General features: G+C 67.8%; 55 protein-coding genes (1 of these 55 running past the window's edge). 29 read left to right on the plus strand and 26 right to left on the minus strand.

Annotation, left to right across the window (positions count from 1 at the left end):
- Positions 1 to 73: 73 nt before the first annotated feature.
- Complete coding sequence (locus tag PSEWESI4_RS09310) at positions 74 to 1,024, plus strand: adenosine deaminase (protein WP_187670924.1); 951 nt, start codon at positions 74 to 76, stop codon at positions 1,022 to 1,024.
- A 22-nt stretch (positions 1,025 to 1,046) separates the two neighbouring features.
- On the plus strand, positions 1,047 to 1,415 hold the full coding sequence (locus tag PSEWESI4_RS09315) for a VOC family protein (protein ID WP_187670925.1): 369 nt from the start codon (positions 1,047 to 1,049) through the stop codon (positions 1,413 to 1,415).
- A gap of 50 nt (positions 1,416 to 1,465) precedes the next feature.
- Here the strand turns inward: PSEWESI4_RS09315 and PSEWESI4_RS09320 are convergent, their stop codons facing one another.
- Entirely contained in the window at positions 1,466 to 2,791 is a 1,326-nt protein-coding gene (locus PSEWESI4_RS09320; protein ID WP_187670926.1) for a DEAD/DEAH box helicase, read from the minus strand.
- Between the two features lie 147 nt (positions 2,792 to 2,938).
- On the minus strand, positions 2,939 to 3,424 hold the full coding sequence (locus PSEWESI4_RS09325) for a LabA-like NYN domain-containing protein (RefSeq protein WP_187670927.1): 486 nt from the start codon (positions 3,422 to 3,424) through the stop codon (positions 2,939 to 2,941).
- 81 nt (positions 3,425 to 3,505) lie between these two features.
- Between PSEWESI4_RS09325 and PSEWESI4_RS09330 the strand changes: the two genes are divergently transcribed.
- From PSEWESI4_RS09330 to PSEWESI4_RS09340, 3 genes are all read left to right on the plus strand, one after another.
- Complete coding sequence (locus PSEWESI4_RS09330; protein ID WP_235978909.1) at positions 3,506 to 3,988, plus strand: YbaK/EbsC family protein; 483 nt, start codon at positions 3,506 to 3,508, stop codon at positions 3,986 to 3,988.
- A gap of 197 nt (positions 3,989 to 4,185) precedes the next feature.
- Positions 4,186 to 4,842, plus strand: coding sequence for a hypothetical protein (locus PSEWESI4_RS09335; protein WP_187670929.1), 657 nt, complete (start codon positions 4,186 to 4,188; stop codon positions 4,840 to 4,842).
- Between the two features lie 44 nt (positions 4,843 to 4,886).
- Positions 4,887 to 5,291, plus strand: coding sequence for a VOC family protein (locus tag PSEWESI4_RS09340; protein ID WP_187670930.1), 405 nt, complete (start codon positions 4,887 to 4,889; stop codon positions 5,289 to 5,291).
- A 1-nt stretch (position 5,292) separates the two neighbouring features.
- Here PSEWESI4_RS09340 and PSEWESI4_RS09345 read toward each other — a convergent pair whose 3' ends face one another.
- Positions 5,293 to 6,120: an SDR family oxidoreductase gene (locus PSEWESI4_RS09345; RefSeq protein WP_187670931.1), complete on the minus strand. Its 828-nt coding sequence runs from the start codon at positions 6,118 to 6,120 to the stop codon at positions 5,293 to 5,295.
- Positions 6,121 to 6,133: 13 nt separating this feature from the next.
- Entirely contained in the window at positions 6,134 to 6,373 is a 240-nt protein-coding gene (locus PSEWESI4_RS09350) for a CDGSH iron-sulfur domain-containing protein (protein WP_187670932.1), read from the minus strand.
- A gap of 76 nt (positions 6,374 to 6,449) precedes the next feature.
- Here PSEWESI4_RS09350 and PSEWESI4_RS09355 point away from each other — a divergent pair, with 76 nt between their 5' ends.
- Positions 6,450 to 7,535: an endonuclease/exonuclease/phosphatase family protein gene (locus tag PSEWESI4_RS09355; protein ID WP_187670933.1), complete on the plus strand. Its 1,086-nt coding sequence runs from the start codon at positions 6,450 to 6,452 to the stop codon at positions 7,533 to 7,535.
- A gap of 98 nt (positions 7,536 to 7,633) precedes the next feature.
- A complete protein-coding gene (locus PSEWESI4_RS09360; protein ID WP_187670934.1) occupies positions 7,634 to 8,371 on the plus strand; it encodes a substrate-binding periplasmic protein in 738 nt (245 codons plus the stop codon).
- A gap of 133 nt (positions 8,372 to 8,504) precedes the next feature.
- On the opposite strand, the gene hrpB is transcribed toward PSEWESI4_RS09360, so the two are convergent.
- Entirely contained in the window at positions 8,505 to 11,006 is a 2,502-nt protein-coding gene (gene hrpB / locus PSEWESI4_RS09365) for an ATP-dependent helicase HrpB (protein ID WP_187670935.1), read from the minus strand.
- 143 nt (positions 11,007 to 11,149) lie between these two features.
- Here hrpB and PSEWESI4_RS09370 point away from each other — a divergent pair, with 143 nt between their 5' ends.
- The 6 genes from PSEWESI4_RS09370 (at position 11,150) to PSEWESI4_RS09395 (ending at position 14,583) form a co-directional block, all read left to right on the plus strand.
- Positions 11,150 to 11,569: a polyribonucleotide nucleotidyltransferase gene (locus tag PSEWESI4_RS09370; RefSeq protein WP_187670936.1), complete on the plus strand. Its 420-nt coding sequence runs from the start codon at positions 11,150 to 11,152 to the stop codon at positions 11,567 to 11,569.
- Positions 11,566 to 12,084: a DinB family protein gene (locus PSEWESI4_RS09375; protein ID WP_187670937.1), complete on the plus strand. Its 519-nt coding sequence runs from the start codon at positions 11,566 to 11,568 to the stop codon at positions 12,082 to 12,084. Before PSEWESI4_RS09370 ends, PSEWESI4_RS09375 begins: the two co-directional genes overlap by 4 nt.
- A complete protein-coding gene (locus PSEWESI4_RS09380) occupies positions 12,075 to 12,977 on the plus strand; it encodes a cation diffusion facilitator family transporter (protein ID WP_187670938.1) in 903 nt (300 codons plus the stop codon). The genes PSEWESI4_RS09375 and PSEWESI4_RS09380 overlap by 10 nt, the downstream gene beginning before the upstream one ends.
- A 68-nt stretch (positions 12,978 to 13,045) precedes the next feature.
- Complete coding sequence (locus PSEWESI4_RS09385) at positions 13,046 to 13,462, plus strand: MAPEG family protein (protein ID WP_187670939.1); 417 nt, start codon at positions 13,046 to 13,048, stop codon at positions 13,460 to 13,462.
- 369 nt (positions 13,463 to 13,831) lie between these two features.
- On the plus strand, positions 13,832 to 14,311 hold the full coding sequence (locus tag PSEWESI4_RS09390; protein ID WP_187670940.1) for an Lrp/AsnC family transcriptional regulator: 480 nt from the start codon (positions 13,832 to 13,834) through the stop codon (positions 14,309 to 14,311).
- Positions 14,312 to 14,364: 53 nt separating this feature from the next.
- Positions 14,365 to 14,583 (plus strand): DUF2788 domain-containing protein, encoded by a 219-nt coding sequence (locus PSEWESI4_RS09395; RefSeq protein ID WP_187670941.1) that lies wholly within the window; start codon positions 14,365 to 14,367, stop codon positions 14,581 to 14,583.
- Between the two features lie 253 nt (positions 14,584 to 14,836).
- Here the strand turns inward: PSEWESI4_RS09395 and PSEWESI4_RS09400 are convergent, their stop codons facing one another.
- Positions 14,837 to 15,460 (minus strand): pseudouridine synthase, encoded by a 624-nt coding sequence (locus tag PSEWESI4_RS09400; RefSeq protein WP_456243210.1) that lies wholly within the window; start codon positions 15,458 to 15,460, stop codon positions 14,837 to 14,839.
- Positions 15,461 to 15,540: 80 nt separating this feature from the next.
- Here PSEWESI4_RS09400 and PSEWESI4_RS09405 point away from each other — a divergent pair, with 80 nt between their 5' ends.
- Positions 15,541 to 16,626: an MBL fold metallo-hydrolase gene (locus tag PSEWESI4_RS09405; protein ID WP_187670943.1), complete on the plus strand. Its 1,086-nt coding sequence runs from the start codon at positions 15,541 to 15,543 to the stop codon at positions 16,624 to 16,626.
- Between the two features lie 54 nt (positions 16,627 to 16,680).
- Here PSEWESI4_RS09405 and PSEWESI4_RS09410 read toward each other — a convergent pair whose 3' ends face one another.
- A complete protein-coding gene (locus tag PSEWESI4_RS09410; protein WP_187670944.1) occupies positions 16,681 to 17,547 on the minus strand; it encodes a sterol desaturase family protein in 867 nt (288 codons plus the stop codon).
- 114 nt (positions 17,548 to 17,661) lie between these two features.
- Here PSEWESI4_RS09410 and PSEWESI4_RS09415 point away from each other — a divergent pair, with 114 nt between their 5' ends.
- Positions 17,662 to 18,633: an AraC family transcriptional regulator gene (locus PSEWESI4_RS09415; protein WP_187670945.1), complete on the plus strand. Its 972-nt coding sequence runs from the start codon at positions 17,662 to 17,664 to the stop codon at positions 18,631 to 18,633.
- Between the two features lie 3 nt (positions 18,634 to 18,636).
- Here the strand turns inward: PSEWESI4_RS09415 and amn are convergent, their stop codons facing one another.
- From amn to PSEWESI4_RS09440, 5 genes are all read right to left on the minus strand, one after another.
- Positions 18,637 to 20,085 carry an AMP nucleosidase gene (gene amn / locus PSEWESI4_RS09420; RefSeq protein ID WP_187671085.1) on the minus strand — a complete coding sequence of 483 codons (1,449 nt, stop codon included), beginning with the start codon at positions 20,083 to 20,085 and terminating at the stop codon, positions 18,637 to 18,639.
- 212 nt (positions 20,086 to 20,297) lie between these two features.
- Positions 20,298 to 21,950 (minus strand): acyl-CoA dehydrogenase family protein, encoded by a 1,653-nt coding sequence (locus PSEWESI4_RS09425; protein WP_187670946.1) that lies wholly within the window; start codon positions 21,948 to 21,950, stop codon positions 20,298 to 20,300.
- Entirely contained in the window at positions 21,947 to 22,600 is a 654-nt protein-coding gene (locus tag PSEWESI4_RS09430) for a TetR/AcrR family transcriptional regulator (RefSeq protein ID WP_187670947.1), read from the minus strand. Before PSEWESI4_RS09430 ends, PSEWESI4_RS09425 begins: the two co-directional genes overlap by 4 nt.
- A 280-nt stretch (positions 22,601 to 22,880) precedes the next feature.
- On the minus strand, positions 22,881 to 23,858 hold the full coding sequence (locus PSEWESI4_RS09435) for a Rho GTPase-activating protein (protein WP_187670948.1): 978 nt from the start codon (positions 23,856 to 23,858) through the stop codon (positions 22,881 to 22,883).
- 398 nt (positions 23,859 to 24,256) lie between these two features.
- Complete coding sequence (locus PSEWESI4_RS09440; RefSeq protein ID WP_187670949.1) at positions 24,257 to 26,647, minus strand: hybrid sensor histidine kinase/response regulator; 2,391 nt, start codon at positions 26,645 to 26,647, stop codon at positions 24,257 to 24,259.
- A 177-nt stretch (positions 26,648 to 26,824) separates the two neighbouring features.
- Here PSEWESI4_RS09440 and PSEWESI4_RS09445 point away from each other — a divergent pair, with 177 nt between their 5' ends.
- From PSEWESI4_RS09445 to PSEWESI4_RS09460, 4 genes are all read left to right on the plus strand, one after another.
- Complete coding sequence (locus PSEWESI4_RS09445) at positions 26,825 to 27,622, plus strand: hydroxymethylpyrimidine/phosphomethylpyrimidine kinase (RefSeq protein ID WP_187670950.1); 798 nt, start codon at positions 26,825 to 26,827, stop codon at positions 27,620 to 27,622.
- Positions 27,622 to 28,248 carry a thiamine phosphate synthase gene (gene thiE, locus PSEWESI4_RS09450; RefSeq protein WP_187670951.1) on the plus strand — a complete coding sequence of 209 codons (627 nt, stop codon included), beginning with the start codon at positions 27,622 to 27,624 and terminating at the stop codon, positions 28,246 to 28,248. The genes PSEWESI4_RS09445 and thiE overlap by 1 nt, the downstream gene beginning before the upstream one ends.
- 49 nt (positions 28,249 to 28,297) lie before the next feature.
- The gene (gene hemL, locus PSEWESI4_RS09455) at positions 28,298 to 29,581 is read left to right on the plus strand and encodes a glutamate-1-semialdehyde 2,1-aminomutase (protein WP_187670952.1); all 1,284 of its coding nucleotides are present in this window, start codon (positions 28,298 to 28,300) and stop codon (positions 29,579 to 29,581) included.
- Positions 29,582 to 29,758: 177 nt separating this feature from the next.
- Positions 29,759 to 30,307, plus strand: a complete 549-nt coding sequence (locus PSEWESI4_RS09460; RefSeq protein WP_187670953.1) for a tetratricopeptide repeat protein — start codon at positions 29,759 to 29,761, stop codon at positions 30,305 to 30,307.
- Positions 30,308 to 30,483: 176 nt separating this feature from the next.
- Here PSEWESI4_RS09460 and PSEWESI4_RS09465 read toward each other — a convergent pair whose 3' ends face one another.
- Positions 30,484 to 30,813 (minus strand): DUF1820 family protein, encoded by a 330-nt coding sequence (locus PSEWESI4_RS09465; protein WP_187670954.1) that lies wholly within the window; start codon positions 30,811 to 30,813, stop codon positions 30,484 to 30,486.
- Positions 30,814 to 30,941: 128 nt separating this feature from the next.
- Here PSEWESI4_RS09465 and miaB point away from each other — a divergent pair, with 128 nt between their 5' ends.
- The 5 genes from miaB to lnt all read left to right on the plus strand — a co-directional run bounded on the left by miaB (position 30,942) and on the right by lnt (position 36,504).
- Positions 30,942 to 32,279, plus strand: a complete 1,338-nt coding sequence (miaB, locus tag PSEWESI4_RS09470) for a tRNA (N6-isopentenyl adenosine(37)-C2)-methylthiotransferase MiaB (protein ID WP_187670955.1) — start codon at positions 30,942 to 30,944, stop codon at positions 32,277 to 32,279.
- A gap of 86 nt (positions 32,280 to 32,365) precedes the next feature.
- Positions 32,366 to 33,370 carry a PhoH family protein gene (locus tag PSEWESI4_RS09475; RefSeq protein ID WP_187670956.1) on the plus strand — a complete coding sequence of 335 codons (1,005 nt, stop codon included), beginning with the start codon at positions 32,366 to 32,368 and terminating at the stop codon, positions 33,368 to 33,370.
- Positions 33,363 to 33,818 carry an rRNA maturation RNase YbeY gene (gene ybeY / locus PSEWESI4_RS09480; protein ID WP_187670957.1) on the plus strand — a complete coding sequence of 152 codons (456 nt, stop codon included), beginning with the start codon at positions 33,363 to 33,365 and terminating at the stop codon, positions 33,816 to 33,818. The genes PSEWESI4_RS09475 and ybeY overlap by 8 nt, the downstream gene beginning before the upstream one ends.
- A gap of 21 nt (positions 33,819 to 33,839) precedes the next feature.
- Positions 33,840 to 34,679, plus strand: coding sequence for an HlyC/CorC family transporter (locus PSEWESI4_RS09485; protein ID WP_187670958.1), 840 nt, complete (start codon positions 33,840 to 33,842; stop codon positions 34,677 to 34,679).
- A gap of 304 nt (positions 34,680 to 34,983) precedes the next feature.
- Positions 34,984 to 36,504 (plus strand): apolipoprotein N-acyltransferase, encoded by a 1,521-nt coding sequence (gene lnt / locus PSEWESI4_RS09490; RefSeq protein WP_187670959.1) that lies wholly within the window; start codon positions 34,984 to 34,986, stop codon positions 36,502 to 36,504.
- 81 nt (positions 36,505 to 36,585) lie between these two features.
- Here lnt and PSEWESI4_RS09495 read toward each other — a convergent pair whose 3' ends face one another.
- The 3 genes from PSEWESI4_RS09495 to PSEWESI4_RS09505 form a co-directional block, all read right to left on the minus strand.
- On the minus strand, positions 36,586 to 37,356 hold the full coding sequence (locus tag PSEWESI4_RS09495) for a YdcF family protein (protein ID WP_187670960.1): 771 nt from the start codon (positions 37,354 to 37,356) through the stop codon (positions 36,586 to 36,588).
- Between the two features lie 48 nt (positions 37,357 to 37,404).
- Complete coding sequence (locus PSEWESI4_RS09500; protein WP_187670961.1) at positions 37,405 to 37,851, minus strand: hypothetical protein; 447 nt, start codon at positions 37,849 to 37,851, stop codon at positions 37,405 to 37,407.
- Positions 37,852 to 37,972: 121 nt separating this feature from the next.
- Positions 37,973 to 38,521: a P-loop NTPase family protein gene (locus tag PSEWESI4_RS09505; RefSeq protein WP_187670962.1), complete on the minus strand. Its 549-nt coding sequence runs from the start codon at positions 38,519 to 38,521 to the stop codon at positions 37,973 to 37,975.
- A 262-nt stretch (positions 38,522 to 38,783) separates the two neighbouring features.
- Here PSEWESI4_RS09505 and leuS point away from each other — a divergent pair, with 262 nt between their 5' ends.
- The 5 genes from leuS to PSEWESI4_RS09530 all read left to right on the plus strand — a co-directional run bounded on the left by leuS (position 38,784) and on the right by PSEWESI4_RS09530 (position 44,810).
- Positions 38,784 to 41,405, plus strand: coding sequence for a leucine--tRNA ligase (gene leuS / locus PSEWESI4_RS09510; RefSeq protein ID WP_187670963.1), 2,622 nt, complete (start codon positions 38,784 to 38,786; stop codon positions 41,403 to 41,405).
- A gap of 58 nt (positions 41,406 to 41,463) precedes the next feature.
- Entirely contained in the window at positions 41,464 to 42,069 is a 606-nt protein-coding gene (locus tag PSEWESI4_RS09515; RefSeq protein WP_187670964.1) for an LPS-assembly lipoprotein LptE, read from the plus strand.
- A gap of 42 nt (positions 42,070 to 42,111) precedes the next feature.
- Positions 42,112 to 43,140: a DNA polymerase III subunit delta gene (holA, locus tag PSEWESI4_RS09520; RefSeq protein WP_187670965.1), complete on the plus strand. Its 1,029-nt coding sequence runs from the start codon at positions 42,112 to 42,114 to the stop codon at positions 43,138 to 43,140.
- A 154-nt stretch (positions 43,141 to 43,294) separates the two neighbouring features.
- Positions 43,295 to 43,450: an alternative ribosome rescue factor ArfA gene (gene arfA, locus PSEWESI4_RS09525; RefSeq protein WP_187670966.1), complete on the plus strand. Its 156-nt coding sequence runs from the start codon at positions 43,295 to 43,297 to the stop codon at positions 43,448 to 43,450.
- Between the two features lie 55 nt (positions 43,451 to 43,505).
- Positions 43,506 to 44,810, plus strand: coding sequence for a lytic murein transglycosylase (locus tag PSEWESI4_RS09530; protein WP_187670967.1), 1,305 nt, complete (start codon positions 43,506 to 43,508; stop codon positions 44,808 to 44,810).
- Positions 44,811 to 45,285: 475 nt separating this feature from the next.
- Here the strand turns inward: PSEWESI4_RS09530 and lipA are convergent, their stop codons facing one another.
- The 10 genes from lipA to rsfS all read right to left on the minus strand — a co-directional run.
- Positions 45,286 to 46,266, minus strand: coding sequence for a lipoyl synthase (gene lipA, locus PSEWESI4_RS09535; protein WP_187670968.1), 981 nt, complete (start codon positions 46,264 to 46,266; stop codon positions 45,286 to 45,288).
- A complete protein-coding gene (lipB, locus tag PSEWESI4_RS09540; RefSeq protein WP_187670969.1) occupies positions 46,263 to 46,922 on the minus strand; it encodes a lipoyl(octanoyl) transferase LipB in 660 nt (219 codons plus the stop codon). Before lipB ends, lipA begins: the two co-directional genes overlap by 4 nt.
- Complete coding sequence (locus PSEWESI4_RS09545; RefSeq protein ID WP_187670970.1) at positions 46,922 to 47,200, minus strand: DUF493 domain-containing protein; 279 nt, start codon at positions 47,198 to 47,200, stop codon at positions 46,922 to 46,924. The genes lipB and PSEWESI4_RS09545 overlap by 1 nt, the downstream gene beginning before the upstream one ends.
- A gap of 112 nt (positions 47,201 to 47,312) precedes the next feature.
- Positions 47,313 to 48,473, minus strand: coding sequence for a D-alanyl-D-alanine carboxypeptidase family protein (locus PSEWESI4_RS09550; protein ID WP_187670971.1), 1,161 nt, complete (start codon positions 48,471 to 48,473; stop codon positions 47,313 to 47,315).
- Positions 48,474 to 48,536: 63 nt separating this feature from the next.
- A complete protein-coding gene (locus PSEWESI4_RS09555; RefSeq protein ID WP_187670972.1) occupies positions 48,537 to 49,535 on the minus strand; it encodes a septal ring lytic transglycosylase RlpA family protein in 999 nt (332 codons plus the stop codon).
- Positions 49,535 to 50,545 carry a lytic murein transglycosylase B gene (mltB, locus tag PSEWESI4_RS09560; protein ID WP_187670973.1) on the minus strand — a complete coding sequence of 337 codons (1,011 nt, stop codon included), beginning with the start codon at positions 50,543 to 50,545 and terminating at the stop codon, positions 49,535 to 49,537. The genes PSEWESI4_RS09555 and mltB overlap by 1 nt, the downstream gene beginning before the upstream one ends.
- Before the next feature lie 11 nt (positions 50,546 to 50,556).
- Entirely contained in the window at positions 50,557 to 51,702 is a 1,146-nt protein-coding gene (gene rodA / locus PSEWESI4_RS09565; RefSeq protein ID WP_456243211.1) for a rod shape-determining protein RodA, read from the minus strand.
- Positions 51,699 to 53,597 carry a penicillin-binding protein 2 gene (gene mrdA, locus PSEWESI4_RS09570; protein WP_187670974.1) on the minus strand — a complete coding sequence of 633 codons (1,899 nt, stop codon included), beginning with the start codon at positions 53,595 to 53,597 and terminating at the stop codon, positions 51,699 to 51,701. Before mrdA ends, rodA begins: the two co-directional genes overlap by 4 nt.
- A gap of 14 nt (positions 53,598 to 53,611) precedes the next feature.
- Positions 53,612 to 54,079, minus strand: a complete 468-nt coding sequence (gene rlmH, locus PSEWESI4_RS09575; RefSeq protein WP_187670975.1) for a 23S rRNA (pseudouridine(1915)-N(3))-methyltransferase RlmH — start codon at positions 54,077 to 54,079, stop codon at positions 53,612 to 53,614.
- Positions 54,080 to 54,082: 3 nt separating this feature from the next.
- Positions 54,083 to 54,134, minus strand: the final stretch of a protein-coding gene (rsfS, locus tag PSEWESI4_RS09580; RefSeq protein ID WP_187670976.1) for a ribosome silencing factor. The gene runs 299 nt beyond the window's last position; 52 of the gene's 351 nt are visible here — the last part of the coding sequence; its start codon lies off the right edge, out of view; its stop codon occupies positions 54,083 to 54,085.

Below are 54,134 nucleotides of genomic sequence, written 5' to 3' on the forward strand. Positions count from 1 at the left end.
CCCCCGAAACGACAACCACCCCAGGCCACCGCTAAACTCCCCCCCGATACAGCCTGACAACGAGAACATCCCCATGTACGACTGGCTCAACGCCCTGCCCAAGGCCGAACTGCACATGCACCTGGAAGGCTCGCTGGAGCCCGAGCTGCTGTTCGCCCTGGCCGAGCGCAACAAGATCGCCCTGCCCTGGGCGGACGTGGAGACCCTGCGCCGCGCCTACGCCTTCAACAACCTCCAGGAATTCCTCGACCTCTACTACCAGGGCGCCGACGTGCTGCGCACCGAGCAGGACTTCTACGACCTGACCTGGGCCTACCTGCAAAAGTGCAAGGAACAGAACGTCGTCCACACCGAACCCTTCTTCGACCCGCAGACCCACACCGACCGGGGCATTCCCTTCGAGGTGGTGCTGAACGGCATCCAGCAGGCGCTCAAGGACGGCCGCGACCGGCTCGGCATCGGCAGCGGCCTGATCCTCAGCTTCCTGCGCCACCTGCCGGAAGAGGCCGCGTTCCAGACCCTGGAACAGGCGCTGCCCTACCGCGACGCCTTCATCGCCGTCGGCCTGGACAGCTCGGAGAAAGGCTTCCCGCCGCGCCTGTTCGAGCGGGTGTTCGCCAAGGCGCGCAGCGAGGGCCTGCCGGCGGTGGCCCACGCCGGCGAGGAAGGCCCGCCCGAGTACATCTGGGAGGCGCTGGACCTGCTCAAGGTCAAGCGCATCGACCACGGCGTGCGCTCCGCCGAGGACCCGAAGCTGATGCAACGGCTGATCGACGAGCAGATCCCGCTGACCGTCTGCCCGCTGTCCAACACCAAGCTTTGCGTGTTCGAGCACATGCGCGAACACAACATCCTCGACATGCTCGAAGCGGGCGTGAAGGTCACGGTGAACTCGGACGACCCGGCCTATTTCGGCGGCTACGTCACCGAGAACTTCGCCGCGCTGCACGAACACCTGGGCATGACCGAAGGCCAGGCCAGACGCCTCGCCCAGAACAGCCTGGACGCCCGCCTGGCGCACTGACACCCATCCCCACGGAACACTCATGGCCAACCTGAACAGCGTCGAACTCAAGACCTTCGTCCCCGCCAGGGACTTCCAGCTCAGCCAGCGCTTCTACCGCGACCTGGGCTTCACCCCCGGCTGGTCCGACGAACAGTTGGCCTACTTCAGCCACGGCGACCACTGCGCCTTCCTGCTGCAAGACCTCTACGTGAAGGACTGGGCGGAGAACTGCATGATGCACCTGCTGGTGGAAGACGTGGATGCCTGGTGGGAACAGGTGCAAAAGGCCGATCTGGCCGAGCGCTACGGCGTGCGCCTGATACCGCCCCAGGACCAGCCCTGGGGCATGCGCGACTTCATCGTCTTCGATCCCAGCGGGGTGCTTTGGCGGATTGCGCAGAATATTTGAGGGGGGTGAGGGGCGGAGTCCAGAACAACCGCACCCCCTCCCCCTCCCGCCTACGGCTTTTTCTTCCTCGGCCCCGTATTGAAACTCGGCACCTTGCGCACCGCCTTGACCTGCGGCCTGGCCGGCGCCTCGCTTTCCACCCATCGCCCCAGGGCGGCCTTGGCGCCGGTGGTCTTGGGCTTCTTGGGTTTCTTCGGCTTTTTCAGGATCTGCCCACTGGCATCGGTCTGCGGCACCCGGTGGTCCGGCTCGAACCCCGGCTCCTCGTCGCGGCGCAGGGTCTGGCGGATCAGCACCTCGATGGCCGCCAGCAGTTGCACCTCGTCGGCACAGACCAGCGACACCGCCTTGCCCTTGGCGCCGGCGCGGCCGGTGCGGCCGATGCGGTGCACGTAGTCCTCGGCGTTGATCGGCAGGTCGAGGTTGACCACCAGCGGCAGGTCGTCGATGTCCAGGCCGCGCGCCGCCACGTCGGTGGCCACCAGCACCTGCACTTCGCGGGCCTTGAAGCGTTCCAGCGCGCGCAGGCGGGTGGCCTGCGGCTTGTCGCCGTGGATGCCGTCGACACTGACGCCTTCGGCCTCCAGCGTCTCGCACAACTGGTCGACGCCCTTGCGGGTCTTGGCGAACACCAGCACCTGGCCCCAGCGCCGCTCGCGCAGCAGGTGCAGGAACAATTCGGACTTGCGCTTCTTGTCCACCGGAATCACCCGCTGCTCGACGCTGCCGGCGGCGACGTTGCGCGGGCTGACCTCGATGCTCAGCGGCTCATCGAGCATCTGCCCGGCGAGCAGGCGGATGGGTTCGGAGAAGGTCGCCGAGAACAGCAGGGTCTGCCGCCGCTTCGGCAGGGCGGCGTAGAGACCGCGCAGCTCCTCGGCGAAGCCCAGGTCGAGCATGCGGTCGGCCTCGTCGAGGACCAGCGCCTGTACCTGGCCGAACTTCACGGCGTTCTGCCGGTGCAGGTCGAGCAAGCGTCCCGGCGTGGCGACCAGCAGGTCGACGCCCTTGCGCAGCTTCATCATCTGCGGATTGATGCTCACCCCGCCGTACACCGCGTAGGTACGCAGCGGCAGGAACTGGCCGTACTGACGGAAACTCTCGTGCACCTGCTCGGCCAGTTCGCGGGTCGGTACCAGCACCAGCGCGCGCACCGAATTGCTGGCCACCTGCGGGCCTTCCAGCGTCAGCCGTTGCAACAGCGGCAGGGCGAAGCCGGCGGTCTTGCCGGTGCCGGTCTGCGCGGCGGCCATCAGGTCGCGGCCGGCCAGCACGGCGGGAATCGCCTGCGTCTGCACGGGGGTCGGGGTCTGGTAGCCGAGGGCGTCGAGCGCGCGCAGGAGCGGGTCGATCAGGCCGAGGGAGGCGAAAGTCATGGTGGGCAACCGAAAGCGGAAAAGTGCGCCAGTTTACTCGATAGGCCCGCAACCCGCCCGGCCACGCCCTCTCTCCCACATCGTGTCGCCCCGTCACTCCCGCGCACGCGGGAGTCCAATCAAGAGTTGCCGGGCAACCCAACCGCCTCAATGCCGCAGCAGCAACGCCCCCTCGATCGGCACATAGCGGCTGGCGGCACGCACCAGCGCCTGGGCGGTCAGGCTCGGCACGCCGTACACCGTGGCCTCGATGCCGTGGCTGGCGCGCACCTTGTCCAGCAGGATGGCGAAGTCGCCGTCGCCGGAAGCCAGCACCACTTCATCGACACGCGGCGCGGCGTCGAGCACGTCGATGGTGATGCCGACGTCCCAGTCGCCCTTGGCCGAACCGTCGCTGCGCTGGATGAAGGGCTTGAGCTTCACGGTGAAGCCGAGGTTGCGGAGAATCTGCTGGAACTGCTGCTGCTTGGCGTCGCCACGCTCGATGGCGTAGGCATGGGCCTCGACGATCTGCCCGCGCAGGGAGATGTCCGCCCACAACGCAGCATAGTCGAGATGACAGCCATGGGCCTGGCGCACGGTGTAGTAGAGGTTCTGCACATCGGCGAATACGGCGATTTTCTTCACCGGCATGTCCTCGTAGGCGGGTGGAGGCGGCAGTATGCCGCAAGCGGGTTATCATCGCGGCCCCTGTCGCCCCGATTGTCACGCTCAATGTCCCTGCACGCCCGCAACCTCGCCCTGCTCGAACGCCACGCCATCCCCTATCGCCAGGTGGAGCACGAAGCGGTGCTCGACTATCCCACCGCCCACGCCGTGCGCGAGCGCTTCGGCCTGCACGGGGTGGAGAGCAAGAGCCTGTTCCTGCGCCTCAAGGGCGGCCGCCACGCCATGCTGGTGACCCTGGAGAACGCCCGCGCCGACTGGGCGCAACTGAAGGCCCTGCTCGGCGCCCGGCCGAGCATCGCCAGCGACGCCGAACTGGTCGAGCTGACCGGCTGCGTGCCGCAATGCGCCTGCCCGTTCGGACATGTCGAAGAGATCGCGCTGATCGTCGACCAGGCGCTGTTCGACCACGACTACCTGATCTACTCGCCCGGCCCGCCGACCTTCACCCTGGAAGTGGCCACCGCCGACCTGCGCCGGCTGATCGACGCCCTGCCCAACCCGGTGCACGCCTACCGCACGGCCTGGTAGGGTGCGCCGCGCGCACCGTTTACCTTGAAGCCGGCAAGGCGTCCCGCCGGAAACGGAAGAGGTCGGGCCCCACTCGGTGCGCGCGGCGCACCCTACGGGGCAGCCCTCATCGCGGGCCGCCCGCCGACACGCCTGGTTTGGAGCCTGGATGCCCATCGGCTAAAGTGGCGCCCCTGTCTCTCTGCCACCGACCGTCAATGAACCCGCTGCCGATCCTTCGCGACTCCTGGTACTTCTTCAGCCGCAACCTGGGCGCCATCGCCCGGCTCTGCCTGCCGCTGGTGGCGCTCGAATGCCTGGCCCGCTACTGGCTGGTGGTCAGCCTCGGCGACACGGCGCCGCCCTACGCCGACCTGCTCGTCGGCCTGGTGTTCTACCCGATGTACACCGCCGCGCTGATCCTCTTCCTCGACAGCCGCACCCGTGGCGTCGAGCAGGGCAATCGCGACCTGCTGGCCATGGCCCTGTACCTCTGGCCGCGCCTCGCCCTGCTCACCGCGCTGAGCAGCCTGCTGATCATGCTCGGCGCCTCGATGTTCCTGCTGCCAGGGCTGTGGGTGATGATCAAGCTGGCCTTCGCCGAGTACCTGCTGGTGCTCGACCGGCAGACTCCGCTGTCGGCACTGCGCGAAAGCTTCCGGCTGACCACCGGGCACTTCTGGCGCATCCTGTTCTGCGTGCTGGCGGTGATGGTGCCGCTGTGGGCGTTCGACTGGCGGGTGTCCCCGCTGTTCGGCGTGCCGGGCGAAAGCCTGCTGCCGCTGCTGATCGACTGCGTGCGCGGCTTCCTGCAACTGTTCGCCAGCGTGGTGGTGTTCCGGCTGTTCATGCTGGCCAGGCCGAACGCCTTCTGAAGACTGGACTAGGGTTATGGGGCTCTTTCCAGGAGGAAGCCCCCATGACCGACATCCCGCCGAGCATCCTTTCCCACGTGTCCATCGGCACCAACCAGTTCGACCGCGCCACCGCCTTCTACGACCAGGTCCTCGCCACCCTCGGCTGCACGCGGATCATGGCCCATCCCGGCGCCGTGGCCTACGGCCGCCAGTTCCCGGAGTTCTGGGTGCAGACGCCCATCGACGGCCAGCCGGCGAGCCTCGGCAACGGCACCCACTTCGGCTTCATCGCCCTCGACAAGGCCGCCGTTGACGCCTTCTACCAGGCCGCCCTGGCGGCCGGCGCCCAGGCCGACGGCGCCCCCGGCCCACGCGAGGAATACGGCGCGCCCTACTACGGCTGCTTCGTCCGCGACCTCGACGGCCACAAGATCGAAGCGGCGTTCTGGGACAGCTCCCTGGAGTGAACTACGGTTTCAGCCCGGAGATGCGCGGCAGCAGCACCCGCTCGAACAGGCGCGGAAAGTAGCGGGCGAGGAGCCGCGCACGCCAGTCGATGTTGGACAGCACCAGCAGGCGCCGGCGGCGCAGCGCGCCCTGGTAGATCGCCTCGGCGACATCCTGCGGCGCCGCCACCTTGCCGATCGCCAGCGGCGGATGGCGGGTCACCGAGCCGTCGGCGACCAGGGCGTTCTTGCGCAGGTCGGTGGCGGTGAAGCCGGGGCAGACCAGCATCACGTTCACCCCCGAGCCCTTGATCTCGTAGCGCAGCGTGTCGAACAAGCCGTGCAGGGCGTGCTTGCTGGCGTTGTAGGCGCTGCGGTAGAGCAGCGGGGTGAAGCCGGACAGCGAACTGAGCACGACGATCTGTCCCTGGCGTTCGAGCAGGCTGGACAGCGCCGCCTTGGTGCAATGCAGGGCGCCGAAGTAGTTGACCGCCATGACTCGCTGGAACACCCGCAGGTCGGTCTCGGCGAAGGTGCTGCGGTGGGTGATGCCGGCGTTGTTGACCAGCATGTCGATGCCGCCGAAACGCTCCAGCACCCGCTCCATGGCGCGGTTCACGTCCTCCGGGTCGGCCACGTCGCAGCGCAGGCCGATGGCCTCGGCGTTGAGGTGGTCGGCCAGGTGGCGCACCAGGCTGTCCAACTCGTGCTGGTCGAGGTCGAGGATCGCCAGCCGCGCACCGGCCTGGGCCATGCGCAGCACCAGGGCGCGACCGATGCCGGAGCAGCCGCCTGTCACCACCACCACCTTGCGTTCGAACACCTTGTTGGCGAACACCTTGCGGTACATGGGCTCCCGGCCTCTACAGTCCGTTGTGGGTGCCGTCGCAGAGCGGCGGCGTATGGGTGTGCTTGCAGCCGCAGAAGAACACCAGGTCATCCTGCTCGGCGTGGTATTTCAGCGGAGTGATCCCGGTGCCTTTGTGCGAGCCGTCGCAGAACGGCTGGCTGGCGCTGCGTCCACAGCGGCACCAGAAATAATCCTTCCCAGCGGTCACCTCCACTCCGTAGGGACCGCGTTGGGCGATCACAGGCTCGGTCATCGGCGCATGCCTCGTGACGGGCTGTCAGGTATGCTCTTCGACTTTCAGCATAGCCCAAGCCCTCAAAGCCCAGCCCATGCCGCGCATCCTTCGCCCGATCCTCCTCAGCCTGCTGATCGTCGCCACCAGCCTCGCCGCCCTGGTCTACAGCCTGACCTGGCACCCGTCGGCGCGCGAGGAACTGGCGGTCGCCTGCACCGCCCAGGCGCCGGAACTGCAACCCGGCCAGGCGCTCAAGCTGATGACCTGGAACGTGCAGTACCTGGCCGGCAAGCGCTACCTGTTCTGGCACGACCTGCCCGACGGCAGCGGCCCCGACCTGCGCCCGACCGCTGCCGACCTGGCCTACACCCTGGACGAGGTGGCCCGGGTTATCCGCGACGAAGCGCCGGACCTGGTACTGCTGCAGGAACTGCACGACGGCGCCCGGGCCAGCGACTACCAGGACCAGCTCGCCCTGCTGAACGAACGCATCAGCGACCTCTACCCCTGCAGCACCCAGGCGTTCTACTGGCAGGCCGCGTTCGTGCCGCATCCGAAGATCCTCGGCAGCGTCGGCATGAAGCTCGCCACCCTCAGCCGCTTCCGCATCGAACGCGCCGAACGCCTGCAACTGCCGCAGCTCCCCGCCGACCCGCTCAGCCGCCAGTTCGGCCTCAAGCGCGCGCTGCAACTCAACTACCTGCCGGTGCGCGGCGGCGGCCGGCTGGCGGTGATCAACACCCACCTGGACAGCTTCGTCCAGGGCGACGACACCCTGCGCCGCCAGGTGGAGATGAGCCGAGACCTGCTCGACCGGCTGGAAGCGGAAAAGACCCCCTGGGTGTTCGGCGGCGACCTCGAGCTGCTGCCGCCCGGCCAATACCAGCGCCTGGACCTGCGGCAGCGCGCCGGCTACTCCGCCGACGGAGAACAGGCCCTGCTCACCGAACGCTACCCGGTGATCCCCAGCCAGTCCGAGAGCGGGGGCAGCGGGCAGGCCGCCTGGTACACCCACTTCCCCAACGACCCGCGCGTCCAGGCGCCGGACCGCACCCTCGACTACCTGTTCCACAGCTCGCAACTGATCCGCCTGGACGCCAACGTGCGGCAGCGCGACACCTTGCAGATATCCGACCACCTGCCGCTGATCGGCCGTTTCCTGCTGCCGGCGCCGAACTGACGAACCACACCTCTGGTGGGCTGGCCAAACGCCAGGCCACTGCACATACTGCGCTGGCGATTCCGACAATAAGACGGCGACACGCCGCAACGGTGCCCATGCTGAAATCCGCCCGCCTGCTGTTGGCCCTGCTCGCCCTGTGCGCGCACCAAGGCTTCGCCGATCCCGCCGCCACACCGGTGATGGTCGGTTTCTACGACTTCCCGCCCTCTATCTACACCGACGCCGACGGGCGCCCGCAGGGGCCGATGGTCGAGGTCGTGCGCAAGGTGTTCCAGCGGGCCGGCTACCCGCTGGAAACCCGCGCGCTGCCCAGCGCGCGCATCTACGCGGGCCTGCAGGACGGCAGCGTGCAGGTCTGGCCAGGACCGGCCAAGGAGCAGCTCGGCGAGCATGTGCTGAGCGGTCGCAGCCGCCTCGCCGAAGTGGTGCTCAACCTCTACTACCGCCCCGACACGCCCCGCCCCAACCTGCCGGACGACCTGAAAGGCCGTTCGCTGGTGATGCTCAGCGGCTACAACTATTTCCCCGGCATCTCCCGCTACCTGGACGACCCCGGCCTGCGGATCGTCCAGCACCGCACCCGCACCCACCGCTCGGCGCTGGAAATGCTGCTGCGCCACCGGGGCGACTACCTGCTCGACTACGCCATCGCCGTCGACAGCGCCGCCGAGGAGCTGGACGTGCCGACGCCGCAGCACGTCGAACTGCTGCGCCTTCCGGTGTACTTCCTGGTATCGCGCCACCAGCCCGGCGCGGAACGCCTGCTGCGCGACCTGGACAACGCCTACGAGGCGCTGCGGGCCGAAGGCGAAGACCTGCGCGCCATCCCGTAAGCCAAGGCCTCTGGATCAGGCACGAGGCCCCGACCGCTACACCGTCCAGTCCCCCTCTCCCACTGGGAGAGGGTTAGGGTGAGGGCCGGACTATCCAACCACCCCCAACTCCCCAGGCAGTTCTCGACAGAACCTAGCGCCGCGGCTTGGCCCGCGACGTCGGTTCGGCGACCAGCGGGTCGTCCGGCCAGTAGTGCTTGGGATAGCGGCCCTTGAGGTCCTTCTTCACCTCGGCGTAGGTGTTCGCCCAGAAGCTCGCCAGGTCCTGGGTCACCTGCACCGGACGGCGCGCCGGGGACAACAGGTGCAGCTTGACGATCTGCCGGCCGCCGGCGATGCGCGGCGTCTCGGCCAGGCCGAACAGCTCCTGCAAGCGCACCGCCAGCACCGGCGGCTCCTCGGCGTAGTCGATGGCGATCCGCGAGCCGGACGGCACCGCCAGGTGGGTCGGCGCCAGCTCGTCGAGGCGCTGCGGCAGCGGCCAGGGCAGCAACCCGGCGAGGATACCGGCCAGGTCCAGGGCGGCGAAATGGCTGATCCGGCTGACCTTGCCCAGCCAGGGCAACAGCCAGTCCTCCAGGCTCGCCAGCAGCGCCGCGTCGGAGACATCCGGCCAGTCGCTGGCGCCCTTCTCCGCCAGGTCGAGGCGGCGCAGCAAGGCGATCCGTGCCTGCCACTGGCGCAGGTACGGCGTCCACGGCAGCAGCTCCAGGCCCTTGCGCCGCACCAGTCCGAGCAGCGCCCGGCTACGCGCCTCCTCGTCCAGCGCCGGCAACGGCTCGCGGGACAGCACCAGCTCGCCGACCCGGCGCTGGCGCTCGGCGCGCAGCACGCCCTCGCGCTCGTCCCAGTCCAGCTCGTCGCGCACCGTCACCTGCTCGGCGAGCACCGAGTCGAACAGCGCCGGGTCGAGATCGACGGCCAGGTAGATGCGTTCCTCGCGCTGGCCCTGGCGGCTGCCGAGGTCAGCGATCACCAGCCATTCGTGCTTCATCAGCGCGTCGGCTTCCGCGAACTGCGCGGCGCGGCCGTTGGCCAGTCGGTAGTCGGCGCCCCCGGCGCGGCGCTGGCGGGCGATACGGTCGGGATAGGCGAAGGCCAGCAAGGCGCCGAGCCAGCGCGGGTGCCCGGGATCGGCGACCGCCTCGTCCACCGCCCTGGGCAGCAGCCCCCGGAACTGGCGGGCCAGTTGCCGCACCCGCTGTACGCTGCCCGAACCCCGCCCGGCATGCAGCAGGTCGATGCGGTTGTGCAGGTCGGCCCCGCCGCCGCGCTGGATGTCGCGTTCGCCGAGCAGCGCGGCGACTTCGCAGGCCAGTTCGCCAAGCCCCAGCGCCTTGCCGCGCAGCAGCAAGTGAGCGATGCGCGGATGGGCCGGCAACAGGCTCATCGCCTGGCCGTGGGCGGTCAGCACGCCGCGCCCGTCGAGCGCGCCGAGCCGAGTCAGCAAGTCGCACGCCTGGGCATGGGCGGCGGCCGGCGGCGGGTCGAGCCACAGCAAGTCGTCCGGCTTCACGCCCCAGCGCGCCAGTTGCAGGGCCAGCCCGGCCAGGTCGGCCTGGAGGATTTCCGCGCTGTCGTGGGCGGCCAGTTGTTCGTGCTGGGCCTGCGACCACAGCCGGTAGCAGACACCGGGCTCCAGGCGACCGGCGCGGCCGGCGCGCTGGGTGGCGCTGGCCCGCGAGATGCGCTGGGTGGCCAGGCGGGTCATGCCGCTGCCCGGGTCGAAGCGCGGCACCCGCGCCAGGCCGGCGTCCACCACCACGCGCACACCGTCGATGGTCAGGCTGGTCTCGGCGATGTTGGTGGCCAGCACCACCTTGCGCTTGCCGGCCGGCGCCGGCTCGATGGCCGCGCGCTGGGCGGCCAGGTCCAGCTCGCCGTGCAGCGGACACAGGAGGACGTCGGCGCGACCGTCCAGTTGCTCGGCCAGGCGCTCCTCGACGCGGCGGATCTCCGCCTGGCCGGGCAGGAACACCAGCAGGCTGCCGGGCTGCTCGGCCAGCGCCTGCGACACGGCCTGCACGGCGCGCGGCTCGATCGCTTCGCCGGGCTGGAAAGGCGCGCCCCAGACGGTATCCACCGGGAACATGCGGCCTTCGCTGCGCACCACCGGGGCATCGCCGAGCAACGCCGCAAGCCGCTCGCCCTCCAGGGTCGCGGACATCAGCAGCACCTTCAGCGGCGTGTCGCGCAGCAGCTCGCGGCCGTTGAGGGTCAGCGCCAGGGCCAGGTCGGCGTCCAGGCTGCGTTCGTGGAATTCGTCGAAGATCACCAGGCCGACGCCTTCCAGCGCCGGGTCGTCCTGCAAGCGGCGGGCGAGGATGCCCTCGGTGACCACCTCGATGCGCGTGCGCGGGCCGACCTTGCTGTCCAGGCGGATGCGGTAGCCCACCGTCTCGCCGACCTTCTCGCCCAGCTCGCTGGCCAGCCGTTCGGCGGCGGCGCGGGCGGCCAGCCGGCGCGGCTCGAGCATCAGGATGGACTGCCCGGCCAGCCAGGGCTCGTCGAGCAGGGCCAGCGGCACGCGGGTGGTCTTGCCGGCGCCGGGCGGCGCTTCGAGCACCACTTCGTCACGGGCGACGAGGGCGCCGCGCAGTTCGGGCAGGACGGCATCTATGGGCAGGGCGATCATGGGGACTCCAGCGACAGAGCCGGCGATTATAGCGGCGAACCGCCAGCCGCTCGCCGTGGTCGAAACTGCGCGCGCCCGGCATCGACGAGGCGCTTTGTCACAAGCCGATTGGTATAGTGGCGCGACACTATCAGGAGGAATCCATGCGCATGCAGTCCCGATTCATCGGCGGCGTACTCACCATCGCCCTGACCACTCAACTCTCCGCCTGCGGCACCCTGTTCTACCCCGACCGCCGGGGCCAGATCGAGGGCCGGATCGACCCGGTGATCGCCGCCCTGAACGCCATCGGCATCCTGTTCTACGTGATCCCCGGGCTGATCGCCTTCGGCATCGACTTCGCCACCGGCGCCATCTACCTGCCCGAAGGACAGACCGCGCAGGTCGACCCGGGCAAGCTGCAACAGACCATCGGCGCAGACGGCCAGGTCGACAGACAGCAACTCAAGGCGCTGATCGAAAGCGAAACCGGCCACAGCCTGCCGTTCGACGACCCGCAACTGCTCGAACAACGCGGCAGCCTGCAACAACTGGCCGCCTACGGCCTGCAGTCCAGGGCATGAGCACGGCCGGGCCGCTGGGCACCCACCTGCAGCGCCTGCTGGCTTACCACGGCTGGGCATACCAGCGCCTGCTGACCCATTGCTCCGAACTGGACGATGCCGACTATCGCCGCCCGTGCGGGCTGTTCTTCGGCAGTCTGCACAGCACGCTGAATCACATGGCGGTGGCCGACCGCCTGTGGCTGGCGCGAGTACTCGGCGAACCGCAGCCCTTCGACCGCCTGGACGCCGAGACGGCACCCGACCTGCCCGCCCTTTCGCACTATCTCGCCGAAGGAGTGGACGGCTGGCAACGCTGGCTGGCGGACCGCAGCGACACTGAACTGGGCCAGACCCTGTACTACCAGAGCGTTACCAACGGCGCGCAACAACGCATGCTCGCCGACATCGTCTCGCACCTGGTCAACCACGGCAGCCACCATCGCGGCCAGGCCAGCGCGGCCCTGACCGCCATGGGCCGCCCCGCACCGGTGCTCGACTACATCTACTTCACTCCGGAGCTGGCATGCCGCTGACCAGCCGCGAACATGCCCGCCTGCTGCGCCAGGCCACCCTCGCCTCGCTGACGGTGGCCTGCGTGCTGGTCCTCGCCAAGGGCGTGGCCTGGTGGCTGAGCGGCGCGGTGAGCCTGCTCGCCGGCCTTACCGACTCGCTGCTCGACGCGGTCGCCTCCTTCCTCAACCTGCTGGCGGTGCGCTACGCCCTGCGCCCCGCGGATGACGACCACCGCTACGGCCACGGCAAGGCCGAGGCGCTGGCGGCCATGGCCCAGTCGCTGTTCATCGCTGGCAGCGCGGTGCTGATCGGCATCCAGGCATTCGAGCGCCTGCGACGACCGCAGCCCCTGGAGGCCACGGAAGTGGGCATCGCGGTGATGCTGCTGGCCCTGGCGCTGACCGTCGTCCTGCTGCTGTTCCAGCGCCGGGTGATCCGCCTGACCGGCTCCACGGCGATCCGCGCCGACTCCCTGCACTACCGCTCCGACCTGCTGCTCAACGGCAGCATCCTGGTCGCCCTGCTGCTCACCGGCTTCGGCGTCGCCCACGCGGACGCCCTGTTCGGCCTGGGCATCGCCGCCTACATCCTGTGGAGCGCGGTGAGCATCGCCCGCGAAGCGGTTTCCGTGCTGATGGACGAAGAGCTGCCGACGGACGTCGGCACCCGGATGCACGAACTGGCCAGCGCGGTGCCCGGCGTGCTCGGCGTGCACGACCTGCGCACCCGGGTGTCCGGCAGCCGCTGGTTCGTGCAGATGCATGTCGAACTGCCCGGCGACATGCCGCTGGTCACCGCGCACGCCCTTGGCCAGCGGGCCGCCGAGGCGATCCACAAGGTTTATCCGCGCGCCGAGGTGCTGGTGCATACCGACCCGGTCGGTGCTCCCGGGCGAGCGGCTCGCGAAAACTAGAGCTTTTACTCTAAACCCTCTAGACTGGCCCGGCTTCTCCTCACGACAACAAGACCAAGGAGCCGTACATGTCCCTTTCCCCGTCCGCGATAGCCCTTCTCGGCCTGGTCGCCTGGGCCCTGCTTCTCGCCCTGCTGATCGTCAACCAGCGCGGCCTGCTGGTCCTGACCGGCAAGATGGCGGTCAACGCCTTCGCCCCCGACGGCAGCAACCTGCCCGGCTTCGGCCAGCGCCTGGCGCGGGCCCACGCCAACTGCCTGGAAAACCTCCCGCTGCAGGCCGCCGTGCTGCTCTACGCGCTGCACGCCGGGCAGACCGCGATCACCGATCCACTGGCCTGCACCCTGCTCGGCGCCCGGCTGTTCCAGTCGCTGGCGCACCTGATCAGCACCTCGCCGCTGTTCGTCTGGCTGCGCTTCGCCGGCTTCTTCGTGCAGGTGGCGATCCTCGCCTGGTGGCTGTTGAGGCTGAGCGGGTTGGTCTAGGAGCGTGTTTTGTGCCGAAGCCTCGGCCCCTCACCCCTAAACCCACGCCAACAAAAAGGGCGGCCTCCTTGGAGAGCCGCCCTTTCAGCGTATTCGTCCTGTACCGGCAATCGTGTCGCCGCTTTCCTCGCCCGCCTGGTTGGGCGGTGCGGACCCGGGGGCCGGAGCGGTCCTGTAGGACCGGCGGCGCCGACCTGCCTGATTGGGCGGGCCGGGTGGACGGGATGTCCGGGCCGTGAAACTGAGGGAAATATTAATCCCCCAGGCGCGACAGGGGATTGCGAAGATTGCTGAGCAGTTTACCGCTTGCGCAATCTTTTACTCGAATAGCAAGATATCGAGCAATTCAAGACAAGGCCGCCCGCCACCATGAACAAACTCGACCGCTACGACCTGAAGATCCTCGCCGAACTGCAGCACGACGCCCGCCTGTCCAACCAGGAGCTGGCCGAACGCATCGGCCTGTCGCCGTCGCCCTGCTCGCGGCGGGTCAAGCAGCTCGAGGACGACGGCTACATCGTCCGCCAGGTGGCGCTGCTCGACCGCAAGAAGCTCGGCCTGTCCCTCACCGCCTTCGTGCTGATCGGCATGGACCGCCACACCCCGGAACGCTTCGAGCACTTCCAGTCGGTGATCCGCCAGTGCCCGGAAGTGCTGGAGTGCAGCCTGGTGACCGGGATGGACGCCGACTACCAGTTGAAGGTGGTGGTGCCGGACATGGATCACTACCAGAAGCTGCTGCTCGGCACCCTCACGCGCATCGAGGGCGTTTCCAGCGTGCGCTCCAGCTTCGTCCTCGACCAGGTGGTCTCCAGCACCGAGCTGCCGCTGCAACACCTGCGCAGTTGAGGTTCGGGCGCGTATAATCGCCGCCCCGTTGTCCGCTGCCGCAAGAGGTCCCCATGGAACCCGAACAGTTCGAAGCCCTGATGATGTATGTCCTGGTCGGGGGACTGATCTGCTTCATGGCCTTCATCATCTGGGACCTGGCGAAGAAGTCCAAGGCCGGCCGCCTGGGCACCGCGATCCTGTTCCTCGGCCTGGGCCTGTGCCTGTTCGCCTTCCTGGCCAAGCCGATCATCGGCTACTTCATCGAACTGGCTCGCGATATCCCCCACTGAAAACGGCCCCAGGGCACACGAGAGGCGTGACCGACGGTGGAAAACGCTTCGCGGTTTTCCACCCTACGAGACTGGATTCCCGCATGCGCGGGCATGACGGAGCCGGCGGAACGCACAGTGTCCCCGCCATCCCCGCGAACGCGGGGACCCAATAGTCGGCAGATGGCGCCGGCTCGGACTCTCACCCACTGTCTCCGCGCAAGACGCGTAGGGTGGATGTCGCTTTTTACATCCACCAGCCGATAGAAAGCCCCTACGGCAACCGCGCCGGCACGTCCTTCCACTCCCCCGGCGCCAGTCCATCCAGCTCCCATGGGCCGATGCGCACCCGCACCAGCCTGAGCGTCGGCAGGCCGACCGCCGCGGTCATCCGCCGCACCTGGCGGTTGCGGCCCTCGCGGATGGTCAGCTCCAGCCAGGCGGTCGGCACACTCTTGCGAAAACGCACCGGCGGGTTGCGCTCCCAGAGTTCGGGCGTGTCGATCAGCCGCGCCTCGGCCGGCAGGGTCGGCCCGTCGTTCAGTTCGACGCCGTCGCGCAGGCGCTGCAACTGCGCCTCGTCCGGCTCACCCTCCACCTGCACCCAGTAGGTCTTGGCCAGCTTGTGCTTCGGGTCGGCGATGCGCGCCTGCAAGCGACCATCGTTGGTCAGCAGCAGCAGGCCCTCGCTGTCGCGGTCCAGGCGCCCGGCCGGGTAGACGCCGGGCACCGGCACGAAATCCTTGAGAGTCGCGCGGCCCTGCTCGTCGTTGAACTGGGTGAGCACGTCGAACGGCTTGTTGAGCAGGATCAGCCGTGGCTCGGCCGGCTGTGCCTTGGGCACGCGGCGAGGCGCTGGACGCGCGGGACGGGAGCTGGAACGCGGAGGACGGGCCATGTTTGCAAAAGGTGTCGAGCGGCTGGCAGCGCGAAGCGGCCATGCTAGGTTGAGCATTGGCCTCCCGCAAGAGCACACCCATGTCCACCAAGCGTCTTCCACTCTGGCTTCTCAGCCTGCGCTCCCTGCTCGGCTTCGACCGGCCCTGGCGCGGCCCGGCCAGCGACAGCTTCGACGGCCAGCGCTTCCGCAACCTGGCGTCAACGCCGCACAAGGGGCTGCGCGATCTTATCAGGTGGCAGCTCGAACGCCCGCGCCAGGCGCCCTGGATCGCTCCGCAACCGGCCCCGGCGACGCCCGTCCGGGAACGGGTGGTGGGCGACGAGTTGTGCGTCACCTACATCAACCACGCCACCATCCTGTTGCAGTTGCACGGCCTGAACATCCTCACCGATCCGTTATGGTCGAAGCGCGCCAGCCCGTTCAGCTTCGTCGGGCCGCGCCGCTACCATCCGCCGGGGCTCGCCCTCGACCAGTTGCCGCCGATCGACCTGGTGCTGGTCAGCCACAACCACTACGACCACCTCGACCTGTGGAGCCTGCGCGAGCTGTCCCGCCGCTTCCCCGCCGCGCGGGCGATCACCGGGCTGGGCAATGGCGAGCTGATCCGCGCCTGCGGTTTCGCCGAGGTGATCGAACTGGACTGGTGGCAAGCACTCCCCCTGGGCCGCGACCTGCGCCTGCATGGGGTTCCGGTTCAGCACTGGTCGGCGCGCAGCCGCCGCGATACCGACCGCACCTTGTGGCTGGGCTTCGTCTTCGAGTCGCCCCAAGGCCCGGTGCTGTTCCCCGGCGACACCGGGCTCGGCCCGGAATTCCGCCTGATCCGCGAGCGCTTCGGGCCGTTCCGCTTCGCCGCCTTGCCGATCGGCGCCTACGAGCCGCGCTGGTTCATGCGCGACCACCACATGAACCCGGACGACGCCGCGCAGGCCCACCAGCAGTTGGAAGCGCAGAACAGCATGGCCATCCACTTCGGCACCTTCCGCCTCACCGACGAGGGCCAGTTCGACCCGCCACGGGACTTGAGCAAGGCGCTGGCCGAACGCGGCGTCGACCCGGGCACCTTCCGCACGCCCGCGCCAGGCGAGCGGTGGAACGTCCCGCCCCTGGCCACGGACCCCATAGGTCGGGCCGGGCAGCGCTCCGCTTCAGCACACCAATGAAAACAGCCCCGGTGGTGGGCTGAAACCCACCCTACCAGGAGGGCGAATGCCCCTTCACACCTCGTCGGGCCGCTGCCACTCCGGCGGCGCCCACAGGTGTTTCAGGCGCAGGCGCCACGGCCCCGGTCGCGCCACGTCGCGGAACATGTCCACCCACTCGTGCAGGTTCAGCCATAGCGGATTGACGCTGTGCACCTGGCGCAGGATGCCGTATTCCACCGGCTCGCGCTCCTCGACGAAGGTGCCGAACAAGCGGTCGAAGACGATCAGGATGCCGCCGTAGTTGCGATCTATGTACTGCGGGTTGCGGCCGTGGTGGGCACGGTGGTGGGAGGGCGTGTTGAAGAGCCACTCGATCACCCGTGGCAGCCGTTCCACCGACCGGGTGTGGATGAAGTACTGGTAGCCCAGGCTCACCGACAGCATGAACAGCACCCACTCGGGCGCGAAGCCCAGCCACACAAGTGGCAGGTAGAACAGCCAATTGCCGGCCACCCCGTAGAACAGGCTCTGTCGCATGGCGGTGGTGAGGTTCATGTGCTCCGAGGAGTGATGCACCACATGGGCCGCCCAGAACCAGCGGATACGATGGCTGGCCCTATGGAATGCGTAATAGGAAAGCTCCAGGCCGAAGAACAGGGCGACGAAGGCCCACGCCCCCATGGAGAACTCGAGCAGACGGAAATGGAACGCCAGGTGGTAGATCGGTAGCACCAGAAACAGCACCAACAGCGCGTCGCCCACCAGGTAGAGGCCTCCCAGCGCCAGGCTCGACAACGAATCCTTCAGGCAGAACACTCCGCGTCGGCGCATCGCCAGCCACTCCGCCGCCAGGGTGGAGATGAACAGTGGGGTCATGATCAGCAGCAGGTCACGGCGGATGTCCACCTCCGCCCACAACCCGGCCAACAGTTCGGACATGCTCGGCACCTCTTGTCGTGGTTTGCACTTCCAAGACATGGTGCGTCGACGGAAATGGGCCGGCTTGACACAGCCCGCTGACTTTTTGACGAATCGCGCCAGGTTGTCCGAAAAATGCGTATCGCCGCCAGCTACGCCCAATTGCTCTACGACTACCTGAACAATCGCGGCCTGGCCCCGCAGAGCCTGTTGGGAGAACTGCCACAGGCGTCCGGCGGGTTGCTGCCGATGGCCGACTGGCAGGCCCTGCTGCAACGCACCGCCGACCGGCTGGCCGAGCCGGCGCTGGGCCTGCGGATTGCCGAAACCATCGGCCCACGGCACTTCGGCGTGGCCGGTTACGCGGCCCTGGCCTGCCCGAACCTGGGCGAGGCGCTGCTGCGCCTGGAGCGCTACCACTCCCTGATCTACGACGCCAACCCGGCGCGGCTCAGCCAGCGCGACGGCAGCCTGCAGATCGAATGGGGCGTGGAACAGGGACGTCCTGGCCAGTTGGTCGACGAAGTCGCCCTCGCCGCCCTGGTGCAGTTGGCGCGCAACCTCACCGGCCAATCGTTGCGGGTACGGGGGCTGGACTTCGTCAACCCGCCGCCGCCCGACATCCGTCCCTACGAGTCATTCTTCGGTGGCCCGGTGCGCTTCGCCCAGAGCGCCACGCGCCTGCGCGTGCCCAGCGAATACCTGGCCCTGCCGATGCGCCAGACCGATCCGGCGCTGCTGGCCCTGCTCGACCAGCAAGCCGAGGGTTACCTGCACCACCGCCAGCGAGGCAGCCTGGTCGAGCAGTGCCAGCAGGCGCTGATTCCCCTGCTGCGCGAAGGACGGGGCCAGCTCGAAGCCCTGGCCGAGCGCCTGCACAGGAGCCCACGTACCTTGCAGCGGCACCTGGCCGAAACCGGCCTGAGCTTCCAGCAGGTACTCGACGATACCCGCCGCCAATTGGCCGAAGGCTACCTGTGCGACACCCACCTGCCGCTGGGCGAGATCGCCGCCCTGCTCGGCTATTCCGAGCAGAGTGCCTTCAGTCGCGCCTTCCGCCACTGGCACGGCATCAGTCCGTTGCAATGGCGAAAGGAGCGGTTCTGAGGCTCAGCGGAACGGTGGCTCGTCGAAGCTGCGCAGCTTGCGCGAGTGCAGCGAGTCGAGCTGGCTGCGCAGGAGATCGAGGGCGGCAATGCCGATGTGCAGGTGCTGGGTCACCGCCCGCTCGTAGAACGCGCCGGCCGCGCCGGGCAGCTTGATCTCGCTGTGCAGCGGCTTGTCCGAGACGCACAGCAGCGTGCCGTAGGGCACCCGCAGGCGATAGCCCTGGGCGGCAATGGTGCCGCTCTCCATGTCCACCGCCACCGCGCGGGAAAGGTTGATCAGCGGCCGCTCCTGGGCCCAGCGCAGTTCCCAGTTGCGGTCGTCGTAGGTCAGCACGGTGCCGGTGCGCAGGCGCCGCTTGAGCGCCTCGCCGCGCTCGCCGGTGACCTGCGCGGCGGCCTCCTGCAACGCCTGCTGAACCTCGGCCAGCGCCGGCAGCGGGATGTGCGGCGGCAACACGCGGTCGAGGATGCCGTCGCGGCGCATGTAGGCGTGGGCCAGCACGTAGTCGCCGATGGTCTGCGACTGCCGCAGGCCGCCGCAGTGGCCGATCATCAGCCAGCAGTGCGGGCGCAGCACGGCCAGGTGGTCGGTGATGTTCTTGGCGTTGGACGGGCCGACGCCGATGTTGATCAGGGTGACGCCATGGCCGTCGGCGGTGATCAGGTGGTAGGCCGGCATCTGGTAGCGGTGCCAGACCACCGCGTCGGCCACCGCCTGGGCGTCCTCCTCGGAGGTGCCGCGCTCGATGATCACGTTGCCGGGCAGCACCATGCGCACGAAGCGCGGGTCGTCGCGCAACTGGGCCAGGCCGTGGCGGATGAACTGGTCGACGTAGCGGTGGTAGTTGGTCAGCAGGATCCACGGCTGCACGTGGCGCCAGTCGCTGCCGGTGTAGTGCTGGAGGCGCTTGAGGGAGAAATCCACCCGCGCTGCGTCGAACAGCGCCAGCGGCATCGGGTCGACGTTCTCCCAGTCGTGCAGGCCGTCGGGCACCGAGTCGGTGGCGGCGGACAGGTCGGTGCTGGGGAACACCCTGGCCAGTTCGGCGGCGGTCACCCCGGAACCGGCCAGTTCGTCGCCCTGCTCGACCACGTAGGGATAAGGGATGTTCTGGTGGCTGAGGCCGACCTCGACAGTGACCGTGAAGTCCTCCATCAGCGGCCGCAACTGGTCGAGCAGGTAGCCACGGAACGCTTCCGGATGGGTGATGGTGACGGCATAGCCGCCCGGCACCTGGACCTTGGCATAGGCGCGGGTACTGCTCGGCACCTCGCCCTGGCAGTGGTAGGTCAGGCGCAGTTCGGGATAGCGGAACATCGCGCGCTCGGCCGCGCTGGGCTGGGTGCGCTCCTTGAGATAGCGCTTGAGCGCACCGCTCAGCGCCTCGGTGGCGCGCTTGTGCAGCAGGGTAAGACGGTCGACCGCCTCCTCGGCGGTGGCGGCGACCATGAATTCGGTGGAAGCGATGACAGTCACGGGCAACGTCCTTGCGGGAAATACGCGCCTATCTTGCGCCCGCTCGACCGCTGCCCGCCAGCCGCACGTCCGTTCACGATCCTGGGGGTCGGGGGTTGTTATCGGCTCCGGCCCTCACCCCCGGCCCCTCTCCCGGAGGGAGAGGGGAGACAAGCGGCATAGCCCGGATGAAATCCGGGAAGAGCTCAGACCAGATGCGGCGTCGAGCGCGCCACCAGGGCCTCGACATCCACGCCGCGCGGCAGGGTGCCGTAGACGCGGCCGTGGCCGCCCAGGCGGCTGGCGATGAAGGCGTCGCTGACGGAGCTGTTGCCGGCCTCCAGCAGCAGCTTGGCCTGCAGCGCCACGGCGACGTCCTCGGTGAGCTGGCGGGCACGGTACTGGATGTCGGCGGTGTCGGCGAAGCCGGCCTTGAGGTTGCCGATGAAAGCGGCCAGGCGCGCGTCGCCGTGACCGTCGCCCAGTTCGGCGAACAGTGCGTCGAGCACGCCGGGCTCCTTGGACAGCGCGCGCAGCACGTCCAGGCACTGCACGTTGCCCGAGCCTTCCCAGGTGGAGTTGACCGGCGCCTCGCGGTACAGGCGCGGGAGGATGGTCTCCTCGACGTAGCCGGCGCCGCCCAGGCACTCGGCGGCCTCGTTGACCATCGCCGGCGCGCGCTTGCAGATCCAGTACTTGCCGATCGCGGTGACCAGGCGGGAGAACTTCTCCTCCTGCTCGTCGTGCGGGTTGTCCAGCGCCTTGCCCATGCGCATGGTCAGCGCCAGAGCCGCTTCGCTTTCCAGCGCCAGGTCGGCCAGCACGTTCTGCATCAGCGGCTGCTCGGCGAGCACCCGGCCGCCGACCTTGCGGTGCGCGCAATGGTGCGCGGCCTGGGTCAGCGCCTGGCGCATCAGCGCGCTGGAGCCGACCATGCAGTCGAAGCGGGTCAGCGCGACCATCTCGATGATGGTCGGCACGCCACGGCCTTCCTCGCCGACCATCCAGGCCAGCGCGCCGCGGAACTCCACCTCGCTGGAGGCGTTCGACCAGTTGCCCAGCTTGTTCTTCAGGCGCTGCACGTAGAACTGGTTGCGCGTGCCGTCCGGGCGGTGCCGCGGCAGCAGGAAGCAGGTCAGGCCCTTGTCGGTATAGGCCAGGGTGAGGAAGGCGTCGCACATCGGCGCCGAGCAGAACCACTTGTGGCCGACCAGCTCGTAGGCCTGGCCCGGTCCCGGAATGCCCACCGGGTGCGCCTTGGTGGTGTTGGCGCGGACGTCGGTGCCGCCCTGCTTCTCGGTCATCGCCATGCCGATGGTGACCCCGGCCTTCTGGTTCATCGGCACGTTGCGCGGGTCGTATTCGGTGGCGAGGATCTTCGGCAGCCAGGCTTCGGCGAGGTCCGGCTGCAGCTTGAGCGCGGGCACGCTGGCGTAGGTCATGGTCAGCGGGCAGCCGGTGCCGGCCTCGGCCTGGCTGTGCAGGTAGCTCATCGCCGCGCGGGCCACCTGGGCGCCGGCGCGCGGATCGGTCCAGGGCATGGACGGGATGCCGTGCTCGATCGCCGTGCGCATCAGCTCGTGGTAGGCCGGGTGGAATTCCACCAGGTCGATGCGATGGCCGTAGCGGTCATGGCTCTTGAACACCGGCTTGTTCTCGTTGGCAAGGAAGCCGGCGGCCATCAGCGGCCCGCCGGCCAGCGCGCCGTAGGCTTCGATGCGCGACTCGGCCCAGCCACCGCCGAAACGGCGGGTCCATTCCTGCAACGGCAGGTCGACGCGATAGAGGTTGGCGCCATCCAGCGGCGGCACCTGGTTGAAGACTTCGTGGGTTTCCGCGTATTCGTGGCTCAGGCTCATTGTTGTTTCTCCTCGGCGGGCAGGCTGGCGCCGACGGCGCGCAGGCAGAAAGTGACCAGGGTACGGCTGACTTCGGGCAGATCCGGGCCGGACCGCCCCTGTTCGCGCGCCGCGCGGGCGGGCGGCGAGAGCGGACCGACCAGGGCTTCGGCAATGGCGCCGACCAGGCAGGCGGCGCCCAGGGCGACCTGTTCGAGCTGGAAGACACCGGCGCGCACGCCCTCCTCCAGCAATTCGACGAACAGTTCGGCATAGGCTTCGCGGTAGAGCAGGCGCTGTTCGTCGACTTCCGGATCGACCGGCTCGGCGATCAGCGCGAAGGCCAGCCGGCGGCTGTGCCAGGCACGCGCGGCGAAACGCTCCAGGCCAGCGGCCAGACGCGCATCGGGCCGGCCGGGGGTGCGCAGCACGGCAGCCAGGGCGTCGACTTCGTGCTGGCTGGCACGGGCGAAGACTTCCGCCGCCAGCTCGCCCTTGCCACGGAAGTGGCGGTACAGGCTGCCGGTGGCGATCCCCGCGTCCTCGGCCAGCGCCTGCATGGTCAGCGCGGCGAAACCACCCTCGGCGACCCGCGCCAGGGCGCAGTCGAGAATGCGCTGGCGCAGTTCCAGGTCACGGTCCTGGCGGGCGGCGGTAGTGCGATAGGCCATGAAATGAATCCCGATTCATTTTTTAACAGTGAATCAGGATTCAGACCTTGCGGAAAGGGGGATTTCGGTCAAAAGCGGGTGCGGATGGGCCGAGCTCGTTGGCCGGCCCGCGCCGGATAGCCCGTGGTCAAGGCTCGGGAATACTGGCGGCCGGATCGCGACGGCCGAAGCACGGCAGCAAGGCCGGCAGCGGCCGCGGCAATCGGCATAGGCGCCGCAGGGGCACGAGGCTCGGGCCCGTCCGGTCATCTCCGCGGGCCCGTGCCTGGTGCTTGCGGGGTTACCGCGCGAGGGCCGGGTTCTGCTCGATCGCACAGGCGCGCAGGCGTTCGGCCGCGTCCTGGTGGCCGGCCTTGGTCCAGGCTTCGGCCACGGCGTACTGCGCGAGCGGATCACCCAGCGAGGCGGCGCGCATGCGCAATGCCAGGGTCAGCGCCTGCGGGTCCATGCTGGCGCCGTCGTACTGGCCAGCGGCAGCCAGCAGGTCGGCCAACTTGTTGTAGCCGGCCGGGACGCGCTTGTGCAGCAGCCAGCCGACGATCACCTGCGCCGACTCCCAGTCCTCGTCGGCCATCATGGTGCCGAACAAGCCGGCACCGGCACGCCAGTTGCCGTCGCGCGCCGCCTGCGCGTAGGTGGCGACGGCATCGGCGTCGCCCTCGTTCAGTTTCGCGTACGGCAGGCTCTGTTGCGACGGCGCCGCCGCCAACTCCGCCGGCAGGCGGACGCACGGGAAAGTGTCCGGCGCCCACGGCCGTTCCGCCGGCCCCGGACCAGCCCGCACATCGGCGATGGCCTGCTCCAGCAGGTTCGCGACCTTGTCGCTGTGGAGCTCGTCGAAGACCCACGCCACGCGAGTGTTCCGGATCTGTCGGCGGGCTTCAGACCGGCTGTGCAATGTCTCCCGCTGTTCGTGCTGGAAGGCACTTTCCTCGCGCGGTCCGACGGTCGCGCAATCCTTGAACGACGCCGCCGGCAACTGCCAGCAGCGCGGCGGCACGTGTACAGGGAAACGGCCCCACAGCAGTTCCAGCACGTACTCGTCATGGCCATCCCGCCGCTCCACGGCGATTCGGGCGGCATCGTCCGCCAGCGCTTTGCGGACGACTTCGCCATCCGGCAGCGTCCATTGATAGGGTTCACTCGCCAGGCGCGCTTCCAGTTGCAGGTAGGGCTCGTCCGCCGCCATCGCCGGCCCGGCCAGCAACAGCCATCCCCATCCCCGCAGGCGCGGCCGGTCTTGTGGCTTCCTTGTCATGTGCCTCTCCTTATGAAAAGACGTCATTCTGCGCGAGATGGCTTTGCTATGGCCAGGGATCGCCCCACTGTCCAACCGCGTACCCCGGCCTACGCCGGGCCTGCCGCGAATAGGCGCGGGTGGCCATACTCGCGTCCGCCATCGATCACCACTCCCACTCCAAGGGGCCAAGAGCGGCCCCGCCCCGTCATCCCCGAGAACGCCGGGAGCCAATGAACAGCGGGGTGTGCCGTGTGCACTGGAACGTACGGCGCCACCTATTTTTGGTGCGCGCGGCGCACCCTACGCTCCACGTGCAGGCGTGGGGGAATATTGGATTCCCGCGTTCGCGGGAATGACAAAGGTCTCGGGCGGCATGATCGTTCCCGCGCCGGAGCGTGGGGCCATCGGGGGCACCGCTACGCCCGCGCTCCATCGACCGTCCGGCACAGCAGCCAGTCGTGCAGCAACTCCCGCAGCGCCTCGAACTTCACCGGCTTGGCCAGGTAGTCGCTCATCCCGGCGGCTAGGCAGCGCTCGCGGTCGCCGCTGTGGCTGTGCGCGGTGATCGCCAGCACCGGCAGTCGCTCGCAACCGGGCAGGGCGCGCAACGCGCGGCAAGTGGCGAAGCCGTCCATCACCGGCATCTGGCAGTCCAGCAGCACCGCGTCCACCGACTCGTGGCGGAGCAGTTCGAGCGCCTCGGCGCCGTTGTCGGCGTAGCGCACCCGGTAGCCGAGCTTGAGCAGCATGCCGCGGGTCACCAACTGATTGATGGCGTTGTCCTCGACCACCAGCACGGTGCAGTCCTCCGGCCGGCGCACGGCCGTCCCGCGCGGGCGCTGCACGCTGACTCGCGGGGCCTGCGGCGGCAGGGCCAGCGGCACGCGCAACTGGAAGCGGCTGCCCTGCCCCGGCCGCGACTCGTGGGACAGGGTGCCGCCGAGCAGGCCGACCAGTTGCCGGCAGATCGCCAGGCCGATGCCCAGCCCGCCGTACTCGCGGGTCATCGAGCCGTCGAGCTGGTGGAAGCGCTGGTAGAGCCGGTCGTCGGCCGGCGCGGAGAAGCCGATGCCGCTGTCGATCACCTCGACGCACAGCGGCAACTGGCCCTGGCGCGCCTCGGCCGGACGCACGCGCAGCCGCACCTGCCCGCGCGCGGTGAACTTGATGGCGTTGTCGAGCAGGTAGCCGAGGCTCTGGCTCAGCTTGGCGCCGTCGCCCTCGAGGGTGTCCGGCAGGCTGTCGGCCAGCTCCAGCTCGAAGGCCAGCCCCTTGGCCTCGGCGCGCGGCGCGAACTGGCCGCGCAAGCCGTCGAACAGCGCGCGCAGGCTGAATATCTCGCGCCGGGGATAGAGCTTGCCGGCTTGCAGTTCGGTGAGCACGAGGATGTCGTTGACCATGCGCATCATGTCGCGCGCCGAACTCGCCGCGGTCTTCTGGTACTGATCCTGCTCGGCGTCCAGCGGCAGGGTCTGCATCAGCTCCAGCGAGCCGATCACCCCGTTCATCGGCGTGCGCAGCTCATGGGTCACGGTGGCCAGGAACTCGTCCTTGAGCCGGTTGCTGTTGGCCAGTTCCTGGTTCAGCGCCTCCAGCTTGCGGCCGGACTCAAGCAGGATGCGCGCGCGCTCCTCCTTCATGGCGTTGATGCGGTCGGCGAGCGCCAGCGACAACAGGCCGACCTCGATGGCCGAGCCGATCTGGCTGGCGTACATGGTGAGGAACACGTTGGGCAGGTAGCCGAGCACCATCAGGGTGTTGACGATGCCACCGAGCAGGAAGGCGCTCCAGGCGATGATGAAGTAGCGCGCCACCCGCATGCCCCTGAGCCAGGCGGAGATCGCGGCGGAGAAGATCACCACCGTGAACAGCAGCGCCACCGAGGTCGTCCAGCGCAGCGACAGGTCGTAGCTGGCGGTCAGCGCCAGCACCATGCCCAGCGCGCCGAGGGCCATCATGATGCGCAGGCCACGGTCGATCCACGGGCTGTGCTCGGCGGTGTGCAGGAAGCTGCGTGCGAACTGGCTGCCGAACAGCGCCGCCGAACCGATCAGGAAAGGCGTCGCGGCATTGGCCCACCAGGGATTGTTCGGCCAGAAGTACTCGATGCCGGCGCCGTTCACCGAGACCTGGTAGAGGCCGAACGAGGCGATATAGAGGATGTAGTAGAGGTAGCTGGTGTCGCGCACGCTGAGGTAGATGAACAGGTTGTAGATCAGCATCACCAGCAGCACGCCATAGATGATGCCGAGCACATAGATACGCGACGGCTGCGCCTCCAGGTAGGCGGTCGGCGACCACAGGCTCAGCGGCGCCTGGACCGAGCCCTGACTCTGCAGGCGCAGATAGACGCGCATCGGCTGGTCGGGCTGCAACTCCAGCTCGAACAGGTAGTTGTTCTGGCGGATCTCCCGGCTGGCGAACGGCAGCGCATCGCCGGTGCGCCGGGCCAGGTGGAAGCCGCCCTGGCCGTCGGGCAGGTAGAGGTCGACATGGTCGAGCGGCGGGTAGGCCAGCTCCAGCAGCCAGGCCTGCTGGCCGCGCGACTGCTGCGGCCGGAACCTGAGGTCTAGGCGCAGCCAGAACACCGAGCGCGAATAGCCGGCATTCAGCACGTCGCGGTCGAGACGGCGAAAGCTGCCCTGCAGGGCCGGGGACAGGATCTCTTCGATGGTCGCCTCGCCACGCACGTCCTCGAAGACGTCCAGGTGCCGGCCAAGCGACAGGTGACGGGTGTGTTCGTCGAATTCGACAGCGCCGGCCAGGCTCGCCAGCAGAGACAGGAGTAGAAACAAGCCGTAGCGCATCGTGCCCCGCAGAGCCCCGTCGGACCACACCAGAGAGCCCCCACTCTCGTTATCGGCAAGGCCGCGCAAGGCGTTTGTTGGAAGACGCGAACTCTAGCATAGCAACCGCCCGGCGGAGAGCTGACCCGGCAGTCGAAATCGTCGCGCGAAAGCGGAAAAATGCTAAGCTCGCGCACCATGACTACCTATAGCTCCCGCCCCGTTGTTCTCTGCCTGTCCGGCCACGACCCGAGTGGTGGCGCCGGCCTCCAGGCGGATATCGAAGCCCTGCTCGCCCAGGGCTGCCACGCCGCCCCGACCGTCACCGCGCTGACCGTGCAGGACACCGTCAACGTCACCGACTTCCGCGTGCTCGACCGCGACTGGGTGCTCGCCCAGGCCCGCGCGGTGATCGCCGACCTGCCGGTCGCCGCGGTCAAGCTGGGCATGCTCGGTTCGGTGGAAATGGTCGATACCGTGCTCGAACTCATGCAGTCGCTGCCCGGCGTGCCGCTGGTCTGCGACCCGGTGCTGCGCGCCGGCGGCGGCGGCGCGCTGGGCAAGGACGAGGTCGGCTACGCGATCCGCGAACGCTTGTTCCCGGTCGCCGCCATCGCCACGCCGAACCTGCCGGAAGCGCGCATCCTCGCCGAACTGCCGGAAGGCAGCGCCGACGAATGCGCCGAAAAGCTGCTCCCGCACATCCAGCACCTGCTGATCACCGACGGCCACGGCGACGAGACCGAGGTCCACAACCGCCTGTATTCCCGCGACGGCAGCCGGCACACCTTCACCTGCGCGCGCCTGCCGGGCAGCTACCACGGTTCCGGCTGCACCCTGGCCAGCACCCTGGCCGGCCGCCTGGCGCTGGGCGAGGACCTGCCCAGCGCGGTGGAATCGGCGCTCGCCTACACCTGGCGCACCCTGCGCGACGCCGAGCAGCCCGGCCACGGCCAGTTCGTGCCGCGCCGCCTGCCGCTGGACTTCTGTTCGTGATGAACACGCTGCGCGGCCTGTACGCCATCACCGACAGCCAGTTGCTGGAAGGCGGCAAGCTGCTGCCCTACGTCGAAGCCGCCCTGCAAGGCGGCGCGCGCCTGCTCCAGTACCGCGACAAATCCACCGACGCCGCCCGCCGCTTCGACGAAGCCTCGGCGCTGGCCGAGCTGTGCGCCCGCCACGGCGCCACGCTGATCATCAACGACGACCTGGAACTGGCCGCGCGCCTCGGCGTCGGCCTGCACCTCGGCCAGGGCGACGGCTCGCTGAGCGCGGCGCGCCAGCGCCTGGGCGATGACCCGGTGATCGGCGCCACCTGCCACGCGCAGTTGGAACTGGCCGAACGGGCGGTCGCGGAAGGCGCCAGCTATATCGCCTTCGGGCGCTTCTTCAATTCCAACACCAAGCCCGGCGCTCCGGCCGCCACGCCGGAATTGCTGGACCAGGCCGCCATGCGCTTCGCCCTGCCGGTGGTCGCCATCGGCGGCGTGACCCTGGACAACGCGCCCGGCCTGATCGCCCGTGGCGCCAGCCTGGTCGCGGTGATCCACGCCCTGTTCGGCGCCGACTCCGCCGCCGAGGTCGAACGCCGCGCCCGCGCCTTCAGCGCCCTGTTCACCTGAATGTTTCCGGGCGACGGCGCCGTCGCCCCCTGAGTTCGAGAGGCCCTCCATGTCCCGTTCCGAAACCCTGTTCGCCAACGCCCAGAAGCACATCCCCGGCGGCGTCAACTCGCCGGTCCGCGCCTTCAAGAGCGTCGGCGGCACGCCGCTGTTCTTCAAGCACGCCGAAGGCGCCTACGTCACCGACGAAGACGACAAGCGCTACGTCGACTATGTCGGCTCCTGGGGCCCGATGATCCTCGGCCACAGCCACCCGGAAGTGCTCGACGCGGTGCGCCGGCAACTGGACCACGGCCTCTCCTACGGCGCGCCGACCGCCCTGGAAGTGGAAATGGCCGACCTGGTCTGCTCGCTGGTGCCGTCGATGGACATGGTGCGCATGGTCAGCTCGGGCACCGAGGCGACCATGAGCGCGATCCGCCTGGCCCGTGGCTACACCGGCCGCGACAGCATCATCAAGTTCGAAGGCTGCTACCACGGCCACTCCGACAGCCTGCTGGTCAAGGCCGGCTCCGGCGCCCTGACCTTCGGCGTGCCGAACTCGCCCGGCGTGCCGGCGGCGTTCGCCAAGCACACCCTGACCCTGCCGTTCAACGACCTCGCCGCCGTGGAGAAGACCCTGGCGGAAGTCGGTGGCGAAGTGGCGTGCATCATCGTCGAGCCGGTGGCCGGCAACATGAACTGCGTGCCGCCGGCGCCGGGCTTCCTGGAAGGTCTGCGCGCCGCCTGCGACAAGCACGGCGTGGTGCTGATCTTCGACGAAGTGATGACCGGCTTCCGGGTCGCCCTCGGCGGCGCCCAGGCGTTCTACGGGGTGACCCCGGACCTGTCGACCTTCGGCAAGATCATCGGCGGCGGCATGCCGGTCGGCGCCTTCGGCGGCAAGCGCGAGATCATGGAGCAGATCTCGCCGCTCGGCCCGGTCTACCAGGCCGGCACCCTGTCCGGCAATCCGCTGGCGATGGCCGCCGGCCTCACCACCCTGCGCCTGATCGGCCGTCAGGGCTTCCACGAAGAACTGACCCACTACACCAGCCGCATGCTGCAAGGCCTGCAGGAGCGAGCCGATGCCGCCGGCATCCCCTTCGTCACCACCCAGGCCGGCGGCATGTTCGGCCTGTACTTCAGCGGCGCCGACGACATCGTCACCTTCGCCGACGTGATGGCCAGCGACGCGGAACGCTTCAAGCGCTTCTTCCACCTGATGCTGGATGGCGGCGTGTACCTGGCGCCGAGCGCCTATGAAGCCGGCTTCACCTCCATCGCCCACGGCGACGCGGAACTGAAGATCACCCTCGACGCCGCCGAACGCGCCTTCGCCGCGCTGAAGTGAAACCGCGCGGCAGCCCCCCCGGGTGCTGCCGCCCTCCCGGAATCCGCCCGCTGCCTGGACGAGAAAGCCTCGCAAAGGCTTTGTAAGAAAGCCCCGGCTTATCTCATAATGTGAACGCCGACGCGTTTCGTCGGTGGGCATACCGCCCGCACGGTTGTTTGAGGCGCCTGGATTTCCATGAACCGCACCGGCCGCAGCCTGCTTCTGGGCTGCCTGATGCTCACTTCCCCCCTGCTGGCGAATGCGGGCGGCAATTCCCTGCTGATCCCCGCCACCGGCCGTTGCTCGCTGAACACCGCCCCCGAAGACCTTCCCGAAGCCCTGGCCAAGTGCCAGAAAGCCGCCCAGGAAGGCGACCTCCAGGCCGAATACGAGCTCGGCGAGTTCTACTACGACGGCCAGCGCACCCCACGCGACCTGAGCAAGGCCCTCAGTTGGTTCGAGCAGGCCTCGCTACGCGGCCACGCCCTGGCCCAGGAACGCCTGGGCATGATGTTCTTCCGTGGCGAAGGGGTGAAGGCCAACAACGTGCAGGCCTACATCGTGCTGAAGATGGCCGCGGTGAACGGCGCCGACGACGCCATGGACAGCGCCGACCTGGTGGCCGCACAGATGCGCAGTGACGAGCTGGAAATCGCTACCCGGGTACTCGGCCAGATCTTCCGCAGCTACCTCCAGGAACTGCAGACCGCCGACGGCGCCACGCCGTTCGATCCGCTGCCCTGATAAAGCAGCTACAAGCCAAAGCCAATGGGTTGCACCCATCCTACAGCCGCATCGACGGACACCACCTGTAGGAGCGCGCCATGCGCGCGATTTGCGGCCAGAGGCCACAACTGGAAGCAAATCAGCATGAAGACTGTCCCACCAAACCTTTACTTCCAGCTTAAGGCTTGCCGCTTCTAGCTGCCCTTATCCGGCATAGGCATCGGGAACGGCATCACGTTGCCGCCGCCCTTGGCCTCGCTGATCTTCGGCACGCCGAGCCGTTCGACCTCGTCGATGCGGATGATCGAATGCATCGGCAGGAAGCTGCGTATCACGCCTTCGAACTGGGCCTTGAGCTTCTCTTCGCTGGGGTCGACGACCACCTGGGTGCGTTCGCCGAAGACGAACTCCTCCACTTCCAGGAACCCCCACAGTTCGCTCTGGAAGATCTGCTTGGCGTACATCTCGTACACCTGGCCCTGGTTGAGGAAAATGACCTTGTAGATGGGATCGCTCTTGCTCATGGATGACGGGAACGGCACTGCAAAAAAGGGGGCGCGAATCATAGCACAGGCTTCCGACGCGCAACGCTAGGAAGCACGCCGCCTGGCCACTATAATGCGCGGTCCTGCGAATCAGTTGATAACCCCGCATGACCAAGAAGCTTTACATCGAAACCCACGGTTGCCAGATGAACGAGTACGACAGCTCGCGCATGGTCGACCTGCTGGGCGAGCACCAGGCCCTGGAAGTCACGGAGAACCCGGCGGAAGCCGACGTGATCCTGCTCAATACCTGCTCGATCCGCGAAAAAGCCCAGGAGAAGGTGTTCTCCCAACTGGGCCGCTGGCGTGAGCTGAAGCAGTCCAACCCGGACCTGGTGATCGGTGTCGGCGGCTGCGTGGCCAGCCAGGAAGGCGCGGCGATCCGCGAGCGCGCACCCTACGTCGACGTGGTGTTCGGCCCGCAGACCCTGCACCGCCTGCCGGAGATGATCGACGCCGCGCGCACCACCCGCGCGCCACAGGTGGACATCTCCTTCCCCGAGATCGAGAAATTCGACCGCCTGCCCGAACCGCGCGTCGACGGCCCCAGCGCCTTCGTCTCGGTGATGGAAGGCTGCAGCAAGTACTGCACCTTCTGCGTGGTGCCCTACACCCGTGGCGAGGAAGTCAGCCGCCCGCTCGACGACGTGCTCGCCGAGATCATCCACCTCGCCGAGAACGGCGTGCGCGAAGTGACCCTGCTCGGCCAGAACGTCAACGGCTACCGGGGCGCCACCCACGACGGACGCATCTGCGACTTCGCCGAACTGCTCCGCGTGGTCGCGGCGATCGACGGCATCGACCGCATCCGCTACACCACCAGCCACCCGCTGGAGTTCTCCGACGCGCTGATCGCCGCCCATGCCGAGGTGCCGGAGCTGGTGAAGTTCGTCCACCTGCCGGTGCAGGCCGGTTCCGACCGCATCCTCGCGGCGATGAAGCGCAACCACACCGCGCTGGAATACAAGTCGCGCATCCGCAAGCTGAAGGCGGCGGTGCCGGACATGTGCATCAGCTCGGACTTCATCGTCGGCTTCCCCGGCGAGACCGACAAGGACTTCGAGCAGACCATGAAGCTGATCGAGGACGTCGGCTTCGACTTCTCCTACTCCTTCATCTACAGCTCGCGCCCCGGCACGCCGGCCGCCGACCTGGTCGACGACACCCCGGAAGAGGTCAAGAAGCAGCGCCTGCAAATCCTCCAGGCGCGCATCAACCAGCAGGGCTTCGAGATCAGCCGACGGATGGTCGGCAGCGTCCAGCGCATCCTGGTCAGCGACTACTCCAAGCGCGACCCCGGCATGCTCACCGGGCGCACCGAGAACAACCGAATCGTCAACTTCCGCTGCGACAATCCACATCTGATCGGTCAGTTCGTCGACGTGCACATCGACGAGGCGCTGCCGCACTCGCTGCGCGGCACCTTGCTGGACAGATTGCACTAAAGGCTCATGCGCCCCTGCTTTCCCGCAGGGGCGCACGGGTTTATTCTTCGATTCACCACCCTGCCGACTGGCGGCCTCACACGACCTTGAACGCACCCATAGAACCGCTTCGCTTCCTCCTCGAACCTTTCGAGTCCCGCCGCTTCGCCAATCTCTGCGGACAATTCGACGAGCACCTGCGCCTGATCGAGCAGCGCCTGGGCATCGAGATCCGCAACCGTGGCAACCAGTTCGAACTGATCGGTGCCAGCGACAAGACCAAGGCCGCCGAACAACTGCTGCTGCGCCTGTACCGCGAAACCGAAGCCACCGAGCTGTCGCCCGATCTGGTGCACCTGTTCCTGCAGGAGTCGGGCATCGAGGAACTGGTCAATCCCAGCGTCGAAACCAGCGTCACGCTGCGCACCCGCAAGGGCAGCATCCGCCCGCGCGGCGCCAACCAGCAGCGCTACGTCAAGGCGATCCTCGAGCACGACATCAACTTCGGCATCGGCCCGGCCGGCACCGGCAAGACCTACCTGGCGGTGGCCTGCGCGGTCGACGCCCTGGAGCGCGAGCAGATCCGCCGCATCCTTCTGGTGCGCCCGGCGGTCGAGGCAGGCGAAAAACTCGGCTTCCTGCCCGGCGATCTTTCGCAGAAGATCGACCCCTACCTGCGCCCGCTCTACGACGCGCTGTACGAGATGCTCGGCTTCGACCAGGTGGCCAAGCTGATCGAGAAGCAGGTGATCGAGGTGGCGCCGCTCGCCTACATGCGCGGCCGCACGCTGAACAACAGCTTCATCATCCTCGACGAAAGCCAGAACACCACCATGGAACAGATGAAGATGTTCCTGACCCGTATCGGCTTCGGCTCGACGGCGGTGATCACCGGCGACATCACCCAGGTCGACCTGCCACGCGGCACGCGCTCCGGCCTGACCCACGTGATCGACGTGCTGCACAAGGTGCCGGGCATCTCCTTCACCCACTTCAAGCCCAAGGACGTGGTGCGCCACCCGCTGGTCCAGCGCATCGTCGAAGCCTACGAGCGCCACGACAACCGCCAGCACGGCAAGGTCGACGACGAGGCGGAACGCCAGGATGGTTGAGCTGGACCTGCAGCTCGCCACCACGGCGAGCGTTCCCGAGGCCGCCCTGTTCCAGCGCTGGTGCGAACTCGCCCTGCGCCAGCGCGAGGGCGACTCGGAGCTGACCATCCGCCTGGCCGACGAGCCGGAAGCCCGCGAGCTGAACCGCACCTACCGGGACAAGGACTACGCCACCAACGTGCTGTCCTTCCCCGCCGACATCCCCGACGAAATGCTCGACATCCCGCTGCTCGGCGATCTGGTGATCTGCCCGGCGGTGGTCGAGCGCGAGGCCGCCGAGCAGGGCAAGGCGCCGGAAGCGCACTGGGCGCACCTGGTGATCCACGGCTGCCTGCACCTGCTCGGCTACGACCACCTCGAGGACGAGGAGGCCGAGGAAATGGAAGCCCTGGAACGAGAATTGCTGGCTGAACTTGGCCACCCCGACCCCTATCGCGATGACGAATAAGAAGCCACTGAGCACGGATATATGAGCGAAGATCGATCGAGCAACGGGCACAGGTCCTGGTTGGAAAAAATCACCCAGGCCTTTGCCCACGAGCCGAAAAGCCGCCAGGAGCTCCTCGAGCTGCTGCGCGAAGCCCACCAGAACAAACTGCTCGACAGCGAAGCGCTGTCGATCGTCGAAGGCGCCATCCAGGTCGCCGATCTGCAAGTTCGCGACATCATGGTGCCGCGCTCGCAGATGGTGATCATCAAGGCCAACCAGACGCCGCGCGAATTCCTCCCGGCGATCATCGACTCCGCCCACTCGCGCTTCCCGGTGATCGGCGAAGGCCCCGACGACGTGATCGGCATCCTTCTCGCCAAGGACCTGCTGCCGCTGATCCTGCAAGGCGACAACGACGGCTTCAACGTCAAGGACCTGCTGCGCCCGGCCACCTTCGTGCCGGAGTCCAAGCGCCTCAACGTGCTGCTGCGCGAGTTCCGCGCCAACCACAACCACATGGCGGTGGTGATCGACGAGTACGGCGGCGTCGCCGGCCTGGTGACCATCGAGGATGTGCTCGAGCAGATCGTCGGCGACATCGAGGACGAGCACGACGTCGAGGAAGACAGCTACATCAAGCCGCTGCCCAGCGGCGACTTCCTGATCAAGGCGCTGACGCCGATCGACAGCTTCAACGAAGCTTTCGACAGCAGCTTCAGCGACGACGAGTTCGACACCGTCGGAGGCCTGGTGATGAACGCCTTCGGCCACCTGCCCAAGCGCAACGAGATCACCGAGGTCGGCGACTTCCGCTTCCGCGTGCTCAGCGCCGACAGCCGCCGCATCCACCTGCTGCGCCTGACGCCGCTGGAGCGCTGAGGCTCTTCGGAAGGGAGGGCGGATGTCGCTTTCGCATCCACCCGCACGGAGGCTCCCTCTCCCCCTGGGAGAGGGCTGGGGTGAGGGAGCGGAGTCGGGGCGCCCCCCCCAACAGCCGACAGGTATCGCTTCGCTCACCCCACCCTGCCCAGGAAACCTTCACTGGATTCCCGCGTTCGCGGGAATGACAAGGTGTCCACCGTCGTCCTCGCGAACGCAGGGCCCCAATAAACACCTCGGCACTCCCCTCCCCACGCCGCATCCATTACCCTTGCCCGCCTGACCCTCCATCCAAGGACTTACGATGCGCTGGATCACCCACCCCGGCTGGCCGGGCAATCTGCTGGCGCTGGCCGCCGGCGCCCTGACCACCCTGGCGCTCGCTCCCTTCGACTACTGGCCGCTGGCCCTGCTGTCCCTAGCCCTGTTCTACCTCGGCCTGCGCGACCTGGCACCGAAGCAGGCGCTGTGGCGCGGCTGGTGCTACGGCTTCGGCCTGTTCCTCGCCGGCACGAGCTGGATCTACGTCAGCATCCACGACTACGGCTCCGCCTCCGCGCCGCTGGCGACCTTCCTCACCGTCGGCTTCTGCGCCGGCGTGGCGTTCTTCTTCGCCCTGCCCGCCTGGCTGTGGTCGCGCTGGCTGCGCCGCAACGAAGCGCCCTTGGCCGACGCATTGGCCTTCGCCGCCCTGTGGCTGGCCCAGGAAGCCTTCCGTGGCTGGTTCCTCACCGGCTTCCCCTGGCTGTACGCCGGCTACAGCCAGCTCGACGGCCCGCTCGCCGGCCTGGCACCGGTCGGCGGCATGTGGCTGATCTCCTTCGTGCTGGCGCTGACCGCCGCGTTGCTGGTCAACCTGGCGCGGCTGCGTGCCCGGCCGCTGTTCCTCGGCGTCGGCATGGCGCTGCTCGCCGGTCCCTGGCTGACTGGCCTGCTGCTCAAGGGCCACGCCTGGACCGTTCCCGCCGGTGCCCCGCTGAGCGTCGCGGCGATCCAGGGCAACGTCGCCCAGCAACTCAAATGGGACCCGGCACAGCTCGAATCGCAACTGGCGCTGTACCGCGACATGAGCTTCCGCGCACGCCCGACCGACCTGATCGTCTGGCCGGAAACCGCCGTACCGGTGCTCAAGGAATTCGCCGAAGGCTACCTCGGCGTGATGGACCGCTTCGCCCATGACCGCAAGGCCGCGCTGATCACCGGCGTACCGATCCGCCAGCCCAACGAACGGGGCGAGAAGCGCTACTACAACGGCATCACCGTGATCGGTGAAGGCGAAGGCACCTACCTCAAGCAGAAGCTGGTGCCGTTCGGCGAATACGTGCCGTTGCAGGAGGTGCTGCGCGGCCTGATCGCCTTCTTCGACCTGCCGATGTCCGACTTCGCCCGGGGCTCGTCCGACCAGCCGCTGCTACAGGCCAAGGGCTACGCCGTCGCCGCCTACATCTGCTACGAAGTGGTCTACCCGGAATTCGCCGCCGGCCTGGCGGCACAGAGCCAACTGCTGCTGACGGTGAGCAACGACACCTGGTTCGGCACCTCGATCGGCCCGCTGCAGCACCTGCAGATGGCGCAGATGCGCGCCCTCGAAGCCGGACGCTGGATGATCCGCGCCACCAACAACGGCGTCACCGCGCTGATCGACCCTTTCGGGCAGATCACCGAACGCATTCCCCAGTTCGAGCAAGGCGTGCTGTACGGCGAAGTGGTGCCGATGCAGCAACTGACGCCCTACCTGCAATGGCGCGGCTGGCCGCTGGCGATCCTCTGCGCACTGCTGTTCGCCTGGGCGCTGCTGGCCAGCAGGATGGCGAAGACGCTTTGAGCTGCAAGCTGCAAGCAAGTCACTGTGCGGGCGACTTCAAGCGCCCCGTACCGCTCTTTCTTGCCGCTTGTGGCTTGAAGCTTACGGCTGGCCGTAGGCCAACGGATAGACCAACCTCCCCACCGCCTCGTTGAGCAACACCCCGCTCTGCCAGACCGCCCGGCTCTCCGGCAGCCAGCCGCCACCGGGGCGTTCGTTGGGGGTGCCCATGAAGCCCATCGGCGCGGCGATCACCTCCAGGCCGGCCTGCTCGAAGCACCAGCGCGCTCGCGGCATGTGGCTCGCCTGGGTGACCAGCACCACCCGGCGGACACCGGCCGGTCGCAGGATGGCCGCGCTGTCGCGGGCGTTCTCCCAGGTGGTGCGGCTGCCCTCCTCCCGCCAGCGCACCTCGACACCGAAGTCGCGCGCCAGGCTGTCGGCCATCAGTGCCGCCTCGCTGGGCGGACGCACGCCGAAATGCAGGCCACCGCTGGTCAGCACGGGCAAGTCGCTGGCCTTGGCCAGCCGTGCCGCGTAGCGCATCCGCTCGATCGCCATGAATCCCGGCTGGTCGCCGCCCCAGCCCGGATCATCCACGTCGCGGCCGGCGCCGAGCACCACGATGGCATCGGCCTGCCGCGCCAGTTCCGGCCAGCGGCTTTCCGGCAGCGGCGCTTCGGTCTCCAATGCACGCGCCGACCACTCGACCACCACCGGCAGGCTCATTACCCACAGCCCACCGAAGCCGAGCACGAAACAGGCAGCGGCCAGGCGCGGGAAACGCCGGCGCAGCCACCAGCCGGCCAGCAGCAGGAGCAGCAGGCCGCCCGGCGGCAGGATCAGTTGTTTGACGATATAGCGAATGAACATCGGGCACCTCCAGGGTGCCCGAGTTTAGGGCTTTGTCTCGACCGCGAGCTACCGGGGCTTCTGGGTCCGGAAAAGCTGCGAGCCGCAGGTCTCGCATCCCTGCACGCCCAGCCCCGGCTGCCAGTTGGCCGGCGTACCACACAGGGCACAACACAGTTGGCGTCGTCGCTTGAGCGACGACTTCACGCCCGGCGTCCTGGCGGCGCCGGCGCGCACGCCATTGCGCTGCGGCCGCAACGGACGCAGCGCGCGCCGTTCGATCAGAGCCAGTTCCTCGGCGGCGGCGTGCCAGCCGCTCAACCAGCTCAGGTCATGATCCAGGTAGGCATTGATCAGGGCCACCTCGGCCGAGCTCAAGCCCCGCAACTCCAGCTCTCCAGGCCGTTCGTCACGCCACCGCTGGGCCGTTTCGGCCTCCTCCAGCGCCAGGGCGAGACGCTGTAACAACCGTTCGTACAGGCCGCCTTCCACTTCCACTCGCCGCAACTCGCCCATCCACGCACCTCGTCGGGGCCGAACCCTGCCACCCCTGTGGAAAAGCTTAGCGTTCGCCTCGCAACCGACCACGCGCCGCGACCAACGGCGGGCGCGGCGCGGACTTCGGCCGAGTGCCGGCCTACGGGCCAGAGCAGTTCAAGGCGTGCGTTCCGGCGTTTTTATCCACATCCAAGAGAAACTGCCTGACCTCGCGGCGCGAACGCAGGCGGATAATGCGCCGCCCCTGCCCGTGTGCCTCCAGCAGCTCCAGCACCTTGGGGCGGCTGCGCTTCGGGTAATTCCAGATCCAGCCCAGGAACTCCAGGCTGGGCAGTTGTTCGGGACAACCTTCGGCCATGTCCGGTCGCGTCCGGCCGCGATAGCGGAAACCGCGCCATAGTGCGCCCCACAGGCAAAGCAGGCGCGGCAGGTCCAGGAAGATCACGGTGTCGCAGGCGGCAAGGCGCTGCGCCAGCGTGCCGGAATAATTCCCGTCCATCACCCACTGCTCGCGCTGGCAAAGCGCTTCCACACAAGCCTGCCAGTCCGGTCTTTCCGGCTCCACCCAGCCGGGCCGCCAGTACAGGGCGTCCATATGGATGACAGGTATCGCAAGCCGCCTGCCCAGCATCGCGGACAACGTGCTCTTGCCGCTGCCGCCGGGACCGATGATCAGAATTCTTTTCACGAGACGCTCCCTGTCGGCCTGCCGCGGCCGCAGCAGGCCGCGTATTGTGCCGCAGCCCGGGCGCGTCCGCCGCAACCGGCTTCCGATCCCCGTTTCACGCCGTCACGCCGACGCACGGCAGATCGCGAACGGTTTCCCTCCGCCAAGGCCGGTCATGTATGCTACGGCGTTTCCCGCAGTCCCTTGCGCGGCGCGGCGCGGCCCGAAACGGCGTGTCGTCCCCCGCTCTGGAACGAACCCTCTTTTCCTAGCGCCAGTAGCCATGCACGAACAGTATCAGCCCCGCGAAATCGAAGCCGCCGCCCAGGCTCACTGGGAACAGCAGCAATCCTTTGTCGTCAGCGAACAGCCCGGCAAGGACACCTTCTACTGCCTGTCGATGTTCCCCTACCCGAGCGGCAAGCTACACATGGGGCACGTGCGCAACTACACCATCGGCGACGTGATCGCCCGCTACCAGCGCATGCTGGGCAAGAACGTGCTGCAACCGATGGGCTGGGACGCCTTCGGCATGCCGGCCGAGAACGCCGCGATGAAGAATCAGGTGGCGCCGGCCAAGTGGACCTACGAGAACATCGACTACATGAAGGCCCAGCTCAAGAGCCTGGGCCTGGCCATCGACTGGTCGCGCGAAGTCACCACCTGCAAGCCCGACTACTACCGCTGGGAGCAGTGGCTGTTCACCAAGCTGTTCGAGAAGGGCGTGATCTACCGCAAGAACGGCACCGTGAACTGGGACCCGGTCGACCAGACCGTGCTGGCCAACGAGCAGGTCATCGACGGCCGCGGCTGGCGTTCCGGCGCGCTGATCGAGAAGCGCGAGATCCCCATGTACTACTTCAAGATCACCGCCTACGCGGATGAACTCTTGAGCAGCCTGGACGAGCTGGACGGCTGGCCGGAACAGGTCAAGACCATGCAGCGCAACTGGATCGGCAAGTCGCGCGGCATGGAAGTCAGCTTCCCCTACGACGTCGCCAGCATCGGCCAGGAAGGCACGCTGAAGGTCTTCACCACCCGTCCCGACACCCTGCTCGGCGCCACCTACGTCGCCGTGGCCGCCGAACACCCGCTGGCCACCATCGCGCTCGCCAAGCTGCCGGCGGGCAAGGCTGCCGAGTTGCAGGCGTTCATCGACGAATGCAAGCGCGGCGGCGTGGCCGAGGCGGACATCGCCACCCAGGAAAAGAAAGGCCTGCCCACCCCGCTGTTCGTCGAGCACCCGCTGACCGGCGAGAAGCTGCCGGTGTGGGTCGCCAACTACGTGCTGATGCACTACGGCGAAGGCGCGGTGATGGCCGTGCCCGCCCATGACGAGCGCGACTTCGCCTTCGCCCACAAGTACGACCTGCCGATCAAGCCGGTGATCCGCACCAGCGCCGGCGACCAGACCCCGGCGCCCTGGCAGGACGCCTACGCCGAGCACGGCACCCTGATCAACTCCGGCGAGTTCGACGGCCTGGACTACCCCGGCGCTTTCGACGCCATCGAAGTGGCCCTGCGCCGGAAGGGCCTCGGCCAGTCGCGCACCCAGTTCCGCCTGCGCGACTGGGGCATCAGCCGCCAGCGCTACTGGGGCTGCCCGATCCCGATCATCCACTGCGACACCTGCGGCGACGTGCCGGTCCCGGAAGACCAGTTGCCGGTGGTGCTGCCCGAGGACGTGGTGCCGGACGGCGCCGGCTCGCCGCTGGCCAGGATGCCCGAGTTCTACGCGTGCACCTGCCCGAAATGCGGCAGCGCGGCCAAGCGCGAAACCGACACCATGGACACCTTCGTGGAGTCCTCCTGGTACTTCGCCCGCTATGCCTCGCCGAACTACGACCAGGGCATGGTCGACCCGGCCGCGGCCAACCACTGGCTGCCGGTCGACCAGTACATCGGCGGCATCGAGCACGCCATCCTGCACCTGCTCTACGCGCGCTTCTTCCACAAGCTGATGCGTGACGAGGGCCTGGTCAGCTCCAACGAGCCGTTCAAGAACCTGCTGACCCAGGGCATGGTGGTGGCCGAGACCTACTACCGCGTGCTGGAGAACGGCGGCAAGGACTGGTTCAACCCGGCCGACGTGGAAGTCGAGCGCGACGCCAAGGGCAAGATCGTCAGTGCCAGGCTGAAGAGCGACGGCCTGCCGGTCGAGATCGGCGGCACCGAGAAGATGTCCAAGTCGAAGAACAACGGCGTCGACCCGCAGGCGATGATCGATGCCTACGGCGCCGACACCTGCCGCCTGTTCATGATGTTCGCCTCGCCGCCGGACATGAGCCTGGAATGGTCGGACTCCGGCGTCGAAGGCGCCAGCCGCTTCCTGCGCCGCGTCTGGCGCCTGGCCCACAGCCATGTCGGCGCCGGCCTGCCCGGCGCGCTGGACAAGGCCGCGCTCGACGATGAGCAGAAAGCCGTTCGCCGCGCCATCCATTCGGCCATCAAGCAGGCCAGCATCGATGTCGGCCAGTTCCACAAGTTCAACACCGCCATCGCCCAGGTGATGACCCTGATGAACGTGCTGGAGAAGGCCCCGACCGCCAGCGAACAGGACCGCGCCCTGCTGCAGGAAGGCCTGGAGACCGTGGCCCTGCTGCTCGCGCCGATCACCCCGCACATCAGCCACGAGCTGTGGCAGCGCCTCGGCAAGGACGGCGCGATCATCGACGCGACCTGGCCGCAGGTGGACGAATCCGCCCTCGTGCAGGACAGCCTGCAACTGGTGGTGCAGGTCAACGGCAAGCTGCGCGGGCATATCGAAGTGCCGGCCAGCGCCAGTCGCGAAGAGATCGAGGCGGCGGCGCGGCAGAACGAGAACGTGCTGCGCTTCACCGAAGGCCTGACGATCCGCAAGGTCATCGTGGTGCCCGGTAAACTGGTCAACATCGTCGCCAACTGAAGGCGGCCGCGCCCGCCCGAGCGGGCGCCCGGCAAATGGTTCTAAGGGGATAACAACGATGCTCAAACGGAATCTGATGGTAATCGGCCTGGCCGCTCTGCTCTCGGCCTGCGGCTTCCACCTGCGCGGCACCGGCGACACCCAGTTCGCCCTCAAGGAGCTGAACCTGACCGCGCGCAACACCTACGGCGACACCGTCAGGGAAGTCCGCGAGGTGCTGGAGAACAACGACGTCAAGGTCTACCCGGGCGCGCCCTACACCCTGGTGCTGGCGCGCGAGAGCCAGTCCAGGCGCACCGCCAGCTACACCACCAACGCGCGCAGCGCCGAACTCGAACTGACCCTCGGGCTCGACTACGAACTGCGCGGCGCCAACAACCTGCTGCTGAGTACCGACAAGCTGGAAGTCCGCAAGGTCTACGTGCAGGACGACAACAACCTGATCGGTTCCGGCCAGGAAGCCGACCAACTGCGTGGCGAGATGCGCCGCGACCTGGTCCAGCAACTGGCCCTGCGCCTGCGCCTGATCACCCCGGCCCAGCTCGACCAGTTGCAGCAGGACGCCGAAGCCAAGGCCAAGGCGGATGCCGAGGCGGCGGAAGCGGCGCAGCGCGCCCGCGCCGCCCAGCCGCAGCAATCGCCGCTGCAACTGCCGATCCAGTAACGGCCCCCGGGAGCCCGCCAACGGGCTCCCCGCCTTCCCGCCATGAAACTCAGCCCCGCACAACTCGGCAAGCACCTGCAAGGCAGCCTGGCACCGGTCTACGCGATCAGCGGCGACGAGCCGCTGCTCTGCCAGGAAGCCACCGACGCCATCCGCGCCGCCTGCCGCGAACACGGCTACGGCGAGCGCCAGGTGTTCAACGCCGAAGCCAACTTCGACTGGGGCCTGCTCTACGAAGCCGGCGCCAGCCTGTCGCTGTTCGCCGAGAAGCGCCTGCTGGAACTGCGCATCCCCAACGGCAAGCCCGGCGACAAGGGCACCGCGGCGCTGCTGGAGTATCTCAGCCGGCCGCCGGAAGACACCGTGCTGCTGATCAGCCTGCCCAAGCTGGATGGCAGCACGCAGAAGACCAAGTGGGCCAAGGCCCTGATCGACGGCCCACAGGCGCAGTTCGTGCAGATCTGGCCGGTCGAGGTCGCCCAGTTGCCGCAATGGATTCGCCAGCGCCTGGCCCAGGCCGGCCTGGCCGCCACCCCGGAAGCGGTCGACCTGATCGCCGCGCGGGTGGAAGGCAACCTGCTGGCCGCCGCCCAGGAGATCGAGAAGCTCAAGCTGCTCGCCGAGGGCAACCAGGTGGATGCCGCCACGGTACAGGCGGCGGTGGCCGACAGCGCCCGCTTCGACGTGTTCGGGCTGATCGACGCCGCCCTCAACGGCGAACCCGCCCACGCCCTGCGCACCCTGGAGGGTCTGCGCGGCGAAGGGGTGGAAAGCGCGGTGGTGCTCTGGGCCCTGGCCCGCGAGTTGCGCCTGCTGGCCGGCATCGCCCACCAGCACGCCCAGGGCGTACCGCTGGACAAGGCCTTCTCCTCCGCCCGCCCGCCAGTCTGGGACAAGCGCCGCCCGCTGCTCGGCAAGGCCCTGCAACGCCACCCGGCGGCACGCTGGGGCCAACTGCTGCGGGACGCCCAGAACATCGACGCGCAGATCAAGGGCCAGGCCGCCGGCGATCCCTGGACCAGCCTCAGTCGCCTGACCCTGTCGCTGGCCGGCAAGCGCTTGGCGCTATAAGACATCGTAGGAGCGCGCCATGCGCGCGATTCGCGGGCATGGCCCGCTCCTACACATTCTGCCTCTAGTGCGAATCAACCCGGCTGGACATTTTTTCACCAACGGCGCATGCTCCGCGCGCCTGCACCGTGCAGGCCCAATCACGGAGATCGTCATGGCCAAGAAATCCGCAAACGGCCCGAACAAGGCCAAGTCCCTGGTCGCCCAGCCGCTGTTCCGCTGTCGCAGGGAAACACCGAAGAAAGGCAAGGGCAGTTACCGCCGCGAAGCCTCCCACCGTTGGGAGGCTTCTTCGTTTCTGGCGGCCTGAAATCCCGTTCGGGCATGGTAAGGTGGCGGCTGGCAACACCGCGACGAGATTTCCCATGCCGAAACACCCCCTGCGCACCCTGGCCTGCGCAACCCTGACGCTTCACCTGGGCCTGCTCAGCGCCTGCGCCAGCGACACCGCAGAAGCCCCGACTCCCGCGCCCAGCACGCCTCCCGCGCCGACCAAGCAAGCGACGGTAACGCCGGCTTCGCAGTCCATCGTCCAGCAACCGAGCAGCCTCAGCTTCGCCGACTGGCGCGACCAACTGCGCCGCGAAGCACTGGCCGCCGGTATCGACGCCAAGCTGTTCGACCGCGCCTTCGCCGGAGTCACCCCCGACCCGAAAGTGATCGCCGCCGACCGCAGCCAGCCGGAGTTCACCCGGCCGGTCTGGGAATACCTGGACAGCGCCGTCTCGCCGGCCCGCCTCGAACGCGGCCGCCGGCTGCTCGGCGAACATCGCGCCACCCTCGACAGCATCCAGCAGCGCTATGGCGTGTCCAAGGAAGTGCTGGTGGCGGTATGGGGCATGGAAAGCGCCTTCGGCAGCCACATCGGCGACTACAACGTGATCCGCTCGCTCGCCACCCTGGCCTACGAAGGCCGCCGCCAGGCGTTCTGGCGCGAGCAATTGCTGGCCGCCCTGCAGATCCTCCAGCACGGCGACATCGCTCCCGAGCGGCTGGTCGGCTCCTGGGCCGGCGCCATGGGCCAGACCCAGTTCATCCCCACCACCTACAACCAGCATGCCGTGGACTTCGACGGCGACGGCCGTCGCGACCTGTGGAACTCCTCGGCCGACGCCCTGGCCTCGGCCGCCCACTACCTGGGCAACTCCGGCTGGCAACCCGGCCAGCCCTGGGGCTTCGAGGTGCGCCTGCCGGAAGGTTTCGACTACGGCCTGGCCGACCCGGACGAGCGTCGCAGCCTGGCGCAGTGGGCGGCGCTGGGCGTGAAGCCGGTCAAGGCCAACGCGAACGCGCCGGCCGATGCCAGCGCCGCCCTGCTGCTGCCAGCCGGCCATCGCGGCCCGGCCTTCCTGGTGCTGAACAACTTCCGCAGCATCCTGCGCTACAACAACTCCACCTCCTACGCCCTGGCCATCGGCCTGCTCGCCGACGGCCTGGCCACTGGCAGCAGCCAGTTGCAGGGCAGTTGGCCACGCAGCGACCGCCAGTTGGGACGCAGCGAACGGGTCGAGCTGCAGGAACTCCTGGCCCAGCGCGGCTTCTCCCCGGGCGCCGCCGACGGCATCATCGGCGCCAACACCCGCAAGGCGATCCGTGGCTTCCAGCAACAACTGGGCTGGCCGGCGGACGGCTATCCGAATGCCGCGCTGCTGGAAGCATTGCGCCGGTAGAACGGAGGCTGGAGGCTGGAGGCTGGAGGCTGGAGGCTGGAGGCTGGAGGCTGGAGGCTGGACAGGGTTCTGGCCATGCACCTTCTGCGTCAAACCTTTTTTCGCGGCCATGGAACTGGGCGTCCCCGCCGATCCTACAGGTCAACCTCAATGCCGGCCTGTAGGAGCGCGCCATGCGCGCGATCACCGGCAACGCCAAAGCATCGCCAGCAAGCTGGCTCCTACAAAAGCAGACGAGTAGCCCGGATCCAATCCGGGCTACGTGGCTGTTTATTGGGTCCCCGCATTAGTGGCGGGGATCCAATGAGGGCGGCTTCATAAACACGCAGGAGTGAGGGGGGACGCTTAGTTCTCTACTCGCGAAGTTTTTTGCGTTGCCGGGGATCGCGCGCATGGCGCACTCCTACAAGAAGACCACCACAGCCCCGGAGCGCTTTTTCGTCCAGCCTCCAGCGCTCTTATCGGCTTTCCGCCCTCAACCGATCTTCTGCCCGTGGGCCTGCTGGTCGGCGTGGTAGGAGGAGCGCACCAGCGGCCCCGAGGCCACGTTCTTGAAGCCCATCTTGGCGCCTTCCTCGGCGAACCAGGCGAAGGTATCCGGGTGCACGAAGCGCTGCACCGGCAGGTGGCTGCGCGACGGTTGCAGGTACTGGCCGAGGGTCAGCATGTCGATGTCGTGCTCGCGCATGCGCTGCATCACTTCGATCACTTCCTCGTCGGTCTCGCCCAGGCCGAGCATCAGGCCCGACTTGGTCGGCACGTGCGGGACCATCTGCTTGAACTTCTGCAACAGGTCCAGCGACCACTCGAAGTCCGAGCCCGGCCGCGAAGCCTTGTACAGGCGCGGCACGGTTTCCAGGTTGTGGTTGAACACATCCGGCGGCTCCTGGGCGGTGATTTCCAGGGCCACGTCCATGCGCCCGCGATAGTCGGGAACCAGGGTTTCCAACTGGATGCCGGGCGACAGCTTGCGGATCTCGCGCAGGCAGTCGGCGAAGTGCTGGGCGCCGCCGTCGCGCAGGTCGTCGCGGTCCACCGAGGTGATCACCACGTACTTGAGGCGCAGGTCGGCGATGGCGATCGCCAGGTTCTTCGGCTCGTCCACGTCCAGCGGCTTCGGCCGGCCGTGGCCGACGTCGCAGAACGGGCAGCGACGGGTGCAGATGTCGCCCATGATCATGAAGGTCGCCGTGCCGCCGCTGAAGCATTCGCCGAGGTTCGGGCAGGAGGCTTCCTCGCAGACGCTGTGCAGCTTGTGCTTGCGCAGCAGTTGCTTGATGCGGTCGACTTCCGGGGAAACCGGGATGCGCACGCGAATCCAGTCCGGCTTCTTCGGCAGTTCCTCGGTGGGGATGATCTTCACCGGGATGCGCGCCACCTTCTCGGCGCCACGCAGCTTGACGCCGGCCTCCACTTTCGCCGGGCTCTTCTTGCCCGCCACTTCTACTGTGCTCATAGCGATTCGATTCCGCCCTTCAGGGTCGTCTGTTCAGCGTAGCCAAGGTGATGGACGAGCTGCGCGCGCAGCCGGGCACATACTTCGGCGAATTCAAGCGGCCCCACCAGGTCGCGCAACTGGGTCATGGCCATGCCGGCATAACCGCAGGGGTTGATACGTTGGAACGGCTCCAGGTCCATGTCGACGTTCAGCGCCAGGCCATGGAACGAACGGCCGTTACGGATGCGCAGGCCGAGCGAGGCGATCTTCGCCCCATCGACGTAGACCCCCGGCGCGCCGTCGCGCAGCTCGGCCTGCACGTCGTATTCGGCGAGCAGGCCGACCAGGCTGCGCTCGATGCGCTGGACCAGCTCGCGCACGCCCACGCCGGAGCGACGCACATCGAGCATCAGGTAGCCGACCAACTGGCCCGGCCCGTGGTAGGTCACCTGCCCGCCACGGTCTACCTTGACCACCGGGATGTCGCCGGGAAACAGCAGGTGCTCGTCCTTGCCGGCCTGGCCCAGGGTGAACACCGGCGGGTGCTGGAGCAGCCAGACCTCGTCGCCGGTCTCCGCGCCACGCTCGGCGGTGAAACGCTGCATGGCGTGCCAGGTCGGTTCGTAAGGCAGCACGCCCAGCTCGCGAAAGCCGAGGACGCTCGGAGCCGCCATCACAGCACCATGTGCACGCGCCCGGTGGCGCGCAACTCGATGTGCAGGGCCTGGAGCTGTTCGAGGCTGGTGGCGGTGATCAGCAGTTGCACTGTCTGGAAACGACCGTTGCGGCTGTCGCGCAGCACCAGGGTGCCTCGGTCGAGTCCCGGCGCGTGGCGCTCGAGGATGTCGACGACCAGCTCGACGAAGCCCTCGCCAGCGTCACCGATCACCTTGATCGGGTAGTTCTCGCAGGGGAACTCGATTTTCACATTCGGGGTATCGGTGTCGGTCATGGCGGCGAACTCGTGGTCCACAGGGCGCCTTGCCAGGCTGGCGCCGCGTCACGGGCGGCGCCAATGCCTGAACCCGCCAGTCTCTCGTGGAGAGCGGCGGGCAGCGGGCGAATCAGTTGAACAGACTGTAGAAGAACAGACGGATGCTATCCCACAGACGACGGAACAGGCCACCTTCGTCGACCGCTTCCAGGGCTACCAGGTCGGCGCTCTTGACCACCTGGTCGCCCAGCTTGACCTCGACCTTGCCGATCACGTCGCCTTGCTTGATCGGCGCGATCAGTTGCGGCTCGAGGCTCATGCTGGCCTGCAGGTTCTTCAGTTGCCCCTTGGCCATGCTCAGGGTCAGGTCCTCGGCCAGGCCGGCCTTGACCTGGCGGTCGACGCCCTTCCAGACCTGGGCCTTGGCCAGCTCGGCGCCCTTCTGGTAGAAGGTGCGGGTTTCGAAGAAGCGGAAGCCATAGGTCAGCAGCTTCTGGGTTTCGGCGGCGCGGGTCTGCTCGCTGTTGGTGCCGAACACCACGGCGATCAGGCGCATGTCGTCACGCACGGCGGAGGCCACCAGGCAGTAGCCGGCTTCCTCGGTGTGGCCTGTCTTCAGGCCGTCGACGGTCTTGTCGCGCCACAGCAGCAGGTTGCGGTTGGGCTGCTTGATGTTGTTCCAGAGGAATTCCTTCTGCGCGTAGATCGAGTAGTGGGCCGGGTCCTCGTAGATGATCGCGCGGGCCAGCAGGGCCATGTCGTGGGCCGAGGAGTAGTGCTCCGGGTGCGGCAGGCCGGTGGCGTTCATGAAGTGGCTGTTCTTCATGCCGAGCCGGGCGGCGGTGGCGTTCATCATGTCGGCGAAGGCGTCTTCGCTGCCGGCGATGTGCTCGGCGATGGCGACGCTGGCGTCGTTGCCGGACTGGATGATGATGCCGTGCAGCAGGTCGTCGACGCTGACCTGGGTGCCGACCTGGATGAACATCCGCGAACCGCCGGTGCGCCAGGCATTCTCGCTGACGGTGACCAGGTCGCTTTCCTTGATCTGCCCGCGGTTGATCTCCAGGGTGGCCAGGTAGGCGGTCATCAGCTTGGTCAGGCTGGCCGGCGGCAGGCGCTCGTCGCCATTGCTCTCAACCAGCACGTTGCCGCTGGCGGCATCCATCAGCAGATAGGACTTGGCCGCCAGTTGCGGCGGCGCCGGGACTACCTGTTCGGCGGCCCCTACCACGGGGGTGAGAAGCAACAGGGCTGGCAGCAGCAGGCGTTTGGCAAAGGTGGTGATGTTCATCCGTCTCTCTGAAGATTTCTCAAATGAAGAAGCGCGCCCTGGTGGGCGAAATGCGCCAGGCCATCACTCCGGCCTGACCAAGGTCGGCTGGCCGAGATTGGCCAGTCGCACACTGTCCTGAAGTTGCTGGGCTTCACCCTGAGTGCCGATGGGCCCCAGGCGTACCCGATGGAGAATCTGCTGGTTGCGCACCACCGAGCTGATAAACACGGGGGCACTCACCGTCTCGCTCAGCTTGGCCTTGAGTAGCTCGGCAGCGTCCGGATTGGCGAAGGCTGCCACTTGGAGATACAGGCCAGAGGCTCCGACTGAAGCGTTTTTTTTTGCGTCGATCTGCACCGGCACCACGGCCGCGGCGTGCTGCTGCGGGGGCGGGGTGTACTGCTCGAGCGGGGCGCTGGCGACCTGCGCCGCCGGCTGCGGCTTGGCCTGGGCCATCTGCGGCTGGGCCAGCACCATGGGTACCGGGCGGCCCTGCTGGGCCCACCACTGGTGGGGGTCGATGCCCTCGACCTTGACCCGCGCGGTGCCGCTCTCGGCGTAGTCGAGCTTCTTCGCCGCGGCGAAGGACAGGTCGATGATGCGGTCGGAATAGAACGGCCCGCGGTCGTTGACCCGCAAGACCACGCTCTTGCCGTTGTCCAGGTTGGTGACCCGCACGTAGCTGGGCAGCGGCAGGGTCTTGTGCGCCGCGCTCATGCCGTAGAGGTCGTACTTCTCGCCGTTGGCGGTGGGCTGGCCGTGGAACTTGGTGCCGTACCAGGAAGCGGTGCCGACGGCCTTGTAGCTGCGGGCGTCGCTGATCGGGTAGTAGGTCTGCCCGAACACGGTGTAGGGATTGGCCTTGTAGGCGCCGTAGTGGGGCATCGGCACGGCGTCGGGAATCCGCGACACGTCGACGTCCCACCAGGGAGCGCCGTCCTTGTGCGGGCGGGCATAGTCGCTCGGCCCGGAGATGGTGCCGGAAGGCTGTTGCGGAGCCGGTGGCTTGCTGGTCGAGCAACTGGCCACCAGCAGGGCCAGGGCGGCAGAGGTCAACAGTCTCGTCGGCTGTACTCGCATCAGTTGGCGCTCCGTGCTTTCACCAGTGCCTCGGACAGTTGATAGACTGCCATGGCGTACATGGCGCTGCGATTATAGCGAGTGATCACGTAAAAGTTCGGCAGGCCCATCCAGTACTCCATTCCCTGCTCGCCTTCCAGACGGATGGCGGTAACCGGGATGTCGTCGCGCAGGGCTTCCTGGCTGGTCCAGCCGAGGGCGCGCAACTGGCCGACCGTGGTCGAGGCGTCGAGCCCCGGGCTCAGGCCCTCGTCGGCCTGCGCGCCGCTGACCTTGGCCGCGCTGACCACCTGCTCGCCGGGCACCCAGCCGTGGCGCTTGAAGTAGCTGGCGACGCTGCCGATGGCATCTTCCGGGTCGCTCCAGATGTTGATGTGGCCATCGCCGTCGAAGTCCACCGCGTAGGCGCGGAAACTGCTCGGCATGAACTGCGGCAGGCCCATGGCGCCGGCGTAGGAGCCTTTCAGCGAGAGCGGGTCGACCTGTTGCTCGCGGGCCAGGAGCAGGAACTGCTTGAGTTCCTTGCGGAAGAAATCGGCGCGCGGCGGGTAGTCGAAGCCCAGGGTGGACAGCGCATCCATCACCCGGAAGCTGCCGGTGTTGCCGCCGTAGAAGGTCTCCACGCCGATGATCGCGACGATCATCTGTGCCGGCACGCCGTATTCCCGCTCGGCGCGGGCCAGGGCGGCCTCGTGCTTGCGCCAGAACTCGACGCCGCCGGCGATGCGCCTGTCGGTGATGAAGATCGGCCGGTAGTCCTTCCAGGGCTTGACCTTCTCTGCCGGCCGCGAGATGGCATCGAGGATGCTCTGCTTGCGTTCGACCTCATTGAACAGGGAGATCAGTTGCTCGCCGGCGAAACCGTAGTCGCGGGTCATCTCCGCGACGAATTCGGCGACTTGCGGCGACCCCTCATAGTCGGCCGCCCAGGCCTGAGGGGCCAGACCGATGAGGCCAGCGAGGCTGACCCAACATGCACTTCGAGCCGCCCAGCGACGCACTACTCGCATTAGATTCCCCATCAAACCTGCGCGATCCACTTACGGTGTGTGTGGATCGCCATCAACAGCCCAAACCCTGACAGCAGCGTAACCAGGTGAGTTCCGCCATAGCTGATAAAGGGAAGGGGCACCCCCACCACCGGCAACAGGCCACTGACCATGCCGATGTTCACGAATACATAGACGAAGAAGGTCATCGTCAACGCACCGGCCAGCAGTTTGCCGAACAATGTCTGCGCCTGCACGGTGATCACCAGTCCACGGCCGATCAGCAGCAGGTACATCAGCAGCAGCAGACAGATGCCGACCAGGCCGAACTCCTCGCCAAGCACGGCAATGATAAAGTCCGTATGACTTTCCGGCAAAAAATCCAGGTGCGACTGGGTGCCGAGCAGCCAGCCCTTGCCGAACACCCCGCCGGAGCCGATCGCCGCCTTGGACTGGATGATGTTCCAGCCGGTGCCCAGCGGGTCGCTTTCCGGGTCGAGGAAGGTCAGCACGCGCTGCTTCTGGTAGTCGTGCATGATGAAGAACCACATGCCGACGGCGATCGGCACCACCGCCGCCGCCGCGCTGAGGATCCAGCGCCATTGCAGGCCGGCGATGAACAGCACGAACACCCCGGAGGCGAGGATCAGCAGCGAGGTGCCGAGGTCCGGCTGGCGGATGATCAGCGCGAAGGGCACGAAGACCAGCGCCAGGCTCACCACCACGTGCTTGAGCTTGGGCGGCAGGCTGCGCTTGGCCAGGTACCAGGCGATGGTCGCCGGCATGATGATCTTCATGAATTCGGCGGGCTGGAAGCGGATCACCCCGGGGATGTTGATCCAGCGCGTGGCGCCCATGGCGTTGTGGCCCATCACGTCGACCACCACCAGCAGGCCGACGCCGACCACATAACCGAGCGGCACCCAGCGCGCCAGGAAGCGCGGCTCGAACTGGGCGATGACGATCATGCCGACCAGCCCGATGGCGAAGGAGGTGGCCTGCTTGATCAGCAGGTCCCAGTTCTTGCCGCTGGCCGAATAGAGCACGAACAGGCTGCCGGCGGCGAGCATCAGCAACAACAGCAGCAGGACGCCGTCGATGTGCAGGCGCTGGAGCAGGCTGGAGCGCCGGCGCAGCACGTCCTCGTTGGACAGGGTACGGTCGAAGTTGCTGTTCATCGGCTGACGCTCGTGTTGTCGCTGAGCGGTTGCTGCGGGCGGAATTCGGCCTTCAACTGGCCTTCCTCGTCGAGCAACCAGGCATCCATCACCTGCTTGACCACCGGCGCCGCCACCCCGGAGCCGGACTCGCCGTTCTCCACCATCACCGACACGGCGATCCGTGGGTTCTCCGCCGGGGCGAAGCCGACGAACAGGGCGTGGTCGCGGTGGCGCTCCTGGATCTTGTTGCGGTCGTACTTCTCGCCCTGCTTGATGGCCACCACCTGCGCCGTGCCGCTCTTGCCGGCGATGCGGTAGACCGACGCATCGCCGACCTTGCGCGCGGTGCCGCGGGCGCCGTGGACCACCTGCTCCATGCCGACCCGCGCGTAATCCCAGAAACGCTCGTCGCGCAGTTCGATGTCCGGCAGCGGGTCAGGGTCGACCGGCGGCTGGCCGCCGATGGTCTTGGCCAGGTGCGGGCGAATCCACTTGCCGCGATTGGCCACCAGCGCGGTGGCCTGCGCCAGTTGCAGCGGGGTGGACTGCATGTAGCCCTGGCCGATGCCGAGGATCAGCGTCTCGCCCGGGTACCAGGCCTGGCGGTAGCGGGCGCGCTTCCAGTCGCGCGACGGCATCAGCCCGGCGGATTCCTCGAACATGTCCAGCGACACCCGCTGGCCGAAGCCGAAACGGCTCATGTAGCTGTGCAGCCGGTCGATGCCCATCTTGTGGGCGAGATCGTAGAAGTAGGTGTCGTTGGAGCGGGCGATGGCCAGCTCCAGGCTGACCCAGCCGTCACCGTTGCGGTTCCAGTTGCGGTACTTGTGGTCATAGTTGGGCAGTTGGTAGAAGCCCGGGTCGAACACCCGGCTGACCGGCGTCACCACGCCCGCGTCCAGGCCGGCGACCGCGACCATCGGCTTGATCGTCGAGCCCGGCGGATAGAGGCCGCGCAGCACGCGGTTGAACAGCGGCCGGTCGATGGAGTCGCGCAACTCGCCATAGTCCTTGAAGCTGATGCCGGTGACGAACAGGTTGGGGTTGAAGCTCGGCTGGCTGACCATCGCCAGCACTTCGCCGGTGTTCGGGTCGATCGCCACCACCGCGCCGCGTCGCCCGCCCAGGGCCTGCTCGGCGGCCTCTTGCAGATTCACGTCGAGGCTCAGCACCAGGTCGTCGCCGGGAATCGGGTCGGTGCGCTTGAGCACGCGCAGCACACGGCCACGAGCGTTGGTCTCCACTTCCTCGTAGCCGACCTTGCCGTGCAACTGGTCCTCGTAGAAGCGTTCCACACCGGTCTTGCCGATGTGGTGGGTGCCGCTGTAGTTGACCGGGTCGAGCTTCTTCAGCTCCTGCTCGTTGATCCGCCCGACATAGCCGACCGAGTGGGCGAAATGCTCCTTCAGCGGATAGTGGCGCACCAGGCGGGCCACCACCTCGACGCCGGGCAGGCGGAACTGGTTGACCGCGATGCGGGCGATCTGCTCCTCGGACAGCTCGAACAGGATCGGCACCGGCTCGAACGGCCGGCGTCCCTGGCGCATACGCTTCTCGAACAGCGCGCGGTCTTCCTGGGTGAGTTGCAGCACCTCGACGATCACGTCCAGCGTCTGCTGCCAGTCGTCGGCGCGCTCGCGGGTCACGGTCAGGCTGAAGCTCGGCCGGTTGTCGGCGATCACCACCCCGTTGCGGTCGAAGATCAAGCCACGGGTCGGCGGGATCGGCTGCACGTGGATGCGGTTGTTTTCCGCCAGGGTCGAGTGGTAGTCGTACTGGATCACCTGCAGGTAGTACTGGCGGGCTACCAGCACGCCGGTCAACAGCAGGATGCCGATCGCGCCGACGATCACCCGCGAACGCACCAGGCGGGCGTCTTTCTCGTGATCTTTGAGGCGAATCGGCTGCGGCATCGAGGACTACTGGACTACTTGTGATAAGGGTGCCCGGACAACACGGTCCAGGCGCGATAGATCTGTTCGCCCACCAGAATGCGCACCAGCGGATGCGGCAGGGTCAGCGGCGACAGCGACCAGCGCTGCTCGCTGCGCGCGCAGACCTCCGGCGCCAACCCTTCCGGACCACCGACCATCAGGTTGACGGTGCGCGCATCCAGGCGCCAGCGCTCCAGCTCCTTGGCCAGTTGCTCGGTGCTCCACGGCTTGCCTGTCACTTCCAGGGTCACCACCTTCTCGCCGGGCTGCACCTTGGCCAGCATGGCCTCGCCCTCCTGGCGGATCAGCCGCGCCACGTCGGCATTCTTGCCACGGGTGTTCAGCGGAATCTCCACCAGGTCCAGGGGCAGCTCGGCGGGCAGGCGCTTGACGTACTCCTGCCAGCCCTCCTCGACCCAGCGCGGCATGCGCGAGCCGACGGCGATCAGTCGCAGGCGCAAGGCTTACTCCTGGTGATGGGCGCGGCTCTGCTCGGCGCCTTGCCAGAGGCGCTCG

This window comes from Zestomonas carbonaria (assembly GCF_904061905.1).
GTDB lineage: Bacteria > Pseudomonadota > Gammaproteobacteria > Pseudomonadales > Pseudomonadaceae > Aquipseudomonas > Aquipseudomonas carbonaria.

What these genes read in the sequence shown, in the direction of transcription:
- PSEWESI4_RS09310 (WP_187670924.1), top strand. Translation starts at nt 74, where the DNA reads ATGTACGACTGGCTCAACGCCCTGCCCAAGGCCGAACTGCACATGCAC.
- PSEWESI4_RS09315 (WP_187670925.1), top strand. Translation starts at nt 1,047, where the DNA reads ATGGCCAACCTGAACAGCGTCGAACTCAAGACCTTCGTCCCCGCCAGG.
- PSEWESI4_RS09320 (WP_187670926.1), bottom strand. Translation starts at nt 2,791, where the DNA reads ATGACTTTCGCCTCCCTCGGCCTGATCGACCCGCTCCTGCGCGCGCTC.
- PSEWESI4_RS09325 (WP_187670927.1), bottom strand. Translation starts at nt 3,424, where the DNA reads ATGCCGGTGAAGAAAATCGCCGTATTCGCCGATGTGCAGAACCTCTAC.
- PSEWESI4_RS09330 (WP_235978909.1), top strand. Translation starts at nt 3,506, where the DNA reads ATGTCCCTGCACGCCCGCAACCTCGCCCTGCTCGAACGCCACGCCATC.
- PSEWESI4_RS09335 (WP_187670929.1), top strand. Translation starts at nt 4,186, where the DNA reads ATGAACCCGCTGCCGATCCTTCGCGACTCCTGGTACTTCTTCAGCCGC.
- PSEWESI4_RS09340 (WP_187670930.1), top strand. Translation starts at nt 4,887, where the DNA reads ATGACCGACATCCCGCCGAGCATCCTTTCCCACGTGTCCATCGGCACC.
- PSEWESI4_RS09345 (WP_187670931.1), bottom strand. Translation starts at nt 6,120, where the DNA reads ATGTACCGCAAGGTGTTCGCCAACAAGGTGTTCGAACGCAAGGTGGTG.
- PSEWESI4_RS09350 (WP_187670932.1), bottom strand. Translation starts at nt 6,373, where the DNA reads ATGACCGAGCCTGTGATCGCCCAACGCGGTCCCTACGGAGTGGAGGTG.
- PSEWESI4_RS09355 (WP_187670933.1), top strand. Translation starts at nt 6,450, where the DNA reads ATGCCGCGCATCCTTCGCCCGATCCTCCTCAGCCTGCTGATCGTCGCC.
- PSEWESI4_RS09360 (WP_187670934.1), top strand. Translation starts at nt 7,634, where the DNA reads ATGCTGAAATCCGCCCGCCTGCTGTTGGCCCTGCTCGCCCTGTGCGCG.
- hrpB (WP_187670935.1), bottom strand. Translation starts at nt 11,006, where the DNA reads ATGATCGCCCTGCCCATAGATGCCGTCCTGCCCGAACTGCGCGGCGCC.
- PSEWESI4_RS09370 (WP_187670936.1), top strand. Translation starts at nt 11,150, where the DNA reads ATGCGCATGCAGTCCCGATTCATCGGCGGCGTACTCACCATCGCCCTG.
- PSEWESI4_RS09375 (WP_187670937.1), top strand. Translation starts at nt 11,566, where the DNA reads ATGAGCACGGCCGGGCCGCTGGGCACCCACCTGCAGCGCCTGCTGGCT.
- PSEWESI4_RS09380 (WP_187670938.1), top strand. Translation starts at nt 12,075, where the DNA reads ATGCCGCTGACCAGCCGCGAACATGCCCGCCTGCTGCGCCAGGCCACC.
- PSEWESI4_RS09385 (WP_187670939.1), top strand. Translation starts at nt 13,046, where the DNA reads ATGTCCCTTTCCCCGTCCGCGATAGCCCTTCTCGGCCTGGTCGCCTGG.
- PSEWESI4_RS09390 (WP_187670940.1), top strand. Translation starts at nt 13,832, where the DNA reads ATGAACAAACTCGACCGCTACGACCTGAAGATCCTCGCCGAACTGCAG.
- PSEWESI4_RS09395 (WP_187670941.1), top strand. Translation starts at nt 14,365, where the DNA reads ATGGAACCCGAACAGTTCGAAGCCCTGATGATGTATGTCCTGGTCGGG.
- PSEWESI4_RS09400 (WP_456243210.1), bottom strand. Translation starts at nt 15,460, where the DNA reads ATGGCCCGTCCTCCGCGTTCCAGCTCCCGTCCCGCGCGTCCAGCGCCT.
- PSEWESI4_RS09405 (WP_187670943.1), top strand. Translation starts at nt 15,541, where the DNA reads ATGTCCACCAAGCGTCTTCCACTCTGGCTTCTCAGCCTGCGCTCCCTG.
- PSEWESI4_RS09410 (WP_187670944.1), bottom strand. Translation starts at nt 17,547, where the DNA reads ATGTCCGAACTGTTGGCCGGGTTGTGGGCGGAGGTGGACATCCGCCGT.
- PSEWESI4_RS09415 (WP_187670945.1), top strand. Translation starts at nt 17,662, where the DNA reads ATGCGTATCGCCGCCAGCTACGCCCAATTGCTCTACGACTACCTGAAC.
- amn (WP_187671085.1), bottom strand. Translation starts at nt 20,085, where the DNA reads ATGGTCGCCGCCACCGCCGAGGAGGCGGTCGACCGTCTTACCCTGCTG.
- PSEWESI4_RS09425 (WP_187670946.1), bottom strand. Translation starts at nt 21,950, where the DNA reads ATGAGCCTGAGCCACGAATACGCGGAAACCCACGAAGTCTTCAACCAG.
- PSEWESI4_RS09430 (WP_187670947.1), bottom strand. Translation starts at nt 22,600, where the DNA reads ATGGCCTATCGCACTACCGCCGCCCGCCAGGACCGTGACCTGGAACTG.
- PSEWESI4_RS09435 (WP_187670948.1), bottom strand. Translation starts at nt 23,858, where the DNA reads ATGACAAGGAAGCCACAAGACCGGCCGCGCCTGCGGGGATGGGGATGG.
- PSEWESI4_RS09440 (WP_187670949.1), bottom strand. Translation starts at nt 26,647, where the DNA reads ATGCGCTACGGCTTGTTTCTACTCCTGTCTCTGCTGGCGAGCCTGGCC.
- PSEWESI4_RS09445 (WP_187670950.1), top strand. Translation starts at nt 26,825, where the DNA reads ATGACTACCTATAGCTCCCGCCCCGTTGTTCTCTGCCTGTCCGGCCAC.
- thiE (WP_187670951.1), top strand. Translation starts at nt 27,622, where the DNA reads ATGAACACGCTGCGCGGCCTGTACGCCATCACCGACAGCCAGTTGCTG.
- hemL (WP_187670952.1), top strand. Translation starts at nt 28,298, where the DNA reads ATGTCCCGTTCCGAAACCCTGTTCGCCAACGCCCAGAAGCACATCCCC.
- PSEWESI4_RS09460 (WP_187670953.1), top strand. Translation starts at nt 29,759, where the DNA reads ATGAACCGCACCGGCCGCAGCCTGCTTCTGGGCTGCCTGATGCTCACT.
- PSEWESI4_RS09465 (WP_187670954.1), bottom strand. Translation starts at nt 30,813, where the DNA reads ATGAGCAAGAGCGATCCCATCTACAAGGTCATTTTCCTCAACCAGGGC.
- miaB (WP_187670955.1), top strand. Translation starts at nt 30,942, where the DNA reads ATGACCAAGAAGCTTTACATCGAAACCCACGGTTGCCAGATGAACGAG.
- ybeY (WP_187670957.1), top strand. Translation starts at nt 33,363, where the DNA reads ATGGTTGAGCTGGACCTGCAGCTCGCCACCACGGCGAGCGTTCCCGAG.
- PSEWESI4_RS09485 (WP_187670958.1), top strand. Translation starts at nt 33,840, where the DNA reads ATGAGCGAAGATCGATCGAGCAACGGGCACAGGTCCTGGTTGGAAAAA.
- lnt (WP_187670959.1), top strand. Translation starts at nt 34,984, where the DNA reads ATGCGCTGGATCACCCACCCCGGCTGGCCGGGCAATCTGCTGGCGCTG.
- PSEWESI4_RS09495 (WP_187670960.1), bottom strand. Translation starts at nt 37,356, where the DNA reads ATGTTCATTCGCTATATCGTCAAACAACTGATCCTGCCGCCGGGCGGC.
- PSEWESI4_RS09500 (WP_187670961.1), bottom strand. Translation starts at nt 37,851, where the DNA reads ATGGGCGAGTTGCGGCGAGTGGAAGTGGAAGGCGGCCTGTACGAACGG.
- leuS (WP_187670963.1), top strand. Translation starts at nt 38,784, where the DNA reads ATGCACGAACAGTATCAGCCCCGCGAAATCGAAGCCGCCGCCCAGGCT.
- PSEWESI4_RS09515 (WP_187670964.1), top strand. Translation starts at nt 41,464, where the DNA reads ATGCTCAAACGGAATCTGATGGTAATCGGCCTGGCCGCTCTGCTCTCG.
- holA (WP_187670965.1), top strand. Translation starts at nt 42,112, where the DNA reads ATGAAACTCAGCCCCGCACAACTCGGCAAGCACCTGCAAGGCAGCCTG.
- arfA (WP_187670966.1), top strand. Translation starts at nt 43,295, where the DNA reads ATGGCCAAGAAATCCGCAAACGGCCCGAACAAGGCCAAGTCCCTGGTC.
- PSEWESI4_RS09530 (WP_187670967.1), top strand. Translation starts at nt 43,506, where the DNA reads ATGCCGAAACACCCCCTGCGCACCCTGGCCTGCGCAACCCTGACGCTT.
- lipA (WP_187670968.1), bottom strand. Translation starts at nt 46,266, where the DNA reads ATGAGCACAGTAGAAGTGGCGGGCAAGAAGAGCCCGGCGAAAGTGGAG.
- lipB (WP_187670969.1), bottom strand. Translation starts at nt 46,922, where the DNA reads ATGGCGGCTCCGAGCGTCCTCGGCTTTCGCGAGCTGGGCGTGCTGCCT.
- PSEWESI4_RS09545 (WP_187670970.1), bottom strand. Translation starts at nt 47,200, where the DNA reads ATGACCGACACCGATACCCCGAATGTGAAAATCGAGTTCCCCTGCGAG.
- PSEWESI4_RS09550 (WP_187670971.1), bottom strand. Translation starts at nt 48,473, where the DNA reads ATGAACATCACCACCTTTGCCAAACGCCTGCTGCTGCCAGCCCTGTTG.
- PSEWESI4_RS09555 (WP_187670972.1), bottom strand. Translation starts at nt 49,535, where the DNA reads ATGCGAGTACAGCCGACGAGACTGTTGACCTCTGCCGCCCTGGCCCTG.
- mltB (WP_187670973.1), bottom strand. Translation starts at nt 50,545, where the DNA reads ATGCGAGTAGTGCGTCGCTGGGCGGCTCGAAGTGCATGTTGGGTCAGC.
- rodA (WP_456243211.1), bottom strand. Translation starts at nt 51,702, where the DNA reads ATGAACAGCAACTTCGACCGTACCCTGTCCAACGAGGACGTGCTGCGC.
- mrdA (WP_187670974.1), bottom strand. Translation starts at nt 53,597, where the DNA reads ATGCCGCAGCCGATTCGCCTCAAAGATCACGAGAAAGACGCCCGCCTG.